Below are 57,671 nucleotides of genomic sequence, written 5' to 3'. Positions count from 1 at the left end.
CTCTTGCGTTTTCGCTTCGATGTCCGCTTTGTCTTCGCCTTTAACTGCAGTTTCAAGTGCTGAAAGTGCTTCTTCGATTGGCGCTTTGTCTTCTGCACTTAGTGCATCGCCAACTTCTTCAAGCTGTTTACGTGTGGCGTGAACCATACCGTCAGCTTGGTTACGCGCTTGAATCAGCTCTTCAAACTTCTTATCAGACTCTTTATTCGCTTCCGCGTCAGCTACCATTTTTTCAACTTCTTCATCGCTTAGGCCTGAAGAGGCTTTGATAGTGATCTTCTGCTCTTTACCTGTGTCTTTGTCTTTCGCAGACACGTGTAGGATACCGTCAGCATCAAGGTCGAATGTTACTTCGATTTGCGGTACACCGCGTGCTGCTGGACGAATACCTTCTAGGTTGAACTGACCAAGAGACTTGTTGCCACTTGATTGCTTACGCTCACCCTGTAGTACGTGTACTGTTACCGCAGACTGGTTGTCTTCAGCAGTCGAGAACGTTTGCGACTTCTTCGTTGGAATTGTCGTGTTCTTCTCGATAAGCACAGTCATCACGCCACCCATAGTCTCGATACCTAGAGACAGAGGTGTAACGTCTAGAAGTAGTACGTCTTTAACGTCACCTGACAGTACGCCACCTTGAATTGCTGCGCCTACTGCAACTGCTTCATCAGGGTTTACGTCTTTACGTGGCTCTTTGCCAAAGAATTCAGTCACGTACTTCTGTACTAGCGGCATACGAGTTTGACCACCAACTAGGATGATGTCGTTAATGTCGCCTACAGAAAGATCTGAATCAGCTAGTGCCTTCTTGAGCGGCTCAAGTGAATTTTTAACTAGGTCTTCAACCAAAGACTCAAGTTTTGCACGAGTAAGCTTAATAGCTAAGTGCTTAGGACCTGTTGCATCAGCAGTGATGTAAGGCAGGTTAACTTCAGTCTGTTGTGAAGAAGAAAGCTCAATCTTCGCTTTTTCACCGGCTTCTTTAAGACGCTGCATAGCAAGCGGATCTTTACGAAGGTCGATACCTTGGTCTTTCTTAAATTCTTCAACTAGGTAGTTGATAACACGGTTATCGAAATCTTCACCACCAAGGTGAGTATCACCATTAGTTGCTAGTACTTCAAAGGTGTGCTCGCCGTCTACTTCATCGATTTCGATGATAGAGATATCGAACGTACCACCACCTAAGTCGTATACTGCAACAACGTTGTCGCCTTGCTTTTTGTCCATGCCGTAGGCAAGAGCAGCAGCAGTTGGCTCGTTGATAATACGCTTAACTTCAAGACCTGCGATACGACCCGCGTCTTTAGTTGCTTGACGCTGAGAGTCGTTGAAGTAAGCAGGAACAGTGATAACTGCGCCAGTAACTTCTTCGCCAAGATAATCTTCAGCAGTCTTTTTCATTTTCTTAAGTACTTCAGCAGAAATCTGCGGAGGCGCCATTTTCTCGCCTTTCGCTTCTACCCACGCATCACCGTTATCAGCACCTACAATTTTGAAAGGCATGATGTCGATGTCGCGCTGTACTTCTTTATCTTGGAAACGACGACCAATTAGACGCTTGATAGCGAATAAGGTGTTTTCAGGGTTAGTAACCGCCTGACGCTTCGCTGATTGACCTACAAGTGTTTCACCATCGTTTGTATAAGCGATGATTGAAGGGGTTGTACGATCGCCTTCCGCGTTTTCAATTACGCGAGGTTTGTCGCCGTCTAGAACTGCGACACATGAATTCGTTGTACCTAAATCGATACCAATGATTCTACCCATTTCGTGTCTCCGAAAAAGTTTCTTAATTCTGTACTTTTAGTGGGGTTATTCCCCGACCTTTTCAATAGATGTCAGTAAAAAAACTGACATTTTTGTGTGTTTATCGCAAAAAGCGTGACTTACGCTTGCGTGTCCACACCACCACTTGGCGCACGCGATACCATAACCATGGCAGGGCGTAACAAGCGGCCGTTAATTTGATAACCTTTCTGCATAACCGCCATCACCGTATTAGGCTCGTGGTCTGCACTTTCTTGCATAGACATTGCCTGATGCAAGTCAGGGTTGAAGGTTTCGCCCTGCGGATCAATAAGGCTTAATCCAAATTTCTCAATAGTGCTTAAGAAAGTTTTGTGGGTCATTTCCACACCTTCTAGAAGCGGCTTAACCGCTTCATTGTCGCCATCGGTCATTTCGATAGCACGCTCTAGGTTATCGATAACCGGAAGCAACTCGCCAGCAAAGCGTTCAAGGGCAAATTTACGCGCCTTTTCTACTTCACCTTCAGCACGACGACGTGCGTTGTCAGCGTCTGCACGCGCGCGAAGCACGCCATCTTGCTGCTCTTTGATTGTGGCTTGCGCCTCAGAAAGTGCCGTTTCTAGCTCGTAAATGCGTTGTGCATTTTCATCAAGCTCTACGCCTTCTGCTTGTGACGCTTCTACTTGCGCTTCTTCAGCATTTTGTACAGTTTGATCAACTGTATTTTCTTGTTCTGCCTGCACGTCGCGATTATCGCTCATGCCTACCTCCAAACGTTTTTCTTAATTAGGCATTGCCCAATAACGTTAAAATTATTGGGAATAAGTCTGTTGCGCTTAGTTATGGGGCTAGATTTAAGGTGATCAAGGGTATCCACATTATTTTTGTGGGTGATTTTAAAAAAATATAAAAAAAGCCAAACTTCAATACTAAGTTTGGCTTCCTAACGCTTTAATGAGTTTTTTAATTTAGTTACCTAGTGGTACCAACTTGCCAAAATGTTGGCGTTCGTATTGAACCACTATCTAGGATAACACACTGAGGGTCATCTCTTTTGCAACCATTCCCTTTTATCCTGCTTCCCGTTTGCCCATGGTGCTTTCTGAGTTCACTTAGCATCAACCCGTGAACATCGCCCATATTGATACTAATTCCAGTCACCGTAATAGTTTCAATGCTGCTATCGAGACCAGCAGTAGACTTAGGGTTCTCATTATCCTGCGCTATAACTTTCTCTCCACTTAATTGTTGAAGTAGCTCTACCGAATTGGCGTATTTACCTGACGCTGGAAATGCTAATAGAGACTTCGCTTTCACCATATCCTTTTCCACAAACTCTCCATTGATATAAAGAACGGCTAATACATAGTTAGCGAGGTAGCTCATTCCTTCTTCAACTTCGGCTTCCAAAAATTCAACCGCAGTCGCTTTTTCTTCGTCGGTAGATTCATTATCAGAAAAGACGAGAACAGCATATTCCTCTGCCGTTCTATTAACGCCTTCATCTGCAGCAAATTTCATCAATCGCTTGGCTTCAGCCATATTCTTTTGTGTACCAATTCCCTGTGCAGCCATCCCCGCTGCTTGTCGGTAAGCTGGCAGGAAGCCCTGTTTGGCAGACTTATCAAAATAATAATAGGCATTTTCTAAATCTGTCTTTACCCCAGATTCGGGATTCATAAAGATGTGACCAAGGGAGAAGCTGGTTTGCTCATGACCTCTGGACGCCAAAGCTCGAAGTGTATTCAGTTTAGCAAGTGAACAATCTTCGTCTGCGCATTCAGGTTGATTCGGAATAGCCCAAACAGATGCAGATATTATAGTTGAAATTAGTAGTGAGATTCGCAGAATACGTGTGCTTGCTGAGTTTTGTTTCATTAAATTCCCTTTTTATTATTTCGGTCATGGCTAAGACCGACTTATGTGTAAATCCTACTGCTCAAAAAGACGTCGCCTTGTATAAAAACCTATCACTTATAGTTCAAATTGCAAATAATTAACTCCGAAATATTGCTTGTGTACCAACAGAAGATACCTCGCATGTGAAAACTATGTTAATGTAAATCAACAATAAAACGCGCTTTCAATTGCGCTAATAAATGCGTTCAACTACACGGAATATCTATGCTAAGTATCTGGACGGTTGGCACTATTGTTGGTTGTTATCTCCTCGCGCTTTTCGCTTTAGCATTTTGGGGCGATAAGCGTTTACGTGACAACCGGCAACACCCAATATTGTACAGCCTTGGATTGGGCGTGCATTGTACATCTTGGGCATTTTTCGGCACTACCTCTCAAGCAGCACAATATGGCTGGGCAGTTATCCCTACTTATTTAGGGATTATGCTGACTATGGCATTTGCGTTTCCTGTGGTGCTTCATATAAGCAGACTGTGTCAACAACACAACATCAGCTCTTTAGCAGACCTCATCTCACTTAAATACCAGCACTCCCACTTGATTGCCGCGCTTATCACTTTACTGTGTTTTTTCGGTGTAGTGCCCTACATCGCCCTGCAGTTAGACGCCATTACGAAATCAATAAATTTGTTGACTGACGACGCGCATACAAGCACGCCATGGTTAAGTATCTACGTAGCTATCTTGCTCGCATTATTTGCCATTATCTTCGGTACCCGTACACTCAACTTGACCGACAAACACCCCGGTCTGCTACTTACTATAGCGTTTGAATCGGTTATAAAGCTTGTTGCCCTGTGCGCTGTAGGTGTTTTCGTTTGCTTCTATCTGTTTGATGGTGTGTTGGATTTGGTGTCTAACGCCGCTTCAAACGCCAGTGCTCGAGAAGTCATTTATGCTGATAGCGCACCCTGGGTTTATGTATCACATGTTGTTTTGGGCGTTTGCTCTATGTTCGTTTTGCCACGACAGTTTCATATGAACTTCGTTGAGCAGAACGGTGAGGGGGAGCTTAGAACAGCAAGGTGGCTATTTCCCCTCTATTTATTTGGCATGACCCTTTTTATTATTCCTATTGCACTTGCAGGAAAAATGCTGCTGCCAGTGGATACGAGCTCTGATGCGTATGTGCTTGCCCTACCTTTACATGCTGAAAATATCGCGCTGTCGTCATTTGCTTTCATAGGAGGCCTTTCTGCAACCACCAGCATGGTGATTGTTGCAACCTTGGCGCTGGGAATAATGATCTCGAACAATGTTGTTACGCCACTTTGGCTAAAAGCGCGACTAAAGACTTCGCCCAATCGTTCAATGCAGCCAAACAAAATACTGTCTATACGTCGTATTACCGTTGTGGTCGTACTTAGCATTGCGCTCTGGTATCACTTGAATATAAGTCAGGCTGCACCTCTGGTTAAAAGCGGGGTGATTGCTATTGCATTATTAGCACAGTGCATGCCTGTACTTATGTTTGGTCTTTACTGGCCGAAAAGCAACAAAGCTGCCGCTATTTGCGCCTTATTGGTAGGGTTCACATGTTGGGCAGCATTCCTCCTCTACCCAAGCTTACTGTCGAGTTATTATTTCAACCCAGCACCCACTGACCAAGCGCTTGGTTTGGGCTTTGCCTTTTCCTTATTGGCTAATTGCCTAACATTCGTTACGGTTGCATCGATTACATCAAGACGTGGCATGAAGCCAAATGATACGCTCCTCACAGATCACGACACACCTCGTTTACTGGTAAAAGTGAGGGACTTAATTGCACTCACCGAACGTGTACTCGAAAGTGCCACGCACTCTCAACTGGTTAAGCAGCTATCAGTTGACGTCAATCGCGCCGCTAGCAGTGGTTATGCCAGTCAGGCGCTTACCGACAGGGTAAATAAGTTGCTTGCCGCACAAGTAGGAGCACCTAGTGCTCGTATATTACTGGGTGCCATCGCAGATACAGGCAGCGATAGCTTTCCAGAACTGGTTGACTGGGTAGAAGAAGCTTCTCAGTCATTTCAGTTTAACCACGAGGTACTTCAATCGTCAGTGCAAAACATTGAGCAAGGCATAAGTGTGCTTGATGACAAACTGCAGCTACTAGCGTGGAACGAACGTTATGTGGAGTTATTTGCCTACCCTAAAGGATTTCTAAAAGCGGGCATGCCCATTATCGATATACTTAGCTACAACGCAAACCGAGGGTTGTTTAGCCCCTCATCAATCGAAAAGCGCGTTAGCTACATGCTGGAAGGCACCCGTCATAAACATATTCGCAAACAGCCTGACGGAAAAGTGATAGAACTTAACGGCGCGCCGCTGCCTGGTGGCGGCTACGTGACTACCTATAGCGATATCACTGAATACATAGCAATTCAAAAAGAATTAGAAAGTGCAAAAGAAGACTTGGAGGCAAGGGTTGCGCAGCGTACAGCAGAATTAGAAGAAGCCAAACAACACGCTGACAAAGCTAACGAGAGCAAAACCAAATTTCTGGCCGCGGCTGGGCACGATCTCATGCAACCTTTCAACGCCGCAACATTATTTGCCAGCATGCTCAGCAAAAAGACGCAAGGCAGTGAACTGGCCACACTATCTGAAGGCGTGGTGAATTCTTTGGACAATGCTCAGAGCTTACTTTCAATGCTACTTGATATGACGAAATTAGACGCTGGCGTACTTACCCCTCAAAAGACTGAATTTCCGGTCAGTGATATGTTGTCTTCATTGGTGCAGGAATTTAGTGTCATTGCAAAGCAAAAAGGTATTGAGCTCAGGTATGTACCGACCAGAGTTATGGTGTACTCGGACAAAGTACTACTGCGACGGGTGCTTCAAAACTTGCTATCCAACGCAGTCCGCTATACCGCAAAAGGCCGTATTTTGGTGGGCGTGAGACGCTCAAGAGTCACAAATACCGAGCAGGTTATAAAGCTTTGTGTTTACGATACCGGACTAGGTATCGCCGACCACCAACAGCATGAAATATTTAGTGAGTTCCACCAGCTAGAGAGCAACAACAAAGGCGAAGGAATTGGATTAGGCCTGACTATTGTAGATAAGATATGTCGACTACTCGGTCATGAAGTCGGGCTGACTTCATCGCCAAATAAAGGAAGCTGCTTCAGTGTGGCTGTATCTAGAGCATTTCAAAGCGAAGCCTCGATTCCCACAGCATACAAAAGCAACACTAACCATGTTGACTCCCCTTTTAATAAATCGGTATTAACGAAGAACTCAGCAAGTGCGCCAAATAATTCAGTAAGCGTTCAAAAAAGCGCATTAGACAGCCGTTCTCGCCCTGTCTCCTCGCACTCCCATCAAATGCCCTCTTTAGACTCAGCGAATAAAAACAACAATGCATTTTTAAAAGACACCCGTTTTCTACTTGTAGAAAATGACGAGCAAGTGGCAAATGCAATGTGTACCTTACTGAGAGATTGGGGAGGGAGTACAACATTGATAGCGGGCGGAGCAGAAGTGTCGAGTATTTCACAAGAACACTTTGATGTGCTCGTCGCCGATTATCACCTAAATTATGGCGAAACCGGTTTTGACGTTGCAGCGATTCTTTCTGAAAATAACGTGAGTTTTGCCTTAAAGATTTTAGTCACTGCCAATAGAAGTAACGACATAAGAGAGGAAGCGGCGGAGCAACAATTTAGCTACCTGCCAAAACCCTTAAAGCCTGCGGCACTTAAGCGATTGCTAAAGCAATCGCTTGTTTAATAGAGAACTCGTGATCGCATTTGTAGTACGGCAGTAGGTATTTCGCCTCCTTTTGGTAGCTGGTTTGCATCAAGATACTTTTTACTTTTGCGGTAACGCGATGTGAAGTTTCCCGTAACGATAATCAAGTGTTACAACGAAGTCTTTCAACAAATCATAGCCTATTAAGCCTACTACCCGCTTTCCCGCAATCCGGCTACCCGTTCTTTCATACTGACTTTCTAAGTTTGTTTTTTGTCCTTCAGCAGGAAAGCTAACTTTCACATCGCCAATTTCATATGGGCCAAACTTCACGACATCAGACGTAGCGAACTCATTAACCCCAGAGCTATTCGCACCGAACGACGTACTTGCGCCTTCCACTTTGTCAAGCAATCCAGCCTTTGATGCTGCGCGTCGGTCAATTAAAATTGTGCCTGAGTTACCCGTGTCGACAAGCAACCATAAAGCTACACCGTTAATCTCTATTTGAGCGATAGGCATACCGCTTCCTTGTTGGGAGTCTGCACGAACGTTCGCTACTTCCGACATATCCAGTGAATCACGCGTCACCAAACGAATTTTTTTGTGCGGGTAATCTATTTGAACAATGAAGTTATTGAAAAAACCTGCGCCCAATAACATACCATTAGAGTGATGGCCTAACCTGGACTCGACAAGTGAATCTAGCTCGAAACCAGTACCAAAGATTTCAACGTTTACATTATTGTAAGCGTTACGCCTTTCAACGTCGTACACCCCTTTAACGGTTACAGGGCGTCCTTTATCAAGGTCTAAATCGTGCTTCCCTATAAACGCGCGGTTGATACTGTTTATTTGCGCCCCTGAGTCCAGCATGACCCGAGATTCGATGCCTTCTATAGTAACAGGCAAAAAAACGTGACCGTTGTCCAAGGTGAAATCTGTCCATGCCGTAACGGCACTAAACGCATTGAAAGAACTAAAAAGGAGGGAAAATAAAATAAATCGCGTCATAAATATCCTTTTATGCCAGTAAGTTAATCCTTTTAACTTTTACGCTAACACAAGAATGTAAGGAGATCGATTGAACACGACGAGCTGCATTGTAAAAATGCATTTTTAAAAAGAAAACAAGGCAAGTACGGGTGACTAACCGCGCACTCCTTCTCAAAAAATATGAGCTGTCTCGGCTTACTTCATGTTTTGTACTGAGCTCAACTTAAATGCATTGCATTTTTGAACGCGATGCCGGCCTTGGTTCTGTTAATAACACCAAGCTTTCTCAATACTGCAGATACATGCTGTTTAACGGTGGACTCAGAAATGGCCAGTTCGTAAGCAATCTGCTTGTTTAGCAAGCCGTCTGATACCATGCACAACACTTTAAGTTGGTGAGGGGTAAGTTGCTTTAATCGGTTTGTGAAATCATCTTGGCCAGAGTGGCCATTCACATTCGATGCAGAGGCATTTGGCATCGTAGCTGATGCATTGTGAACTGAAGGCGGGATCCAAGTTTCACCGTCTAACACCGTATTTACCGCGTCAATAATACAATCGACCGAAGCTGATTTGGGTATAAAACCGCTTGCGCCTAACGCAAACGATTTTGCCATAACATCAGGCTCTTCTTGTGCGGTAATAACAACAACAAGTACATCAGGATAGAGCGCATGTACCTCAGCAAGGCCATTTAACCCTTCATTGCCTGGCATCGTGAGATCTAAGAAAAGCAGATCGATGTCGACATTTTCTTCAAGACTAGTGAGCGTATCGGGGAACGTGGAGGTTTCTACAAGTTCGATATACTCCACACTAGCTAACGCATGGCACACCGCAGCCCTAAACAGAGGATGATCATCAGCAATCAAGATTTTCACAGACATAATGCTATCAACTTGTAACTACCTTGTTAATCAACATACTACCACGCCGGTAGAAAAAGGTTAATCGTATTGGCGTACCTGTTATTGGCGTATCTGTTATAGAGTAACGCTCCGCACCACGCCCTTCACTACTCGAAATATCCGCCGGCCAACACAATCGAAAGAGGTCGAGCAAACGTGAGCACGCCTAAGCGCAATGGCCTAGGCGTGAAACGTGTTGCCGGTCTTCTTCACAACATACCGTTTAGAATCGATAACCTACCGTAAGGTGAACTGTACGTGGGTCACCATAATAACCGATAAGTGTCGTATCGCCACCAAGGCCCGGACCAAAGTTACCTTCATCGTCTTGCGTAACAAAGTCATAACCACCAACCAGATACTCTTCATCGGTCAGGTTTTTGACGTGTAGTCCAGCATACCAGTCGCCTTCAACGCTTTCCCAGCGCGCGCTTAAGTTCACCATACCATAGGCATCTTGTTGAATAAGATCGCTGGTTTCAAAGATAAGATAATCATCGCGATAGTAGTAGTTGGCGTTGAAAGTAATATCCCCAAAACTCGTTTCTAGTAGGTAGTTGGCATTAAGATTAAAGGTATTCTCTGGCGTACTTGCTAGACCAATCAACGGAGGGATTGCATTGTTTTTCTTAATCTCAAAGTCAATATAGCCGTAAGCAACGTCAAACTGAAGGTTATCCGTGGCTACCCACGTCATCTCCAACTCGGCGCCTTTCGCAGCCGTTTCTGCAGCATTGCGCAGTCGCTGGTCGAGGGCTGTTGGATCAGACAAATCCCCTTCTACACCAATATACTGACGATCTTTGTGGTCGTAAGAGAACAATGTGATATTCATACGAAGTGCGTCGGTTAAGTCACTCTTCACACCCACTTCGAAGCTGTCAACGACTTCTGGTTCAACACCTGGCTCGTTAGTCTGAGCGCGAGGGTTAAACGTGCCCGATTTGAAGCCTTGAGAATAGCTTGCGAAGAACATGGTATCGCGGTCCATTTGATACTCCACGCCCACTCGCGGGGTAAAGCGCGACCAACTCTCTACCGCTGGCGCATCTAACACGTCATCGCCATCGGTGTCTGTCCCAAGTACTTGAGGTACTAATTGTCCGTCGGGACGCACGTACCCATCAATCCAGTCGGTATAAGGATAAACATTGGCGAATACCAGACCGTTATTTACAAATGCGGTCTTTTCTTCATCGGTGTATCGGACACCAAGCGAAAGCGATAGCTTATCAGTTACGTCATAGTTCATTTGCGCATAGGCAGCCCAGCTTTCTGAGTTATTACAACCCGTCACTTCCCGCGTTAACCCTGAGGCACCAAGCGATTGACCTAACACACCTAAAATGGCATCAAAATTACCGCAACTCTCACCATCGTAAAAGTAGAGCCCTGACACTAAGCTAAACGCGTTCCCAATATAATTCGCTTGAATCTCGTGAGTATCATTACTGTCGTCATACTCTGCCGGCACATCAAAAATAGGCAGGGGCGTATTGTCAAAATCAATGTTGGTAGGTGAATAGCTCTCTCTATGCGATCCAATATATTTAAGCTCTAAATCATCATTCACTCTGTATCGTGCCAGCCAGTTATAGCCTTCTAACTCGACTTTATTCCATGTAGGTAAGCTGGTGTACGAATCGAAAACCGAATCAGGCACGGGCGCATCAGTTAACATACTTGGGATTAAACGGTAGCCGCCTTTCGCATTTGATGTGTCTTCGGTCTTATCCCATCCAATACGGAAAAACAAATCTTCACTCGGGTGAACTTCTAGCGTTACACGGGCTGCCCAAAGATCTTTGTTATAGTTCTCTTTATCTTGATTGGGCAACGCGCTTACCAGATATTCGCCGAAGCCGTCGCGGTTTAAGTTGGCATAACCCACGCCTAGATACACCGTATCTTCAATCAATGGTATTTGACCTGTCACTTTGATATCCCGCTGACTATAGCTACCTACCGTAGCTTCAACGTTCATCTGCGTATCGCCGGTCATTTCCTTCGTAACGTATTTAACCGCGCCACCAATCGTATTCTTTCCGTAAAGCGTCCCCTGCGGGCCGCGTAACACCTCAATAAGCTGTACGTCTAACAAATCAAGTACGGCTCCTTGTGGGCGAGCAATATAAACATCATCAACATAAATACCCACGCCTGGTTCATAGCCCCAAAGCGGGTCTTGCTGACCCAATCCGCGAATAAATGCCGTCAAGGTGGAGTTGGTACCGCGACTGGTTTGTAGCGTAGTGTTGGGCGAAAACTGCTGCACTTCAGTCAGCACGCTAATCCCTTTTTCTCCAAGTTCAACCGCACCAATAGACGTGATAGCTACCGGCGTTTCCTGTAGCGACTCTACAGTTTTTCGCGCTGTCACCTCAATGCGTTCTAATTTTCCTTTTTGCGCTTCAGCATCGGCATCAGCTTGACTATCCTGAGCAAATACTGGCGCTGTGCTTAAAACGCTAGCCACCGCTAGGGCACAAAGGCTGCGAATGGGGAGCTTAACTGAATCGCTTTTGCGTTCTACTGTGCTAACAGAGGCTGAATGTAATTGGTAGGGTAAAACCAAGCCATTTGTGTGTATTGATTGAGACATAGTGAGTCCTTGTTGTTCTAAGTTCTGGTCACTGCCGGATGTATTGCCTACGGTCAAAATCACTTTAGTTAATTAATTGTTAATAGTATGTAGTACCATCGTACTATGGGATTTTGATAAAAGTAACGTCAAACTTTATGTCTGTTATGAACGCTTTTTATCTGATTTGTATACACTTTGTGGTTTTGAGTGTAAGCAAATCTTAAATCGACTTAACTGTTTCGGATCATCTGCGGTCACAGATTTTTTAAGGAATAATAACTATGTTAAGTATGATTGGCTTAGTAGGCGGTCTGTTGTTGCTTATTGTTTTGACAATACGCGGAATGAACCTCTTTATTGCTGCACCTTTGTGTGCGCTTGTAGTTGCCATTACCAATAATATCGGCGTCTTCACCGGCGACGTAAACTTCGTTCAAACCTATATGAGTGGTTTCTCTGGCTTTATCGCCTCTTGGTTTTTCATGTTTTTACTTGGTGCTTTATTCGGTAAATTCATGGAAGACACAGGGGCAGCAGATGCTGTTTCTCGCTGGATCATCACCAAAATTGGTTACAAGCGTGCCGTATTAGCTGTTGTGCTAGCTTGCGCTATTTTGACCTACGGTGGTGTAAGCGTGTTTGTGGTAGCGTTTTCTGTTTACCCTATGGCGGTGAGTTTGTTTAAAGATGCCAACCTACCCCGTCGCTTCATACCTGCTGCCATGGCATTCGGGTCGGTAACATTTACGATGACCTCCGCGGGCTCGCCAGAAATCCAAAACTGGATCCCTATAAAGTATTTGGGCACCTCCCCTTTTGCCGCGTGGGAAGTTAGCCTTGTCGTCGCCATATTCATGGCATGCTTCGGTTACTGGTGGCTTGCTAAGATGATCAGAAAAGCCGTTAATAACGGCGAGGTGTTTGAAGCCAGAGCAAGCGACCCTGAAGTGCGAGACAGAGCGCTACCCCACCCGCTTACCGGAATTGTGCCGTTAGTCGTGGTGTTAGTCATTTCGTTTCTATTCCATGAAGAACTCGCTCAGCTTGCGCTTATTCTGGCGTTAGGCGGCGGCGTACTGTGTTTGCTGGCTATTAACTACAAACATTTTCACAGTTTACCGGTTGCCATAAATGCGGGTACCACCGGCGCATTGATCGCCATAGGTAACACCGCCGCTGTTGTAGGTTTTGGTTCAATAGCAAAAAACACCGAAGCGTTTCAAACAACAGTAGCGCTTATGACCCAAATTCCTGGTAACGAGCTTATTGGTGCCGCCATTGCCGTAAGCGTGATTGCAGGGTTAACAGGAAGTGCATCTGGCGGACAAGCCATTGCCTTGCCCTTGGTGGCTCCGCATTATCTTGACCAAGGCGTAGAGCCAGAGCAGCTACATAGAATTGTGTCTATATCATCAGGCGCATTAGATTCGTTACCTCACAATGGCTATGTGGTTACTACCATACGCGCCATTTGTAACGAAACCCATCAGGCTGCTTACTGGGCGGTTGGTGCGCTAACTGTTGTGGTGCCAGTTATTGGCCTTGCCATGGCCATTGGCCTGTTTAGCATTATGTAGCATTAGTCAAAGCCAACGATATGGCCTAAGGCCGCACGATATATAAGTCACTCTAGCGAAACACTGCCATCTAAAAATGCGGCCAGAGAAAGGGATAAGAAAGTATGAATTGGAAAAAGACGCTTGCTTCCACGCTAGTGTGGAATAAGAGCAAAGGCATCAATAAGCTATTGAAACAGCTCAGCTCACAACGAGTGCAGAAACACTTAGCATTAGCAAATTTGGTTGAGGTGTATTTAGTTAAAAAGCAGCGCTCCTTGGTGGGATTATTTGCCACACTAATGTTGACGGTACATTGCCAGGGCATTGCTGGCGAATCCGACGATACATCGCCATTGCTCAGTTCTTCAAAAGCACCTACTTCTGAGCCCGTTTCTTCCTTGCCAAGCGCTTCGCTGATGGTAGAAAAACGCGTTTTTGAAATGCCTCATTTCACAACCTTTGGTGGTAAACAAATTAAAAACGTAAAAGTTGGCTGGGAGGCGTATGGAACACTAAATGATGCTAAGAGTAACGTTATACTGATTACCCACTATTTTTCTGGATCTTCTCATGCCGCTGGAAAGTACGATGAAAACGATCCAGCGCCAGGCTACTGGGATAGTATTATCGGCCCCGGCAAGGCGATTGATACAGACCGCTTTTATGTAATAAGCGTTGATACGCTGGCCAATCTAAATGCTTACGACCCGCACGTTATTACAACCGGTCCTACGTCAATAAATCCAGATACAGGTAAACCCTATGGCTTAGACTTTCCCGTCGTGACAATACGTGACTTTGTCAATGTTCAAAAAGCACTTCTCGAAAGTTTAGGCATTAGCAAACTGTATGCGGTTATTGGGCCTTCTATGGGCTCTATGCAGGCTATCGATTGGGCGAGCGCTTACCCAGACTGGGTTGAACGTATGATTTCAGTTATCGGCGCAGGTCAAAGCGATGCATGGACTACCGCGGCATTGGAACACTGGGCAACGCCTATCACTCTAGATAAAAACTGGAACAACGGCGCTTATTCCAAAGAGCAAGCGCCCCTTAATGGCTTAGCTGCCTCGCTCATGTTAATTACGCAAAATGCCCTTACCCCTTCTTTTTTCAACCAAACCGGCAACACGTTAGGGTATAAAAATGTTGAGTCGGCGCCGCTTAATGATATACGTCAATCACACAGTATTGTGAATTGGCTACGTGAGCGAGCAAAGACCCGGGCAAAATCCATGGACGCAAACCACCTTTTGTATTTGGTTCGAGCTTGCCAGCTCTTCGTTGCTGGGCATCAAGGTAATCTTGAGCAAGGACTGGCGTCGATAAAGGCGAAAACGCTGTTTATTCCAGCCCAAACTGATTTGCTTCTTATGCCCTACTTATCGCAAAGTGCACACCAAGGTTTAACTTCAATGAATAACGACAGCACATTGGTTACGCTAAATGGCAAATTAGGTCATTTGGAAGGCGTGACGAATGTATCCGCTCAGGCTCAGGCTATTCGCCAATTTTTAGAAAATGATAAGGCAGCAATGCAATGATGAAATCTACCCCCTTTTTACGCCACGCGCTTTGTCTGTCTGTATTAAGCGCACTTGCCGTTAGTGTACCGGTATTCGGTAACGAGTCATCTGCGCAAGACGCGCTCCCTTCACTCACCATTGATTTAAAGAACGTTACCGTATCTGGCTTATCGTCAGGCGGTTACATGGCAACACAATTTCAGTTAGCACACAGCGACTGGGTAAAAGGCGTTGGCGTTATTGCTGGCGGCCCATACTTCTGTGCACAAGGTGATATAACCACTGCCCTAGCACAGTGCGTGAACAAGGTAGAGGGAGAAATTAGCCTTGAAGCGCTGAATGAAAAAGCCAAACAGTATGAAACTGAAGGAAAAATTGCGTCGCTTTCCAATATGAAAGACGCAAAAGTCTGGCTTTTTCACGGTACGCAAGACACTAGAGTGATTGCACCAGTGAGCGATTTATTATTTGAGCAATATAAATTGTGGACAGACACTCAAAATATTGCCTATATCAATAACAAGCCGATGGCACACCTTTTTCCCACCGAAAACAATGGGGTTAACTGCATGAAATCAGAGAGCCCCTTCATTGGAAACTGCGACTACGATGCAGCAGGTGCCATGCTCTCTCATCTTGTTGAAGATGTTTCGACACCCGACGAGTCACTATCAGGGCAAATACATTCAATTGATCAGCAAAAAATAGCCGGTAGCGATGCCAAAACATTAGCAAGTGAAGGTTTTGTGTATGTGCCTGAAAGCTGTGCACAAGGTGAGCCGTGCAGAGCCCATATTAGTTTCCACGGCTGTAACCAGTATGCCGATGCCGTTGGCGATGCTTACACTACCCAAACAGGGCTGAATAAATGGGCTGACGACAACAATATTGTTGTGCTTTATCCGCAAACTAAAAAGTCGTTATTCATGCCGTTAAATCCACAAGGCTGTTGGGATTGGTGGGGCTATGCCTCTGGCGATTACGCCAACAGGGACGGCGCACAAATAAACGCAGTAAAACAGCTGCTGTTTTCATTAAATAGTGCACCTTCACTAAATAAATCCAATGGAAGTAACAATGACTAAGCGCACAATATTTATCACGGGTGGGGCAAGCGGCATTGGCTTTGGCATTGCTGAGTCAATGATGAAACAAGGGCACCATGTGATCATCGCCGACATAAACGAACAGGCAGCGAAAGAGGCTGTGACCAGACTTGCGCATTTAGACGGTTCGGCCAGCGCAATAGCGGTAGACGTGTGCGATGCAGAGCAAGTCTCAGCGCTACCTGAGGTAATAGGGAAGCATACCGTTGATGTGCTTATAAACAATGCCGGTATTCAGCACGTTTCACGCATCGAGGACTTCCCTGCAGATAAGTGGCAGCAGCTTATAAATATCATGCTTGTTGGCCCTGCTCTGTTAACCCAAGCGTTTTTACCTGCCATGCGTAAGCAAAATTACGGGCGCATTATCAATGTAGGATCTATTCACTCGTTGGTAGCCTCGCCCTATAAGTCTGCTTATGTAGCGGCGAAGCATGGGCTGTTAGGGTTCGCCAAAACTATCGCGCTTGAAACGGGGGACTGCGATGTAACTATCAATACCCTTTGCCCCGCCTATGTAAAAACACCATTGGTGGAGAAACAAATTGCAGCACAGGCAAAAGAAAATAACCTTACCGAGGAAGAGGTAATAACAAAAATAATGTTAGAACCCATGCCTAAAAAGCAATTTGTTAGCGTTGAAGAACTTGCCGATACCGCAAGCTTCTTAATGTCGCCCAGTGCTCGTAACATAACTGGGCAAACTATGGTACTTGATGGGGGCTGGACGGCACGATAACCCGCAAGCTTTTTAACGCTTAGCTTTTTACTCAATATTTCTTTTCACATAAAAAAGACTGCAATTAGCAGTCTTTTTTCGTTTAATGTTTTCGCAAAAGCGTTATTCCCAAAGAGATACGTAGATGGCAACCATTTCTTCAATGGTAGGTACGCGTGGATTGTTGCCGGGAGAACCTGATGCCAAAGCTTGTTCTGCCATTGTTGACGTCGCTGCAAAGAATGCCTCTTTATCAATACCGAAGTCGGCAGGCGTAGGTACCTGTAAATCTGCATTCAGTGCTTTTAGTTCGTTGATAAGTTTTTGATTCGCCACTTCATCAGAGTCACTTTGCGTAGCAACACCCATGGCGCGAGCACATTGTGCATATCGCACTGATGCACTTGGAATAGAAAAAGCGGTAACCGCGGGCAACAACATGGCATTCGACAATCCGTGAGGCACATGGAACGCTGCACCGATAGGCCGGCTCATTCCGTGAACAAGGGCCACTGAGGCATTTGAAAAAGCAATGCCCGCGAGCGTTGAGCCCAGCATCATTGATTCTCTCGCCGTTTCATTTGTTGGGTCTGCAAATACAGTGCGTAGATTAGGCGCAATTAACGCCATGGCTGATAACGCCTGTGCATCACTGTAAAGATTGGCTTTGCGGCTAACAAACGCTTCAATAGCGTGAGTAAGCGCATCAATGCCTGTATCGGCTGTCACGCGGGCAGGCAAACTTTGCGTTAATGAATAATCGACTAAGGCTGCCGTTGGCATAAACCCTAAACCAACACACAACATTTTTTCTGTGGTATCTTCGTCGGTGATAATGGTAAATCGCGTTGCTTCTGAGCCCGTTCCCGCTGTTGTGGGAATAGCAATGATCGGCAGCCCCGCTTCATCTACAACCCGCGGGAATTTGTAGTCTCGCATTTCGCCACCGTACTTACCCAAAATAGCGATGGCTTTTGCGCTATCGATGGGGCTTCCACCACCTAAAGCGATGATGCTGTCATAAGCGTGGGTTTTGAACGCATCCACACCGCGATAAATAGACCTCACCGTGGGCTCTGGCACCGTATCTGAAAATACATCGGCGCTTATTCCTGCCTCCTCCAGCACCTGTACTATGGCAGCACTATATCCCAACTCAACCATAGCTTTATCGGTAACCAGTAAAGGTTTATGGCAGTTGAGTCCTTTTAGCGTTTCAGCAACCCGCTGACTCGCCCCTTTCCCTATGTGCATCACTCTTGGCAGAATAATTTGATGAGACATATTTCCCTCGCTGCGAATTCTTTTCATCAGCATACCTAGTACAACGCCCAAAGCAATGTCAATGTAAAAATAATGTTATCGCTCCACTACCTCTCCAGCTTTCCTCCAAATACTTACAAATGCGTGGTTGTTTCCATTGCCAAGAGTTAATGGTTAATTATTAACATCACCGTACGTGAAATGAGTGATAAACTGATTAGAACTTTTCTGTGGACTACGATTATGAAGAAACTCGGTATGATTTCGTTGCTTATAGCAATTATCGCTGTAGCGATATGGCAATGGCCGAAACCTGACGCTCCTTTACTTTCATCAAACAACGTCATGCCCGCCATGGAGAATTTGCCCGACAATTTCTTTGATACACAAGTAAACCCAGTACTAACGCAGCGCTGTGTTGTCTGCCACGCCTGTTACGATGCGCCATGCCAACTAAAGATGTCATCTCCAGAAGGTATAGCCAGAGGTGCTAACAAAGAAAAAGTCTATGAAGGCACACGACTCACCGCTGCCCAACCCAATAGAATGTTTCTCGACGCCCACAACGTAGACGCATGGCGAGAGCGTGGCTTTTTCGACGTGCTAGAATCGAAAGAAAAACCTAACACTTCGCCGACCCAATCTTCGGTGCTAGCGCAAATGCTTTTGCTAAAAAAACAGCACCCTTTGCCCAACACCGCTCATTTAGGTGACAGTTTCGATATAAGCTTAAATCGACAAAACCAGTGCCCAACAATAGATGAAATGGGCGGGTACATAGCAGGCCAGCCCCTGGGAGGCATGCCCTACGCACTGCCAGCCCTGTCGGATGCAGAGCACACGACACTCATTCAGTGGTTAAACCATGGTGCGCCGTTACCTTTACCCAAAGCGCTCTCACAAGAACTGAATGAGAACATAACTGATTTGGAAGTGTGGCTTAATGGGGATAGCAACAAGATGCAGCTTTCCGCACGTTATATTTACGAACACTTGTTTACGTCTCACCTCTATTTCGAAGATATTTCAGAAAAAGGTAAAACGCCTCAGTTTTTTAATCTAGTGCGCTCGCGTACACCACCCGGACAAGCGTTAGATATTATTGCTACTCGCAGACCCTTCGACGATCCGAAGATCGAGCGCGTTTACTATCGTCTACAGCCAGTGCATTCGCCTATCGTGAGTAAAACACATCAAGCTTACGCCATTAATAAAACACTGATGGATAAATGGCAATCGTGGTTTGTCGATGCAGAATTTTCTGTAGAAACATTGCCATCATACAACCCCCAGGTGGCAGCCAACCCATTAACGGCCTTTACCTTATTGCCAGTAGAAAGTCGTTATCGATTTATGCTTGAGCGCGCGCAAAACACCATTATGGGTTATATCAAAGGTCCCGTGTGCAGAGGACAAGTCGCGCTTAACGTCATTAACGATCGATTCTGGGTGTTCTTTGTCGACCCAGACATTGCAGCATCTGAAAAAGTAAATGCTTTTTACGCTTCTCAAAAAGAAAACCTCCACCTTCCCGCTGAAAAAGATAGCTCAGCCCTTGCGGTAAACTGGGTTAAATACGCAAAGCGCCAAGGCGAATATATGCGTGCAAGAACCACCTTTTTGAACAATGAATTCAAAAATGAAGAGCATTTGAGTGTGTCGAGTATATGGGATGGCGACGGCGGTAATACCAATGCCAGCTTAACCGTATTTCGTCATTTCGATAATGCCACAGTTGTTAAAGGGATGGTTGGCCAGCCCACTAAAACAGCATGGGTGATTGACTATGCCTTGTTAGAGCGCATTCACTATTTACTTGTGGCTGGCTTTGATGTTTACGGCAATTATGGCCATCAGTTATTGACCCGTTTGTATATGGATTTCTTGCGCATGGAAGGTGAATCGAACTTCCTTAATCTACTTCCTCCAACTACCCGCCATGAGCTTCTCGACGATTGGTATCAAAACGCAAGCCCTGAACTTACCGATTATTTGGAAGGTGATATCAACAGTTTCGAACAACCTTCTGGCATAGCGTTCGAAACAGATAATCCTCAACAAGAACTTTATCAATTGTTATCGCAATACTTGGCCAAGGTTCAACCGAACGCCTCAACCTACAATAAACGTTTGCTATCAGCTGAACAGTTCGAAGCATTAGAGCGCTTAGATTCACTTCCTGCTCAACAAGCGACGTTGATGCCTGAAACTACCATGATTGTGATTCAAGACGACAAAAACCCAGACAATATTGATGTATTCACTGCCCTTAGAAATAGCGCGCATTACAATGTAAATAGCCTATTTGAAGAAGAGGAAAACCGAGAGCCTTCTAAAGATTCCATCACGCTAGTTCATGGTTTGTTGGGCAGTTACCCTGACGCATTCTGGTATATCAATGCCTCAGAGATAACGTCTTCGATTGAGAAGCTTAAATCCATTAAAAGCGAAGCCGATTACAAAGCCCTGCTCGACGATGTTGGCATGCGCCGAACCAACCCTAACTTTTGGGCGTTTAGTGATAAATTAATGCAATGGTCAAGCGAGCGCTATCCTATTGAAGGCGGTCTTCTCGACTATAATCGGTTAGAAGATCGCTAAACCTTGCGCTGTGTGCCGTTTTACGCTTTTCTTTTGCAAAAAACCTGTGCTAATGTCCAACCATTGGAAATGAAAGGACATTAGCATTCCATGCCCTATCAAACCGTTGCTTTAATTGGAAAACCTCAGCACGCTGCAACCCACGACAGCCTGAACATTCTTGCCGAATATTTATTGGCAAAAGGCTGTAAATTATTGGTTGAGGAAAGTATTGCTGAAGAGCTTGAAACCGAAAACTTCAAAAGCTGTAATCTTGTCACTATTGGCAAAGAGGCTGACCTTGCCGTTGTGGTAGGCGGTGACGGCAGCATGCTTGGTGCAGCACGTGTGCTCGCTCGCTTTGACATTCACGTTGTCGGTGTAAACCGCGGAAATCTCGGCTTTTTAACTGATATCCACCCCGATGATATTGTTCAACAACTTGACCTTATCTTTAACGGTGAATGCGTAGTAGAAGAGCGCTTCTTACTTGAAGTAGAAGTTTATCGACACGAAAAGCTTAAAAGTAACAACTCTGCTGTAAACGAGGTGGTGCTTCACCACGGAAAAGTTGCCCATATGATGGAATTTGAAATTTACATCGATGAGCAATTTGTATTCAGTCAGCGCAGCGACGGATTAATAGTAGCCACACCCACAGGTTCAACGGCTTACTCTTTATCAGCGGGCGGCCCTATTATAATGCCTAAGCTAGATGCGCTAACTTTAGTCCCCATGTTTCCTCACACACTTAGCAGCCGTCCAATCGTTGTTGATGCTGACAGTCAGGTATCGATGAAAGTATCAAAGGTTAATAGTGACTCGCTACAAGTAAGTTGCGATAGCCATATTGTTCTGCCGGTGCTACCTGGCGATGAAATTCGAATAAACAAAAGCGTAGACAAACTCCATCTTGTTCACCCTAAGGGCTACAGCTACTTCAATGTACTTCGTAAAAAGTTAGGTTGGGGTAGTAAGCTTTACTAACCTTCCTGCTCCATTTAGTTGATTCCGTGTGCATTTATTACATAAGCCTGTAGCATTTTCTTGATTGCTACAGGCTTGAAAAATAAAGATTTTTTAATCTTCTCTAATTTCCTTAACGAAAACCAAGACTTATAGAAATATAAGTTTTCGGCATACCAGTTGCACCTATTACAACAAGTCGTCAGCACACGGTCTTTGTTATTTGGCCTAAATGATGTTTCGCATCCCGCTGACTTATTTGCATTCAATAGGAGATATCATGAGTAACACCAATATCAAATTTACAGCCCCTGGAATGGATAACGATGCAGCTGCCAAAACAATCAAGGTATTGGATCAGCGATTGGTTGCACTATTAGATTTACAGTTAACGTTGAAGCACATTCATTGGAATGTAGTAGGACCAAATTTTATCGGTGTGCATGAAATGTTGGACCCGCAGGTAGATGCGGTACGCGAAATGACCGACACAATTGCAGAGCGAATTGCTACATTAGGTGGCGTACCGAAAGGTACACCAAAAGCCATTGTTGAAGGTCGCAGCTGGAACGATTATGAGTTGGGTAAAGGTTTAGTACTCGACCACCTTAAGGCGCTGGATGCCGTATATGACGGTGTAAATGGTGACCATAGAAAAGCGTTAGAGCTTTTAGGTGAAATTGACCCAGTATCGGAAGATATGATTACCGGCCAACTTGCGGATTTAGAACAGTTTCAGTGGTTTGTGCGCGCACACATTGAGTCTGGCAGCGGTGAGTTACAGCAATAGAATACGTTCGCTGTGTTTGCAGATTGTAATCCGAACTATCTGCAATAGATTAAAGTTGTAATATTAAGGAGAGCTTCGGCTCTCCTTTTTACTGTTTGTCTTAATAAAACCAAAGGTAGTCAGAACGGCAAACTACTCTGCATGTATTCAAGAAATCGGTTTACTTCATAGGAGCACTTCACTACTGTTCTTTCAACCTACACAGCCTCTTTCAATTCCCCCTCCACGGCGAGTTCAAATATAGGTTACTCATAACCCCCCCTTCACAATAAACAATCTATATATCTGATTTTATGAAACTTATCATCCACATCGGTTATTTTTAAATAAATTTTTTACGACTTAACTTTACACAACACAAATACTGTATATATTATCAGTTACTGTATATATCATCATGTTCAACTTTTTCGAGTGTGGTTATGTTAGCGCATCTTTCTATTTCAAATTTTGCTGTTGTAAAACAATTATCGGTTCAACTGGAAAACGGGTTGACTGCTATAACCGGCGAAACCGGTGCAGGTAAATCCATCGCCATTGATGCTTTAAGTTTGTGCTTAGGCGAGCGCGCTGATGCCAATGCGGTGCGAAAAGGCAGCGCAAAAGCGGAGATCATTGCTCACTTTTCTTTAGACGGCAATGTATTAGCTAAAGCCTTCCTCGATGAACATGAGCTCACCTCAGATGAAGATGAGAATAGCTGCTTTATTCGCAGAGTTATTTCAAAGGAAGGCCGTTCAAAAGCTTTTATCAACGGTATTCCCGCCTCACTTCAGCAGTTAAAAGGCTTAGGCCAGTTTTTGTTAGCCATTCACGGTCAAAATACTCACCTACAGTTGCTGAAAGAAGACCATCAAAGGGAATTAGTCGATGGTTACGCTAAGCACAACGACATATTAGTGCAAGTTAGAGAAACCTACTCTCTTTGGCGTGATAAGCAGCGCACGTTAAAGGCGCTTCAAGAACAAGCCCAGCAGCGCGAAGACAGAATTCAGCTGTTAACTTATCAGGTTCAAGAACTTGATGAATTCGCCATTGAAGAGGGTGAATTTGAAGAGTTAGAAATAGAGCACAAACGCCTGAGTAACGGGCAAAGCCTTTTAGAGCAAGCACAGACCAGCGTATACAATTTATATGAAAGCGATGAAGGTAACGCTCTGTCAGTTATACAAGGCAGTATTGAACGTTTAGGCGAATTAGAGACGCACGACGCTAGTTTAACGCCAATCATTGCAATGCTTAATGATGCAGCAATTCAAGTAGAAGAAGCGGCAGGAGAGCTACGTAGCTACTGCGATCACTTAGAGATCGATCCACTTCGCTTACAGCAAGTTGAGGCGCGCTATGCGAAGGCGATGGAACTTGCCCGTAAACATACTGTGATGCCAGAAGGACTTTATCAGCATCATCAAGAGCTAGCCGCAGAATTCAATGCTTTATCGGAACAGGAAACACTGTTAGGTACGCTTGAAAGCGAAGTAGAAGAAGCACGAGCAACGTATTTAACCGCGACCAAAGCGCTTTCTGAGAGCAGGCAACGTGCTGCTGGTAAGCTAAGCGAAGATATTGAAGTGCAAATTCGCCAAATGAATATGCCCCACGCAAAAGTGGATATTCAGATTCAATACGACGAACTTAAGAAGCCTGTGAGCACAGGTCTAGATACCGTAGAATTTAAAGTGTCTACCAACCCTGGTCAAGATGCAGACAAATTAGAAAAAGTCGTATCAGGTGGTGAACTTTCTCGTATAGGACTGGCTATTCAGGTTATCGCGAGCGGCCATCACGCTACCCCTACTATGATTTTCGATGAAGTCGATACGGGCATTAGCGGCCCAACAGCATCAATCGTTGGCGGGCTTTTACGTAAATTAGGTAAACAATCGCAAGTAATGTGTGTTACCCATCTACCTCAAGTAGCGGCACAGGCACATAATCAATTGTTTGTTACCAAGCTTACCGACGGGGAAAGTACTGAAACCCAGATGTTGGCGCTGACTAAGCAAGACAGGATCGATGAGCTTGCAAGACTATTAGCCGGTGATAAAGTAACCAAATCGGCGCTAGCGAATGCAAAAGAACTGCTTAAAAGCGCAGCATCGAACTAAAATGCAGTTGATTGGTCATAGTTGTCAATGTAGCATGCCTTCGCGCTTGCAATAAAACAGTCTCGAAATTCGCTTTAGCGAAGTTCATTGACACTAACAAAGGCAATACTGGACAAATTAACGCATGAAGTTGCAACACCTATTAGTAATTCTTGGTATCACACTAACATCAACCGCTTGCTCGAACTGGATTTATCGAATCGACGTTCCTCAAGGAAACTTCCTTGATCAAAGAGATGTGGAAAAGCTGCGCGTTGGAATGACAAAAGAACAAGTTATTTATGTACTAGGTAACCCTGTTGTTCAAGACTCATTCGACGATGACACTTGGTACTACGTTTACGATATGAAGCGCGGTATGAAAAAGCGTGGTGAAGATTTTCAAAAGCAAATGGTGATTAACTTTGTAGACAACAAAGTGACAACGGTTGAAGGTGACTTCGAGTTATCTGAAGACTTCAATACACCGCTTGATAACTAATTTTGCTTAAAAGGTAGCGTTTCTCGCTACCTTTTTGTTTCTAATACCCTTCATAAAAACGTCTGTTTTTTTAGAGATATATCGCTTACCTACTTGAGGTTTATATGGAACATAGTTTTTGGCACAATAAATGGCAAAAGAACGAGATTGGATTTCACGAACCTGAAGGGAATGCACTTTTAGTAAAGTATGCGTCTTTTCTGTTTGGCGACGATAGTCCTAGCACATCTTTAAAGCGCATTTTTGTACCACTATGTGGAAAGACCCGTGATATTGGTTGGTTACTCTCCAAGGGTTGTGAAGTGGTTGGTGCTGAGCTAAGCGAAGTGGCTATTATACAGCTGTTTGAAGAGCTAGGTGAAGAGCCTACCGTTACCACTACTTCCAACGGTAAAATTTACGCTAAAGACGGTTTAACCATTTACGTAGGTGATATCTTTAAACTTACATCAAGCGACTTAGGTGACGTTACGGGCATTTATGATAGAGCCGCTTTAGTCGCGCTGCCTAGCCCGCTTCGCGAGCAATATGCTGCGCATTTAATGGCCATTACTCAATGCGCCCCCCAGCTAATCATTTCTTTCGAGTATGACCAGAATGAAATGGCCGGCCCTCCCTTTAGCGTAAACGAAAAAACCGTTGACGCTCTTTATTCAGTGGACTACAACATTCAAAGGTTAGAGCGCTCGGTGCTTGAAGGCGGTTTGAAAGGCAAAGTAGACGCTGATAATTTGGTATTTGCACTAACGGCGAAGTAGACTTTTTTAAAGTTTGTTGCTTATACAAAGCGTTGAAATGGTTGCTTTATAGTTTGCGTTTTAGCGCTGATTAACAGCGACACTTAAGCTATTCATACTCACACCAGCTAATGCGACTTGCTTAAATAAATGACTAGAGGCCAAGCAGGGCCTCTATGCCAAACAATATTGCACCTATCAACCCGCCTACGATCGTGCCGTTTATGCGAACTTTTTGAAGATCGCGGCCAATATTCAACTCTACCTGCTCAGCCATTTCACGTTCATCCCAACTATTGATGGTGTCGCGAATGTGACGGGTTAGAAATTCAGCCAACTCAGGCGCCATATATTTAGCCGCTTCTCCAATGTGCTTATTGAACGCTTTTGCTAGCTCACTGTCTTGCGTTAACGTGGTACCCAAATCGTTTAAAAGGCTCGACACCTTTGTTTCTGCTTTACCATTTTGCTGTTCAAGAGACGTTAAAAGCCATTGATGAAACTTGGCCCATGATTGCTGAACATACGCGTTTAACGCTGGGTCATTAATAATTTTTTCCCGATAGCTGTTTACCTTTTTCTCCATTAACGGGCTGTGCTGTAGTTCGTAGAGGAATTCGTGTACTTGCTCATCAAATGCATGGCGAATGGGGTGATGCTCATCTTCGTATACATCTTCCAAAATACTTGAAACCGCTTTAACAGCTATGAGTGCCCCCTGCTCGCTTAGCCAACTAGACGGCAATAGCTTTTCAATACGACTGTATTCAGTTTTTAGCCAGACTACTAACGTATCTGCTATGTAGATTTGGGTTTCTGGCTCTGCAAGCAGTGAGGCCAATTTCCCTAACACCCTATCAAGCACTACCTGATGCTGGCGCTCTTTCGTAACGGCGCTTAACGAGGTTGCCATCAATTGCCTAAGATCAAGTTGGTTAATGCCCCTTTGTGCGGTTTTAGCGATAAACGCTTTCACAGGTTTGTCATCGAGCACGCGAAGAACGCCTGCAAAAGCATCGCATAGAAAGCGACTTAAACGGGTAGCGTTTCTATCTTGTGACAACCACCTTCCCGCGCCCTTTGCAGGGTCGCTTTCCCGAATTAGCTTCTCTATTGCTTCAGGATGAAAGAACTTTTCCTTAACGAACAATGATAGATTATTAGCAATAACAGACTTGTTACTAGCCACGATATTGGTGTGCGGAATGGGGTACTTCGCTGGAATTGGCTTAAATAATGCCGTCACTGCAAACCAGTCAGCTAGACCACCGATGAGCGCCGCCTCACTAGCCATCTTAATAAGCCCCAACCACCATGCTCCTTGCAAGTTTGGATAAAACTTGGGAAGTAAAACCGTTAAAACAAATACACTTGCGGCAAAAATCAAACAGGCCAATGCAAGCCTTTTAGCCTTATTCAATTGCGTGTACTTGTCCTGCATAAACTACTCCGTTTAAATTACTCGATTACCATCTTGGTCTATAAGTGGTGTGCCGTCTTCTTTAGCAAAAGGGCCTTGTGGCCATACAGGCAAAATATTCAGTACAGCTTCACTTGGCCGGCATAATTTCACTGTTTCTTTCGCGTTATACGAATAGGAATTACCTTCAACTCTCCCAAGAGGTAAAGAAACTGCTATTTCGTGTTCACCTTCGGGAATGCAAACAATAGGCCTATTCACTAAAACGGGATGTTCCAGCATCAATTCAAAGATGATTTCGTTACTCATTGTTTCATCAAGTAACCCTAATTCAGCAGCAGGCGACTTTGTTGTGCGAAGCGCTTGTCGAGGGTTAAGGTTAGCTGCATTCAATAAATAAGTTAGTTGTTCACGTTCCCACCCAACACGTAAATACTCAATAACCTGCACCTCATACCCAGCGGCCTTGATCACCGCCAGTACATTCCTAGACGTGCCGCACTCTGGGTTGTGATAAATCTTTATCATGGCCACCTAACCTCACTAAAAAGTAAAAACCACATATACCAACATACTATTAAAATTCGAGGACAGACACTCACATAGGCTAAAACCTTGCCTGTACTCGTTGGACACACACTCAAAAAAGCAGCTTGTAACCAAATACAATTCGAGGACGGACACTCACATAGGCTAAAACCTTGCCTGTACTCGTTGGACACACACTCAAAAAAGCAGCTTGTAACCAAAAAGATGTATTCACATTGAGTGTCTGTCCATTTCTTTAAATAATTTCTTCAAGCGAGTGTCTGTCCCCTTCTGAGCTTAGGACCATGTGGTACAAAATGGTCAAATTCGCCATCCGGTGGCAGATGAAACTATAAAATTAGTCATTACACCATTGAGCCAGTCTCCCCCCTTTGGCATATTAAACTAACCTTTTGATTTAAAATACTTTTTGAGAGTGGCATGATACGTGAAATGTATTTTATAAATAAACAACAAATTTTGTGTTTGATATTAATACCGTTAAAGCGTGTTATTAAGTATTTATAAAATAATCAAGGATATAAGAATATGAAAAAGTCTATTATTACTAGTGCAGCTATGTTGCTTTCAGCCTCTTTGCTTACTGGCTGCGTTATCCATGTTGGAGACGCTAGTGCATTAGAAGGCAGCGATTTCAGTTCTATTCTAGGCAATATTGACATAGCTGAAGGGAAGCACGCTGGCGATATTTCTTCTGTTAATGGCAATGTGGAAATTAGCGATCATGGTGGCGCGGATGAAGTCAGTATCGTTAACGGCAATCTCGAAATGGGTAGCCATGTGTCTGTCCGAAATATCGATATTGTAAATGGCGATGTAAGTGCAGCTTCACACCTCAATGTGCTTAAGGGTGTAGAGACCGTGAATGGAAATGTTACGCTTCCTACGCAAAGTACAATTGGCGGTAGCGTTGAAACAGTGAATGGAGACATAACAGCCGTTGATACAACCATTGAAAAACACATCAAAACACTCAACGGCGATATTACTTTGTCTGGCTCTTCTCACGTTTTAGGCGATATCGTATATAAGGAAAGTGAAAGCTCTTGGGGCAAGAAATCAGACAACAAACCAACCCTATCGATTAGTGCATCGGTTACTGTAGGCGGCAGCATTGTTTTGCACCGCCCTGTTAACCTAGACATTGAAAGCGACGAACTAAAACAAAAAGTCATTGTAAGCTACGGCAGTGCACAGTAACGTATTGGCTTAACCATTTAAGCTTACCTACTGAAAATGCATGACTGAACAAGAAAAGATGCTTGCTGGCGATTTATACTTTCCGTCAGACAAAACATTATCGGCATTGCGCAAGCAATGCCGTATGCAATTAGACGAGCTCAACACAACTTGTCAAAGTGACCACAAAAAGCGTACAAGACTACTAAAAGAGCTGTTTGGTAGTACTGGAAAAAGGCTTTACATCGAGTCTTCATTCAAATGTGATTACGGCGAAAATATTCACGTAGGCGAAAATTTTTTCGCTAACTTCAATTGTGTGATTTTAGATGCAGCGAAGGTCACGATAGGTGATAACTGCATGATTGCGCCTCAGGTCGGTTTGTACACCGCTACGCACCCATTAGATCCTGTACAAAGGGCAACCGGCATTGAGTTCGCCAAGCCCATTACTATTGGCGATAATTGCTGGATTGGTGGTATGGCGGTCATAAACCCTGGCGTAACGTTGGGAGACAATGTGGTTGTGGCCTCTGGCGCGGTGGTAACTAAGTCTTTTGGCGACAATGTGGTCATTGGTGGTAACCCCGCCAAAGTCATCAAAGAAATAGAGCAAGCCGAATAGAGCATGTGATGTTTTCGGTATCACATGCCTTAAAAAACACCTTTACACGAGTCCATACCAAGTCACATCTATCGATTTAATCTGAACCGGTAATTCAAAGACTCTTCAAGGTCCGCCATTAGTACCTCAAAGGCGGCCCCTGATTTTAGCCTAGTACACAGAGCTAGGTAAAATTAATCGCTATCCCGTTAGTAGTATAAAGACAAACGCGCTCTATAAATCGTTAATCCCAGTCTGGAGCAAAATCTGGGTTTACAATTCGGTCGCCGTTATCAAGATCATCAATAAGCACGAGCTCTGAATCAGTTAAATGTACACCACCGTAAGCTAAATTCTCTGCCAAGTGGGCTTTACTGGTTGATGAAGGGATTGCGTAAATGTGACGCTTCTCCATCCACGCCAGAACAACTTGCGCTGGCGTCGCATCGTGGTTTTGCGCTATTCGCAATAAAGTTTCGTCCTTCATTACTTTTCCTACAGCAAATGGCATATATGCAGTCGCTTTTATGCCTTTTTCCTTACACGCTTCAACAACTTTCTTATTTTGCATGAAAGGATGGATTTCAATTTGGTTGGTGTAAATCTCGCCTTTACCAAGAATCTTTTCGGCTTTATCTAACAAATCAATAGTGAAATTAGACACCCCAATATGACGAGTAAGCCCTTGCTCTTTCGCCTTCGCAAGATTGCCTAAGTAACTTTCGAGTGAAATATCAGTGCCAGGATATGGCCAATGAATAAGAAGCAAATCAACATATTCTAGCTTCAGCTTTTCTAAGCTTTCGTGAACACTTGGAATAAAATGGGCATCGCCCAATGACTCGTGCCACACCTTGGTGGTGACAAACAGTTCGCTTCTATCAAGCCCGCTGGTTTTTATGGCATCGCCAACTTGAGCTTCGTTGTCATAAAATTGTGCGGTATCAATGTGTCTGAAACCAACCTCTAGCGCTTTACTGACTGACTCACGGGCCTCGTCACCTTTCAATCGAAACGTTCCCATTCCTAACTGAGGCATATCTTTCATTACTCTCTCCTTTTCCGTGTTTGTCTTACACTACTTGACGTAGCAGCTTCACACTTTGCTACGCCATCGCTTAGAAAGAAGATCGTAATCATCGTGACTGAAATCAGAATTAAATGGGAGACAAACCTAGTGATTAAGTTGAAGAATACACATCACTGAAATAAAAAAGCCGCTAGCATGCGCTAGCGGCTTTGAGTATTCACTTACACGTGATGGATAAATAAGAAATTACTTACGTTTGGCCGGACGCCCAGCTCGTTTATTTAAGCCTTGTTGCTTACGCACTTTATGCTTTTTAACCGAGCGACGCATGCGACTTAAACGTGCGTGGTCAAGTTTACCCTGGCGTACATTCACCATAGTTTGCGTTTCATCCGGCAGTTGAACATGACTACGAAGCGCGTTCACGTCTTCTAACCCAAGTTCTACCCACGCACCTTGGGGTAGACGCTTTTGCAATTCAATTGGGCCATACTTAACACGGATCAAACGGCTTACCTGCACGCCTTGCGACTCCCAAAGACGACGCACTTCGCGGTTACGCCCCTCTTTCAAGGTCACATTATACCAACGGTTCATGCTTTCATCTTCAGCATGCTGCGGCGTAGGCGCACCTGAAATTGTCAGGAACTTTGCTTCGCCGTCTTCCAGTTCTACACCTTTTTGAAGTGTATGTAACGTTTTGCCTGTTACTTCACCAAATACACGTACAGCGTATTCGCGTTCTACTTCGCACTTAGGGTGCATTAGGCGGTTGGCTAGTTCACCATCGTTGGTGAATAACAGCAGGCCACTGGTGTTCATGTCTAGACGACCAACGGTGATCCAGCGCCCTAGTCGAATAGCGGGTAGACGGTCAAATACCGTATCGCGACCTTCAGGGTCGTGACGGCTACACAATTCACCTTCGGGTTTGTTGTACATCAAAACACGGCAAATTGGCTGTTCTGTTTGACGAGATAGCAAATGACCATCAACACGAATTTGTGCGGTGTGGTCGACTCTATCTCCTAATGTTGCTTTGGTGCCATCGACCGATACTCGGCCTTCTTCAATCCAACGTTCCATTTCTCGTCGCGAGCCTAGCCCTTGGTTAGCCAGTACTTTTTGCAACTTTTCAGTCATGGGTTTTCACTCTTTAATTGCTTGTTTACGGTCGCACGGTCTATTCAGACGGTGCCTCATTTAACACCTTAAGCGGCGAGTCTGACGCAACGCTTTCAGCCATATTTTCGAAAGCATCAGCATTGGGCAAATCGCTCAACGACGTCATCGAAAAATAGTCTAAGAAGCCTTTGGTAGTTGCATAAAGTGCTGGTCGCCCAGGCACTTCTTTGTGACCTACTACCTTTACCCAGTCTCGTTCTGTGAGTGTCTTTATAATATTACTGCTTACCGCCACGCCCCTTACCTGCTCTATTTCTCCGCGGGTTATAGGTTGACGATAGGCAATGAGTGCCAAGGTTTCGAGCATTGCTCTAGAATACTTTGGCGCATTTTCCTGCCACAATTTGCTTAACCACGGGCTTAACGCATCTAACGATTGAAAGCGATAGCCACTTGCTACTTCCACCAGTTGAATGCCTCTTGGCTGATAGTCTAACTTTAGTTCGTTAATCACCTTACTCAAGGTTCTATCAGCGACGGTAAACTCATTGAGTACCGTTTCTTTTAAATGCTGCTTTGAAATAGGCTTATCAGCAACAAATATTGCTGCCTCTACCAATTGTTTAAGCTGCGCCGTGTTAATTTTCTTCATGGGCACCTAATTTTACATGAATTTTTGCATAAGGACCTGCCTGAATGCATAAAATTAGCTGTTCTTTTACTAATTCTAAAATTGCTAAGAAGCAAACCACTACCCCAGCTTTACCTTCTTCAACCGTAAATAGGCGTTCAAGTGGCGTATATTCTGTTGTTGTGAGTAACGACAAGATGAGCGACATACGCTCTCGCGTACTCAGTGCTTCCCTTGCAATGGTATGGTGTTCAAACGCTTCAGCGCGTTTCATGGCCGCACTGAACGCCAATACAATTTCGGCTAAAGACACGTCGGGCTCAATGCGAATTGGCGCCACATTCTCACTTAGTTCAACGTGAGTGGTGAAAATATCCCGCTCAAGTCTAGGCTGTATATCTAAATCTTCCGCCGCCTGCTTAACTAGCTCGTATTCTTTTAATCGGCGAATAAGCTCTGCGCGAGGGTCTTCTTCTTCGTCGGAATCATCGCTGCGTTTAGGTAGTAGAAGCCTGGACTTAATTTCTGCCAATATGGCTGCCATCAGCAAGTACTCTGCCGCTAGCTCTAACTTTAGCGACATCATGGCATCCACATATTCCATATACTGCTTGGTAACATCAGCGATGGGCAGTGTGGTGATATCAAACTTTTGTTTTCTAATCAGATAAAGCAGTAAGTCGAGCGGCCCTTCGAAGGTTTCTAATATGACCTCTAGGGCATCGGGGGGAATGAAGAGATCTTCAGGCTTTTCAATTAGCGCTTCGCCATTAATAAACGCAAGTGGCAACGGCTGCTGAACAGGTGTCGAAAGCCCCTTCTCAACAGAGGCATCATTATCGTTATTATTGTCTTCAACAAACTCTGACACAGTTCCACAACCGTTTTTACGCGCTAACAAAGCGGCGATTATTGATATTATTATTTACGCGTTCACGCGAGGGCCTGTAGTGCTTCGCTGTACATCGAAGCGCTACAGGCCCTCGCAACATAGCTTACGGTTTCCTGCTATAACTTTCACCTGCAACAAGCAAAAGAAACTAGTTAAAATAGGCTATCTACAACAATCTGTTCAAAAAAACAGTAAAACGAAAGTTACTCAAAGGGAGACGGATCGCCCGTGCCATGTCGCACAATTACCGGCGTGTCTTCCGACAAATCAACCACGGTAGTGGGCTGCTCTCCGATGTAACCACCGTGAATAATAAGCCCTACTTGCTTTTCTAAGTTGTCGCGAATGACATCTGGGTCTGATTCGGCCATGGTGTTACCTGGCAAAATCAAAGACGTAGACATCAATGGTTCGCCCAGCTCTTCCAATAATGCAAGTGCAATGGCGTTATCGGGCACGCGAATTCCAATGGTCTTACGTTTAGGATTTTGCAAACGCTTTGGTACTTCGCGGGTCGCTTTCAACACGAAGGTGTAACGCCCTGGTGTATTGTTCTTAATTTGCCTGAACGCCGTGTTGTCTACCTTTGCGTAAATTGATAGCTCAGACATGTCTCGACACATTAAGGTAAAGTTGTGATCTTTATCGATTTGACGAATACGACACAACTGCTCAAGCGCCTTTTTGTCTTCCATTTGGCAACCTATGGCGTAGCCTGAGTCTGTCGGATACACCACCACTGCCCCCTCTCGAATTAACTCACAAGCCTGACTAATTAGGCGCTTTTGCGGGTTGTCGGGGTGCACATAGAAAAATTGACTCATAATTACTTCCTTTTCTTAAACGCGCAGAACGATACTACTTTGCCAACGAGGTAAGTGTCTGTCCACTCGTAAAGCTTGCTGGTTAAGCTCGTTGGTAAAACTCGCTTTTAAGCTTTTTACCAACCAACTCTCGGCATTTTAATTAGCTTTAGCGCTCATCAACCGTACGTCAACCATTTGCCTTACCTTGCCCATTTATACCGAGAGCGTTGCAAATTAGATTTCCTTAGCTCTCGGCCATCTGCCCTTCAAATTGTTTCCAATTATGCCATACGGGTGTGAGCTTACTGCTAATGCCGAGGTTCTTACCCAGCTCAGTCCAACGAGACGGAAAGTGAAAATCAGAGCCCGCCGATGCTAATAACTGATGGGTTTGTGCAAGCTCATTAATAAGCTCTTGTTTGGTTTTATTGATACCTGGAAATGCGGTTTCAATGGCGTCGCCACCAGCTTGTTCGAACAAGGCCACCAAGCGCCGTAGCCACTTCGCTGTCATATCATAATGAGCAGGATGAGCCAGTACAGCTTGTCCACCTGCATCGTGTATCCACTCGATAGCAGTTTCGATACTTGGCCACTCTGCTTTAACTGCAGCTCGTTTGCCTTTGCCAAGATACTTCTTAAACGCGGCGTCCATACTTGGCACACCGTAGTTGTTTACTAATACGCGCGCAAAGTGCGCCCGTGTCACCTGGCCAACGCCCGCTAGCGCTTTTGCTCGCGTTAGAACACCTTCAAACCCACACTTTTCGAGCTTATCAGCAATTTTTTCAGCTCGGGCTTCTCGGGTTTGAGACTGGCCTTGCAGCCGCTCAAGAAACGTTGGGCAGTGTCTGTCCACATTTAATCCAACTATATGGATATCGAAACTGTGCCAAGTGGTGGAAATTTCAACACCATCAATAATGGTTAATGCACGTTTTTGCTTCGATTGGGTAGCATGTGCTTCTTCCAAACCGGCTACGGTATCGTGGTCGGTAACGGCAAGCGCATCCACCTGCATGGTGTGCGCGCGAAGGATTAATTCTTCTGGCGTTAGGTGGCCATCGGAGAATTTTGTATGACTGTGTAGATCTATTTTCAATGTCTTATGCAAATTTTAGGTTGACACAAACGGCAATTTGTTTTCTTCTATACACACAAAGTATACGTACTAACCGCTTCAAATCCTATTGAAGTTTGGAAAAACAACGAGTAATTCATGCATTCATACAATATTTCAACAGCAATGACAGTTGCAGCTTGGTGGTGGCACTCCCTAACTTAACGGGCGGTGTGCACTGTAGTGCGTGAATGAATACACATAAAGGCCCGTTTATACGGGCCTTTTTTTTGTCTTTTTGCAGTTGGAGAGTAGCAAAAATGAGTTTAGCGGAACTGGGGATTTCCCCAGGTAAGGTAGAGACAATTGAGCAGGTGGGACACTATGTCGATGATCCACTTGCCGCGTTTGCCCACCTTTGTGGCAATAAAAATAACGCACTGCTTTTAGAGTCGGCAGAAATTGATTCTAAAGACGATTTACAAAGCTTGTTAATGGTTGACGCAGCACTGCGCATGGAATGCCGGGGCAACCGCGTTGAAGTGAAAGCACTGACAGGCAACGGCGCTTCAGTGTTACCTTTATTTGTTGACCACGCCCCTGACGGCCTACACATCAAAGAAAGGACAGACACTTCAATTACGTTGGTGTGTGATGAAGCCGACGGTGAACTTGACGAAGACAGCCGCTTAAAGGCCGCAAGCGTAATGGACGCGCTTCGCATTGTTATCAATAAGATAACGCCAATCCGCCAACATCCCCACGCGGTTTTCTTAGGCGGTGTATTTGCCTACGACATGCTAGCAGGCTTTGAAAAATTACCCGATGTTGCAGAAGGTGAAAATGACTGTCCAGACTTTGTATTTTACTTGGCAGAGACCTTAATTACCGTTGACCACCAAACCCGCGAGACACATTTAATTGGCAGTGTTTTTAGCGGACAAGACGTTGCCCAGCAATACTTTGCCATTGCTCAGCGCTTAGAAGCCATTCATCAGCAGCTACACGATATGCCTGCCAAGCCCGTGCTAGTGGGTGCAAATACTGTAAAGATTACTGATGTAGAAAGTGAAGCACAAAGTGGACAGTCACTCGTTTGCGACTCAGAACACTCAAACGAAACCGAAAACGGACAGTCACTTTCTTCTTTTGACCCAAGCGTTGAAGTGAGTGTTGATTTAAGTGATGAACAGTTTTGCAACCATGTGCTGGACTTAAAACAGCACATTTTAGCTGGCGACATTTTTCAGGTTGTGCCCTCGCGCACATTCTCTCTCCCCTGCCCGTCGCCACTACTTGCTTACGCTAAACTTAAAGAATCAAACCCAAGCCCTTACATGTTTTACATGCAAGATACCGCTTTCAGCATATTTGGTGCCTCTCCTGAATCAGCGCTTAAATACGAAAGAGAAAGTAATCAGGTAGAGATCTACCCAATTGCCGGTACCCGTCCACGCGGCAAGCGCCCTGATGGCAGTATAGACAGAGATTTAGACAGCCGTATTGAGCTTAACCTTCGCGAAGACACCAAAGAAAAGTCTGAGCACATTATGCTGGTTGACCTTGCCCGAAACGATGTGGCAAAGGTGAGTCGCCCAGGTACGCGCTATGTGAAAGACTTGCTTAAAGTTGACCGTTACTCTCATGTGATGCACTTGGTGTCACGCGTGGTTGGTCAACTACGTGACGACTTAGATCCACTGCACGCTTATCAAGCCTGCATGAATATGGGCACCCTAGTTGGCGCACCAAAAGTAAGCGCAGCGACGTTAATTCGTGAAGTAGAGAAAAAACGCCGCGGCAGTTATGGCGGCGCGGTTGGCTACTTGAATGGTCAAGGCGATATGGACACTTGTATAGTCATTCGCTCAGCGTTTGTGAAAAACGGTACGGCTTATATTCAAGCGGGTGCAGGTGTAGTATATGACTCGGTTCCACAAGCTGAAGCTGATGAAACCCGCGCTAAGGCACAAGCGGTAATCGGTGCAGTAAAAGCAGCGCTACAAGAAGAAGCTGAAAGTATCAACGTTGCATTAAATGAAGGAGGCAACGCATGAATCAGCAAGTGACCACCCTATTTTTGCTCGACAATGTAGACTCATTTACCTACAACCTTGTAGACGAACTGCGCACCTTAAACCTAGACATTAAGGTCTATCGCAACACGGTTTCTGCAAATGCTCTGTTTGAAAGAATGCAGGAACAAGCAACGAAAGGCCCAGTGCTTCTTATGTTGTCACCAGGTCCAGGCGCACCAAGTGAAGCCGGCTGTATGCCTGAGCTACTTAAAAAAGTACACGGCGTGTTCCCCGTAATTGGTATTTGCTTAGGCCATCAAGCTATTGTTGAGCATTACGGCGGCACCGTAGGTCGCGCCAGCCAAGTTATGCACGGCAAGTCTTCTGCTATTACCCATTCTGAGGACGCCATGTTCAAAGGCTTACAGCAGCCCTTACATGTCGCGCGCTACCACTCTTTAGTGGCACATTCATTGCCTGAAAACCTTACTGTTTGCGCATCTACAATAAACGATGACGGCAGTGAGGCCGTAATGGCAGTTTACAACAGCGAAGATCGCATGTTGGGTTTCCAATTTCACCCAGAATCTATTTTAACAGCCCACGGCAGTTTGCTGTTAAAGCAAAGTATTGACTATTTAACGTTACAGGGAGCGAACCATGCTTAACGCAGGCCCTCTACTAGAACAAATTATGTTGCGAGAATCACTGTCGCAAACCGAGGCATACAGCTTGTTTAACAGCATCATGCACGGTGAGCAAAGCGAGGTGATGATTGCTTCAGTGCTGACTGCGCTGAAAATGAAAAAAGAATCTCCCAGCGAAATTGCGGGTGCGGCGAGTGCCATGGTTGCCAATGCACTGCCCTTTCCCACACCGTCTTATGAGTTTGCAGATATCGTTGGTACAGGCGGAGATGGCCACAACACCATTAATATTTCCAGTGCAGCCGGTGTAGTTGCCGCATCTTGTGGCGTGAAGGTGGCGAAACACGGTAATCGCAGTGTTTCGAGTAAGTCTGGCTCTGCTGATTTATTTCGCCAGTTTGGTCTTAATTTAGAAATTAGCCCAGAAACATCCCGCAAGTGCTTAGATGAAGCAAATTTCACATTTCTTTTTGCACCGGTTTATCACGCCGGTATGCGCCATGCAGCCCCCGTGCGCGCTGCGATGAAGACCAGAACCTTGTTTAATATACTGGGGCCGCTGGCAAACCCGGCGGGTCCAACTCACGGCGTTTTCGGCGTATACTCGCCTGAACTGCTTGAACCTTACGCAAAAACCCTTATGCTGCTTGGCCAACACCGCGCAATGATAGTGCATGGCGATGGCTTGGATGAACTGGCGCTTCACGGCGAATCAATGATTTACGATCTTGAGCATGGCGATATTCGCAAGCTTACCGTTACCGCCGAAGACTTCGGTTTACCTCATTATCCTCTTTCTGCGATTGAGGGCGGTGAACCTGAAGAAAACAGACAATTTGTTGAAGCAGCGCTAAACGGCGAAGGTAAAGAGGCGCACCGTGCCGCTATCGCCATGAACTGCGGGGCACTGTTGAAAGTAACCGGCAAAGCCTCAACCTTCAAAGAAGGGGCTGAAATGGCGATGAACGCTATGGCCGAAGGGTTACCCATGCAGTTATTAACGAAGGTTGCCAAAATTACTCAGGAGGTAAGCACGAATGGCTAATGTGCTTGAGAAAATTGTTGCAGACAAACGAGAAGAAGTGGCCGCACGCAAAGAAGCACTGCCGCTAGAAAACTTCAAGGCGAATCTAGTTCCTTCCGAAAAGAGTTTATTTGCCACACTTAGTGAACCAAACGCAGGCTTTATCTTCGAATGCAAAAAAGCATCGCCTTCAAAAGGCCTTATTCGAGAGCATTTCGATTTAGACGAGATTTTAGCGGCTTACACGCCTTATGCTGCCGGTATTTCTGTGCTGACAGACGAGAAGTACTTCCAAGGTAAATTTGAGTACTTAGCTTATGTTACTGAGCGTGTTGCTCAGCCTGTGCTTAACAAAGATTTCTTCGTTGATACCTACCAAGTGTATCTAGCCCGTCACTATAATGCCGACGCAGTGCTATTAATGCTTAGTGTGCTAAATGATGACGAATATCGCGAGTTGGCAAGCGTTGCCAATGCTCTGTCTTTAGACATTCTTACCGAAGTAAGTAATGAAGAAGAAATGGAGCGCGCTATTGCCCTTGAAGCCAACATCATTGGTATCAATAATCGCAACTTACGCGACCTTTCTACCGATTTAGCGACCACCGAACGCCTTGTGCCCATGCTTGAAAAAGCCACGCACGACTACGTGGTTATTTCAGAGTCGGGCATATACACACACCAAGACGTGCTTCGTTTAGCGCCTGTATCCCAAGGCTTTTTGGTGGGCAGTGCGTTAATGGCAGAGTCTGACCTACCGCGCGCTGTGAAAACGTTAGTGAATGGCGCAGTTAAAGTGTGCGGACTTACCAACCCCGAACAAGCGCAAATGGCGTTTGATAAAGGCGCTAGCTTTGGAGGGCTTATCTTCGCTAGAAAATCGCCACGCTATGTGAGCGAAGCACAGGCTTTGACTATAACGCAGAGCCTAGACGGTGCTTTTGTTGGTGTGTTCGTTAATCACGACATTGATGAAGTGGCATCACTCGCCGCCTCGCTCAACCTTTTTGCCGTGCAGCTTCACGGCAGCGAAGATGACACCTACATTTCAGCGCTTGCTGCCAAGCTTCCAGAAGGTTGTGAAATTTGGAAAGTCGAAGGTGTTAAAGCAACCTCTTCTGGCGCACTACCAGACGCAGTGGACAGACACTTAAAAAATAGCCTTGTAAGCCGTGTTCTTCTGGATTGCCAAGTGGGTGATGTCAAAGGCGGTACAGGCGAAGCGTTCAACTGGCAGCTATTAAACGATATCAAAGCGAAGCATAAGTTAGTGCTTGCTGGCGGTATTAACGCCCAGAATGTTGCAGAAGCTATTGCAACCGGCTGTGGTGCTATTGATGTGAATTCAGGCGTAGAAACCGTACCCGGCGTGAAAAGCGAAGAAAAACTCGACGCGCTTTTTGCCATTTGCCGCCGTTACTAATTTAAATACAGGACAACGTAATGAACCAGTTAGATACAAAATTTGGTGAATTTGGTGGCATGTACGTGCCCGAGCTACTTATTCCAGCACTAGACCAACTGGAAAAAGCATTTTTGGATGCCAAGGACGACCCGACATTTAACGAGGAGTTTTTATCTCTGTTAAAAGACTATGCGGGTCGCCCGACGTCAATGACGTTAACTCGCAACCTAGTAAGTAATCCAAAGGTAAAGTTATACCTAAAGCGTGAAGACCTACTACACGGTGGTGCACACAAAACTAATCAGGTGTTAGGCCAAGCGCTACTGACTAAGCGCATGGGTAAAAAAGAAGTTATCGCCGAAACAGGCGCGGGCCAACACGGTGTTGCAACCGCGTTAGCATGTGCATTGTTGGGGCTAAAAGCACGTATTTATATGGGTGCGAAAGACGTTGAGCGTCAAGCGCCAAACGTGTTTCGTATGAAGCTAATGGGCGCAGAGGTTATTCCTGTGAATGCCGGTTCTGGTACGCTTAAAGATGCCGTAAACGAAGCCATGCGCGACTGGTCAGCGAACTATGATAAAGCGCACTATTTGTTAGGCACAGCCGCGGGTCCTCACCCGTTCCCGACCATTGTTCGTGAATATCACCGCATGATTGGTGAGGAAACTCGTGCACAAATTATGGAAAAAGAAGGTCGCTTGCCTGACGCAGTAGTAGCATGTGTGGGCGGAGGCTCAAATGCTATCGGTATGTTTGCAGACTTTATTGATGAGCCATCTGTACGCCTAGTTGGCGTTGAGCCTGCGGGTAAAGGTGTGCACACCAAAGAGCACGGCGCAACTATCGTGACGGGTACAAAAGGTATTCTTCACGGCGCATACACCTTCATTATGCAAGACAAAGAAGGTCAGATTGAAGAGAGCTACTCAGTATCTGCTGGTCTGGACTACCCTGCTGTTGGCCCTCAGCATGCTTATCTTCACGACATTGGCCGAGCGGAATACGTGGCCGCCACCGACGAAGAAGCGCTGAACGCATTCCAATTGCTTGCAAGAAAAGAAGGTATTATTCCTGCCCTTGAATCGTCGCATGCCTTAGCGCATGCGCTTAATATGGCAGATGAAGCGGAAGAAGAAACCATCATCGTAGTTAACTTATCAGGTCGTGGCGACAAAGATTTAGCGCACGTTATCAATATTTTAGGGGACGATTTATAATGGATAGATATGCACAAATGTTTGCCGGGCTTGATGAAAAGAACCAAGGCGCTTTCGTACCTTTCGTAATGGTAGGTGACCCCGATTTAGCGCAATCTGAAGCCATTATTTGCCAGCTAGTAGAAAGCGGCGCTGACGCACTTGAGTTAGGTATCCCTTACTCAGACCCCATTGCTGATGGCCCCACAATACAAGCTTCTGCCATTCGCGCGTTAAGTAATAAGGTGACGGTAGCCGATTGCTTGGGTGTTATTTCACGTGTTCGCGCAAAATATCCTAATGTGCCTATCGGCTTGCTTCTGTACAGCAACTTAGTCATGGCCCAAGGCATCGAAAATTTTTACAATAAAGCGCAAGAGGCAGGCGTTGACTCAATTTTGGTCGCTGACGTTCCTATTCGCGAAGCGGCTCCTTTTCAAAAAGCAGCCGAAGCCACTGGCATTTCACAAATTTTGATTGCACCACCTAATGCTACTGACGAAACTATGGAAAAAATCGGGGAATACTCGAAAGGTTACACGTATTTGCTGGGTCGTGCGGGCGTTACTGGCGCAGAAACTGCGGCAAACGTGCCCGCTTCAGAGCTTATTGAGCGCTTGAACAAACACAAAGCAGCACCAGCATTGTTAGGCTTTGGTATTTCTACACCGGAACAGGTTAAATCTGCTATTGACGCAGGTGCCGCTGGCGCAATTTCAGGCTCGGCGACAGTGAATATTATCGCTGCCAATTTATCGGACAGTCACAAAATGCTAAGCGAGCTCGGCAGCTTTGTTGAAAGCATGAAAGCAGCTACGGCAAAAGGATAAACGTATGCTATATATGATTTGTGCAACCGATGTGGCGGACAGTCTAGAAAAACGCCTAGCGGCGCGACCTGCTCACCTTGAACGTTTGAATGCATTAAAAGATGCGGGCCGTTTAGTTATGGCAGGCCCCTTCCCTGCTGTAGATAGCCTAGATCCAGGCCCAGCCGGATTTACTGGTTCGCTAGTAGTAGCAGAGTTTGATTCACTAGAGGCTGCTCAAACATGGGCAGAAGCCGACCCGTACATCGAAGCTGGTGTTTACGAAAGTGTTGTAGTTAAACCTTACAAAAAGGTTTTGCCTTAATTTTTAGCTAAACGCTAAGTAGCAAACTGCGATAAATAACGAACGCCCCTTGAGACCGAATAGCTCCGGTTTTAAGGGGCTTTTTTGTTGCTTCAACAGTAACAAAGCTAACACTTATTTATTAAACTAGTGTGGACAGTCACTCATTTGCTAGACCAATGAGGACACACACTCGTAATTGTTTGCCAAGCTTCATTTGGTTGATAATGGACGGTCACTTAATAATCAGCCAACAATCGCAATAAACAATCCCTTGTGGACAGACACTCGCTCCTCTGAGTAAGTGTCTCAGCGCCTCAAAGCTTCGTCATAAAATTGGCCCATAATACTGCGTTTAAAGATCGACCTTTTCGTGTTCACCCATCTCTTCTGGCTTTACCGTTTTACCAGCAAGCATTTTAAACATGCCTTTGAGTGAAGGGTCTGCATCCCACACTTCTGCATCTATAAGTTCGACGCGAAGCATTAATAAAGAAGGATCATCTTTACCTTTCTCGAACCATGCTTCTACTGGATTAGACCAGTATTTATCAATCACCTCTTTACGTGATTCAACAGTGAGGTTGCCTCGTATACAAGCAAATACATCATGACCTTTGGATGCAAAATGAACCATGGCTTTTCCACCTTTTGCAATGCGGTTGTCTCGACTAGTGTAAAACCAAAACTCGCTATCAGCGTCTTTATCAAGTTGGGCGTACATAGGCTCGGCATGCATATCCTCGCCAACCAGACTTACCATAACTTTTGGACTATCTGACATTGCTTTCCACATTGTTTTCTTAATATCGCTAGACATAGCTCCTCCTTGTTGAAAATAAGTGTCTGTCCGACGTTTCTATTGAATGGATCAGTTGAACAAAACGCCTTATTTTCATTTTATTGATTCATCTGAAGCTTATGCCTCGCACGTGGCATGCCAAAAAAGTCAATATCATCCTGCTCAGCTGCCAAAAGAGTTATTGAGAAACGTAAGCTCTTAACTACACGCCAGTTAGGTACAGCTTTGGACACACACTCGTACATCCAAATGAGCGTTGTGAACTATTTATCAAAAAACGAGGACAGTCACTCGTTTGCACGATAAACATTGGTCCCCCTTAATGACAATCAACAAAGTGGACAGACACTTTTTCAAAGTAGGAGTAAAGATTACTCAATATGACTTCCAGCCTCATAGCAATTAAGTGTCTGTCCACAATATTTGCTTTTTCGTAAATGCCATTTACTTAAGGCTTATATACAGCTTTTGCTCCGCAAGGTAGACTAAACCTAGTTCAGAATGGGTTCAGTTAACCAAGTTATACTTATCTGTAGTTTGGCCTGAGTGGGATAATAATTGTGAGGTTATATGAAATTATCGCTTCGTGTTGCAGTAGTTTGTTTAGTGTTAGCTTTGTCTAACACAGCGCCAGCTTTGGCGTTTCAAGACTCTGGCGGCGATATATCAAAAAGCGAAGCTGCTGAGCGAGCTCGCGTTGCTGTAAATGGACGCGTCTTAAAAGTTGAACAGACCTCAAAAAACTACCGGGTAAAAGTACTTAAAAAGTCAGGGCGAGTAGTATCAGTAGACGTAGACAAACGCTCAGGCAAGGTAAAAACAAATAAAGATAAGGACTAACATGCGTATCCTCGTAGCCGAAGACGATAGCAGATTATTAACCCAGCTTGATGCGCTCCTTCAGCAAAATGGCTATAGCGTAGACCTCGCAGATAATGGTGAGCACGCGCTTTTTCTCATTAAAGAATATAGCTATGACCTGGCTATCGTCGACATCGGCATGCCAAAGCTAGACGGATTTGAGGTTATACGAAAAGCCCGTCAAGCTGATATTTCCTGCCCTATACTCATTTTAACTGCTAGAGATAGGTGGCAAGAGAAAGTGGAAGGCCTTGATGCCGGAGCCGATGACTACCTCACCAAACCCTTTCATAACGAAGAGTTACTTGCTCGAACAAAAGCACTAATTCGACGAGCTTCAGGACAAGCGAACCCAACCATTCAGTTCGGTCCTATCTCGCTGGATACCGTTAGTGAAGAACTATCGTTAAACGGTCAAGCTCTGGATCTAACAGCTTACGAATACAAAGTCATGGAGTACCTTATGCTTAACCCGCAAAAGGTCATCTCAAAAACAGAGCTAACTGAGCACATTTATGACCAAGATTTCGATTTAGATAGTAATGTCATAGAAGTTTTCGTAGGAAGACTCCGGAAAAAGCTAGATCCTACAGGTGAATTAAAGCCAATCGAAACCCTTCGAGGTAGAGGCTACAGGATAAATAGAAGTTTATGAGGCAGCTGTCGCTTCGCCTTCGAAGTATCTCTTTAGCGATTGTTCTTCTGGCGTTCTTTGCGCCCTTCACTGTTGTTATCTTAGATGAGGCGTACACAGATAGCCTTACGCAAGCCAAGATGAGTGAGCTCAGGTTAATGAACTTGGGTTTGCTATCGGCTTTCGAATTAGATGGCGACCTACCCTATATGCCTGAAATTTTATACGAAGAGCAGTTAAACCTTCCTGGGTCGGGTTATCTTGGCGTAATTGTGTTTCGAGACGAAGTTATTTGGCAATCAGCCTCAGCTCTTGAGTATACCTTTGCACCACCTGAGATAGACGTTGCAGTCGGTAACGAGTTATTTTTGGATTCTCATACACCTAAGTTTGAAGAAGATTCCGAGTTTTTTGTATACGCCTTTACTGCGGAATTTGCTTCAAGTAGAGACTTCGAGCCTGTTCGGTTTTATATATTTAACAATAAAGCACTTTTTGAAGCAGAGCGGAATACGTTCTTAGACACAACGTGGCAGTGGATTTTCACGCTCTGTATAGCACTCCTAATTTTTATTATTATCGGGATTAGCCTAGTACTTCTTCCTGTTAGGAAGTTAATTGACGAAATTTCACAAGCCTCAAGTGGACATAAACGCCAGTTAGAATCACGCTATCCAATTGAATTCGATTCCTTAAAACAATCCATTAATGGTTTGCTTCAAACTGAGGCCGCCCAAAGGGCGAGATATAAAAACAGTTTAGGAGACTTAGCACATAGTTTGAAAACGCCTTTGGCGGTGGCATCGGGCACTAGTGGTTTACCCGCTGAGGTAAACGAAGCACTACAGCAAATTGACAGAATAATTAAACGTCAGTTGAAACGAGCGAGTGCAGGAAAATCTGGTTGGCAACACGCTATCGATATATTACCTGTTTTGTACAAACTCGCCGATGCGATGGACAAGGTCTACCAAGATAAAGCCCTTACCATTGAGTTAGAAATGGATGAGGACACTCAGTTTAAAGGAGACGAGACCGACTTCATGGAACTATGTGGCAACCTTCTAGACAATGCATGCAAAGCAGCGACCAATAGAATTATCGTATCAGCGTCGAAGTGTGCTGGTTGGCTAACGATTAAAGTAGAAGACGACGGCCCTGGTATTCCTGACGACAAAAAGGTGCTTTTGTTAGAGCGAGGAACTCGACTTGATACCTATACAGAAGGCCACGGTATAGGCATGGCGTTGGCGGCCGATTTAGTTGCAATATACGAAGGTAGAATGCTCATCGAGGACAGTTCGCTTGGCGGTGCTCGTATCGTTATTCAATTTCCCAATCACGAATAGTGCTTTAAAAAGTACAACGAAGTTTGTGCATGATCGTTAAATCCTTGAGCTTTCAATTGCCCAAATATGAGAGTGAATATGAGAGTGGACAGACACTTGAGTTCCTACAAAAATTTGGGGCGTATGGAAAGTGGACAGACACTTAATCTTGCACAAAAGTTTGGGGCAAACAAACACATTCTCAATTGACTGTTTAGCTAGAGACCAATAAGAGATTTTTTTAAATCGATTGAGTGTCTGTCCACTATCGACTTTCACAAACAAGTGTCTGTCCACTTTCTATTTACACTAAGTTACGACGCAGACTTCTCACCTTCACTCGATAACAGCACCGCAAGCCACTTGCTCTCCTCGCGAGACTCTAGAGCTATTTTTACCACCATGGTTAACGGAACTGATAGCAACATTCCAACGGTGCCTAGCAGCCACCCCCAAAATATTAGCGAAAGGAATACCACAAGTGTAGAGAGCCCCATGCCTTTACCCATCAATCTGGGTTCCACCATATTACCCATGATAGTATTAACAAGCACAAAGCCAAGCGCTGCAAAACCTGCTGAGGCAGGGCCAAGTTGAACAAAGGCTATCAACACTGCAGGCACAGCAGCGATAATTGAGCCAATGTTAGGAATAAAGTTGAGCATGAAAGCCAACACAGCCCAAAGCATGAAATGATCTACTCCCATCACATACAGCCAAATACCAATAATCAGACCTGTTCCTAAACTGACCACAGTTTTTATCGCTAAGTAACTGTTCACAGAACGAATAAATCTGTCGATATGCTTTAGTTTCATTCCAGGATCGGCAAGGGCAATATGCAACCGGCGTGGAATACTGTCAGCTTCAAAAAGCATGAAAATGACAGTAAGAAGAATAAGGAAGAGATTCGAAAGTACGCCGCCCATCCCGCTGATGAAATTTGTTGCTACAGACATAGCCGTCGCTGGGTCAAGGTGCGAAGCAATTAACTCTCTATTGATGTGAATATTAAATTCAGCCAATTTGGATACAACCCAGGCAAACTCTGTATCAAGCTTACTTCTATATTCTGGCAAATTTTCTCGAAACTCAGTCATAGACTGGCCAACTAAACCAGCTAAAAGAAAACCAAAAACAACGATAAGCAGTATAACAAAGGTGATAGAGAGCCATTTAGGCACGCCGAATTTCGAAGTCCAACGTATTATTGGGCTACACGCGATCGCTATAAAAATAGAGAGAAAAAACGGTACCATGATCGTACTGGCGGCTTTAATACCAGCCATCACGACTACTAAACATGCTAAAACTATAAGAATTTTTGCTGTTGGCGAGCGTAGTTCCATTGACATTTTGTGCTACATTCCTGACTGAAACGACAACACTTTACAACGACTTATAAACAACTACAAACAAGAGACTTCAATGAACTTTAATCTTGCCACTATTAAAATTAAAAACTTAAGACTACGTACGTACATCGGCATCAATGAAGATGAAATAAAAAACAAGCAGGACGTTGTTGTTAACGTGAAAATTGATTATGACGCAGAAAAGGCGACTAACACCGACGATATGAGTGATGCGCTTAACTACAAAACGATTACAAAGGCAATCATCAAGCTTGTAGAAGACAACCGCTTTTCTCTTCTGGAAAAACTTACCGCCGATGTGCTAAGCATTGCCGCAGAACATTCTTCGGTGCGCTACGCTGAGGTTGAGGTCGACAAGCCATATGCCCTTAGATTTTCTGATTCCGTGTCCCTGACACTATCTTGCAATAAGACGGGATAAGGTCATAACGCGAGGAGCTAATTGTGAACATTCTTTTGACCGGTGGAACAGGGCTGATAGGAAGCGAATTTATTCGTCAATATTCTCGAGAACATGAATTCACGGTGATTTCTCGCGACACTTTAAAGGCAAAGAGCAAATTGGGGGATAACGTCAAAATCGCCGAGAACGTTTCTTCGATAGAAAATTTTGAAAGTTTCGACGCAGTAATTAATTTAGCTGGTGAGCCTATCGCCGATAAGCGCTGGACAGACACTCAAAAGAAAATAATTTGCAATAGCCGCTGGGACATCACTTCTGAGCTAGTCTCAAAAATAAATAGTTGTGATGCGCCTCCGCCTGTTTTCTTATCGGGCTCCGCGATTGGTTACTACGGCAATCAAGGAGACAAGCTTGTAACTGAAGAAACTCCTCCTCATAACGAGTTCACCCATGAACTGTGCGCTAAATGGGAGACTATTGCCCAAAGTGTAGATCAAGCTAAGACACGTGTCGTAACGCTTCGAACTGGTGTAGTTCTCACCGAAAAAGGCGGAGCGTTAGGGAAAATGGCACTACCGTTTAAATTGGGAGCCGGAGGTACACTTGGGAGTGGTAGTCAGTATTTGGCCTGGATCCACTTACAAGATATGGTGCGTGCTATCTCCTTCTTGCTAGAGAATAGTGAATGTTCTGGTGCATTTAATTTAACGGCACCGGAGCCTGTCACGAACAAGATGTTCTCTAAAGCGCTCGCAAAATCACTTGACCGACCTTGCCTGTTCAATGTTCCGGGCTTTGTTATGAAAATAGCAATGGGCGAATCGTCGACGATGATACTTGAGGGGCAACGGGTCATTCCTCAAAAGCTTACTACCGCCGGCTTCAGTTTTGACTTCCCTTCTATCGACGAGGCGCTAAGAGAAATATATCGCGCATAGTTGAATTACTGAAATTCGTTATGTGCCTTGTGGACAGTCACTTGAATTGCTAAGCAAGTGTGTGTCCACATTTATTGCACAACATTATCGCGAGGCACTTTGATTAGTCACAAACCTCAAAAACTTCTATTTACTTTCAAATCAGAGTACTTCTTAAACTCTTCGCGAAAACGACTCTTTCGTAATTAACGAACTTTGCTGTGAAATACGCAGTGGACAGACACTCATTTGAATTGAGTGACTGTCCACTGCCCTTAATCTAAACGGCACTTACCCGAGTGTCTGTCCGTTTTGTATTAAAGCGCATTTTAAACTAACGCAACAATACCTAAACCATATTCCGCAGCATCTGACTGGTATTAAGTGTAAGCAAACGCCAGCATCCAAACGCACCTAATATGCCTACAACGACAGCGCCAACGCTTGGCGCTATTGCCCAATATTCAGGGTGTAAGCTTGCTTCCATTTGGAATACAGAGGTTTGAAGTAAATAAAGGCTCAACTCATTGGCCATTGCTGCCATAAAGCCTGCTACTACACCAATAATAACAAACTCAAAAATGACACTTTTTCTTATCAACGCCCCCTTTGCACCGAGCGTCCGAAGTATGGCTATTTCCTGTCTTCGTTCATCCATACTCGCCTGTACTTGTGCAATCAATACCAGACTGCCCGCTAACATTACCAGCACCAAAATAAATTCAACGGCAACAGACACCTGATCAACAATCTCTCGCAATTGATTAATTCGAGCATCAACGTCGAACATAGTTATTGATGCAAACGGTTTAAGTAGGTTTGTTAACTCTGCCTTTCTCTCGGTAGGAAGGTAGAAACTAGTAATATAAGTTGGGCTAAATGCAGCCATTGCCTCGGGGTGAATAACGAAGAAAAAGTTAGGCTGCATAGTCTGCCAATTCACAGTACGAATACTCGTTACTTTCGTTTCGACAATCTCGCTTCCCACATTAAAAGTAAGCCGATCGCCCATTTTAATGTTCAACCTTTCTGCAACGCCTTCTTCAACGGAAACCGGAAACCATCCTTCGCTGTATTGTTTATCCTCATCGCCATGCCAGTTCCCGTCAATGACCTCGTTTTCGTTTTGAAGCGTGTTACTCCAAGTTAGATTTGCTTCTCTGCCTAAACCTCTTCGGCCTTCTCGATTCGGCTCATCTTCTTTAGAAACCTCGGTGTTTACCCCTTCTCCATTTACCGAAACAAATCGACCTCGGATGACAGGATAAAACTCTTCGATATCTACCCCGTTGTCAGCGAAGTGTCTGTCCAACTCTGGTTGTATGTCTGGAGTAATGTTTATTAAGAAATAGTTCGGTGTTCCTTCGGGCAGTTGCGAGCGCCATTGCGAAACCATATCGTTGCGCATTACTAGCACCACTAGAAGCAACATAATGGTGACAGAGAAGCTAATAAGCTGCACGCTGTTGTCCATTGCACGTCTCTTAATACGAGCCCATGCCAATTGCCACGCCCCCATTCTTCCACTGCCCAACTTGCGTCCCATAGCAATTAAGATATACGTAGCACCAAGTAATCCAAGCACCAGCGCAGCGCCAGATACAAAAAGAATAGCGCTAATTTTTAAATCACGGCTATACATCCACATCAGTAAGAATATTGCACCACCGGAAGCCAAGAACTGAATACTTCTGGAACGTAAGTTCGCTGATATGTCCTTTCTTAATACGCGAAGCGGGGGAACTGAAAAAAGCTGCAAAAGCGGATATAAGGAAAAAAGCAATGCACACGTAGCGCCTGTAGCAACGGCGATTAAAAGCGGCCGCCAATGCCACACGTCAAGAGATACATCCACTCTGTCCGCTACAAGTGAAACCACTACTTGCTGACCGATAAAACCAATAACAAGGCCGATAAAAATACCAAGCCCAGTGATAAATAAAATTTGGAACAAATAGGCTTTTCGAATAGTGCTGCTTGTTGCCCCCAAGGTCTTCATTATTGCTACGGGATCAAAGTGACGTTGAGCATAACGCTGAGCAGCAACGGCAATGGAAACGGCCGCTAATACTATTGCTAACAAACTCGCTAACAGAAAATAGCGCTCAGCACTTGCGACAGAACGCCCTATCGCTGACTCGTCATCTTCGACTGTACGCCACGAGTGTAAGTCGTCATTTAATTGGGGCAATAACCAGGTATTGAAGTTTTCTATGTCACCCGCATCACCGGCAAAAAAGCCCACATAACGAGCGCGACTCCCTGGCCCGGTTATCGCAGTTTTTTCCAAGTCGTTTAAGTTAATTAGCGCAATAGGGTCAGTATTAAACACGCTAAAGCCAGCATCGGGAATATCTACCAACACATGGGTGACGGTAAAAGTGCCGTCGCCAATTTCGATAATGTCGCCAACAGAAAGCCCTAGACTTTGAAAAAGTCGAGACTGTACCCACGCTTCTCCAGGCTGCGGTAATTCTAGGGTAGTACGTTTTTCCCCAAACGGTTGGTCAGTAATATTGACTGTCCCTTTCAGTGGATAAGCGTCATTCACGGCTCGTAAATCAACAAGCGACATCTCATCGCCTTTAAATACCATTGAACGTGTTGCTACCTGCTTTGCCGTCGCAAGGCCCTCTTCTCGGGCTCTAGCCAACCATTCCTCGTTTATAGGGTCGTCTGAACGAAGTTGAGCATCTGCTGCAATGAAAGCGGCAGAGCGAGATTTCAGTGCGCCCTGTAAACGCTCGCTAAAAAGTGACAACGACAATACGGCTGCCACAGATAGCACAATGGCCAGCAATATGATGGTCAGTTCACCACGTCTAGCTTCATGCTTGAAAAGCCGCCAAGCTAAATTAAAAGACGTCGACATCTAAACCGCCTCTTTCTTATTCATTGTGTTCGCGCCAGTTGTTTCAACTAATTCGCCAGCATTCATAGTGAGTTGCCTGTCACAATGTTCCGCAAGCTCGTTATCATGAGTTACGAGTACGAGAGTTGTGCCTTTTTCTCTATTCATCTCGAACAACAGCGCTTCGATTTTTTCACTATTTTTGGCGTCTAGATTGCCGGTGGGCTCATCGGCGAAAAGTATTTTGGGAGAGGTAATAAATGCTCGCGCTATGGCAACACGCTGCTGCTCGCCCCCCGACAACTGATTAGGGAAGTGATGCGCGCGATGTTTCAATCCGACTTGCTCTAGAATATCCAAAGCTAGTGCCTTTGGGTTATCAAGCCCTGCAATTTCTGCCGGTAGCATCACGTTTTCCAAGGCTGTTAAGCTTTGAACTAACATAAAGCTTTGGAAAATGAAGCCTACTTTATTTCCTCTTAAAATTGCGCGCTCTTCTTCATTCATGCTGTGAAGTCCTTCACCATCTAAGAAAATTTCCCCTTCTGTAACTTGGTCAAGCCCTGCTAACAAGCCCAAAAGGGTTGATTTACCCGAGCCGGACGCGCCAATAATGGCAACGGACTCACCAGACTTGACTTCAAAAGAAATAGGACGAAGGATCTGCAGTGAACCTTCACTCGTATCCACTACTTTGGTTACAGCATTAGCTTTTATCATAAGAGGTCATCAATTCGTGTTTGTTAAATTTCGTTATTTGTTCGCTTTTTTACTTATTCTTTTAATACCCTTTCAAGCGCTATCAGATCAAGCTGAGCAGAGCGACACAAGCGAAAATGCAGTTTTACTTATCTTAGGTGACAGTTTATCCGCGGCTTATGGATTACAGCAACATGAGGGTTGGGTCAGTTTGTTACAAAAGATGTGGCAAGACGACAACATTCCGATTGATATTGTAAATGCTGCGGTAAGCGGAGAGACCACTGACGGTGGTTTAGCGCGATTTCCTCGTTTATTAGAGCAACACAACCCTACCCATGTATTGATTGAACTGGGCGGTAATGACGGCCTTCAGGGCCATAATATCGGTAAGATTAGGGATAATTTAGATTCGCTGGTAAGTGTTGCGAAGGAGAGTAATGCCGTAGTGTTTCTGCAAGAAATGCAAATTCCTTCTAATTATGGCAAGCGCTATACGCAGATGTTTACTCAAAACTTCAATAAAGTAGCGGAAGCTCAGGACGTTCAAAAAATCCCCTTTTTCCTTGAAGAAATAGCGCTAAATAAGGACTTAATGCAAAACGATGGTATTCATCCAAATGCTGAGGCACAGCCTTTGATCGCTAATTTTATGGACAGACACTTAAGAAGTTTAATTCTTAGCGCTCAATAATTGTGCTAATCTTATTAGGCATTATGTTTAAAAACGAGGTTTGATTATGGACGTTTCTTCTGTTAATTCGTCTCCTGTTTCCACTGTCTTAGAATCGCCACAGCGACCTACTCAACAGGTTGAGCCCCGTAATGTGCAAGAAAGTCGCGAGACTCAGCCTCAGAGCACACAGCAGACCTCAAGCACTAACGATGGGCGTGTGGGTTCTAGAGTTGATGTATACGTTTAAATTCTTTCTTATTGAATACTGTTAGGGACAGACACTCGCTAAATAAGAGTGTCTGTCCTTTTTCTTTTTAGTTTATTTGACGCAACGATGGATTTTATCCGTTGTGAAGCTCGAGTGTCTGTCCACGATTTTCAGTTCTATTTATCCAACTTCGACTGACACTCATGATGAGATTTAACTTAATGAGCTCTCATTTGAAGTAACCGTCCCTAAAACTGTCCCAAAGACCACTTAAAATTGACGCCGTAAATCTCATAATGTCAATAAATAACTATGGGATACGGATATGCCTCTACCTCGTTACAAGCAAATAAATACTGATGTTACACCTTATTACCACTGCATTTCTCGCTGCGTGAGGCAATCTTACCTTTGTGGTCGCGATGCCCGCACTGGCATAAACTATGAGCATAGAAGAAAGTGGATTCAAGACAGGCTACATAAGCTTTCTCAAGCTTTTGCCATCGACTTATGCGCCTACGCTGTCATGCATAATCACATTCATGTGGTATTGCATATAGCAAAAGGCAGAGCTGAAGGCTGGACGATGGATGAGGTCTTGCTTCGGTGGAGGATGTTTTATAAATGCCCGCCCGTAGTGCAGCGATATTTAGAAAATTTTGATTCTGTAACGTTAGATGAGCTAGCAGAATTAAAATCACTATCTGTTATATATCGAGAGCGACTTCAAAGCATCAGCTGGTTTATGCGTATGCTCAATGAATATATTGCTCGAAGAGCTAACAAAGAAGATGAATGTAAGGGCTATTTCTGGGAAAGAAGGTTTAGGTCACAAGCTATACTCGATGAGAAAGCACTGGCCAGTGTAATGGCTTACGTCGATTTAAATCCCATTCGAGCAAAAATAGCGACGACGCTAGGCAACTCTCACCATACTAGTATCCAATATCGCTTGAATGCCAAACGCTCGAACAAAACGCCTAAGTTTTTGATGCCTTTTAACGATAGTCACCACAATAACACCGTGCCGTTGCCCTTCGCATTTACCGATTATTTGCAGCTTATCACTGATACGATGAATGCAGAGAGTAATAACGATACCTGCAAAGTCCCAAAGCTTCCTAACCGCTTGCTAAGTAAGCTTGGAATGACAAAAGAGAACTGGCAGCTAGTAACTAGTAATTTTGAAACACTTTTTACTGGGCCTGTCGGTTGCCCCGAGATGATGGAGAATTTCGCCAGATGCTGCCAAAGGGCATGTCGCCCAAACGTTGCAAATGCTCAAAGGTATCTGTCGTGAAATTCTAACACCATTGCAAAAGTACTTGGCTAAATATCGGCTTGACGTGCAAGCACATCAACAATGTCCTGAGATTTCGTTAGGCGCCTTATGTCGTTGAACAGAACTCCAGCTTCAGGGTATTGTCTTTTCAGATAGCCGCACCATTGCTTAATTCGGTTGGGGTAATATTTGCCCTTATCACCAAAAATTTCGTAGCCAGAGTATTGAATCAGCAAAGCAGCCAGTTCAGACCATGGCATAGGTGCTACGCCCTCTTTAATACTCAGCGCTAGATTAGGCATTGCCAATGCACCTCGTCCTATCATCAGGTTGGTACACTCTGATTGGCTTTGACAACGCTTAGCGTCTTCAGCGTTCCAAATTTCACCATTTGCAACAAGTGGAATATCGGTGTGTTGCTTGATCTTCGCTATCCAGTCCCAATAAGCCGGTGGTTTATATCCCTCCGTTTTGGTCCGCGCATGAACAACGAGCTCAGATGCGCCCGCTTCAGTGATAGCTATAGCATTTTCGATAGCTAAAGATTTGTCTTCAAAACCTAGTCTGATTTTGGCTGAAACTGGGATTTCTGCAGGAACAGCATCCCTTACAGCTTTCACAATGTCATAAAGGGTTTGGGTTTCTTTTAACAAAACCGCCCCGCCCTTACTTTTATTAACTGTTTTGGCAGGGCAACCAAAATTTAGGTCAACACCAGGAGAGCCCAGCTCTATTGCTGTTTGTGCATTCTCTGCAAGCCACTGTGGATGTTGTCCTAATAATTGAACTCGGACAGGCACACCTGCCGGAGTTTTGCCATTATTATGAAGCTCAGGGCAAAGTCTATAAAACGTTTTCTTTGGTAATTTTTGATCGACAACTCTTACAAATTCAGTAACGCACTGATCGAAACCACCCACGCGAGTGAGCATATCTCTCATTAAGTGGTCGACAACGCCCTCCATAGGGGCAAGCATTACTTTCATTGCAAAAATCTCAGTTTAATAGAACATAAAATCGGCGCGGGAGTTTAGCAAAAAGCACTTATATCAGCCAGGCTTTGATGCTTAGTTTTTCAACTTCTGTGACTGTCTACTTAAGGTGCATTTAAGGTGGTTTTAAATTGCAGCTGTTTAAATTTAGTAAGTGTCTGTCCGAAAGACACTTTACTTCATGTGGGAGTGATGCAGGCTTCTAATTCTTTACGAATAGAAAAGCTTGTGTGTCTGTCCATACGTAGAAAGTTCTTGATAGAAGTCCGCACTTAGCCTATTTACGAGGCTGTAACTGGGTAGCGGCTTCCTTTTCTAAATTTTCAAGGCGAGTGAATACGGCCTTCTTTTGATTATCGGTGTATGTCCGCCAATTAATGATTTCTTCAATCGTACGTTTACACCCAATGCAAATGTCTCCTTCGGTTAATTTGCACAAGGCTACACATGGGGAAATTAAGTTCATAAAGCTTTTGTTTTATCCAGACCGTCTTTTTTACTCTGTACTCGCGAAGCTGCGATAGCTGCCATTGTAGTTTCTGATAGCTCTTTATTGGACCACAAACAAACATGACAACCAAAGCGCGATTCAAGATATGAGGAAAACTCAGTGTCTGTCCCACAGTCGTACCTCACTAAATTTTGCTTTTTACCGTCGTAAATAACCGCAGAATAAGTAAACACAAAGAGCCTCCTAAAAAAGAGGCTCAAATATACATCTAGACGTCTAAACGTTCAAGCGTCTAATTTAAATAATCGAGTGCAGCGCAAATTGCGGCCACCTGAGCATCATTGCAATTCTCGGGTGTCGCATTATCGCTATCGGGATAGACTTCTGTGGTTGTGACGTACTTAGCATCTGTCATACCTCCACAAAGGTACAACGACTTCTTGTCATAGCAAATTACACCTTCACTCACCACATCTGCACCTATAATCTTTCCGTTTTCATCGGCCGGTGCAATATGCGTTACTTTTTTCACAGCCTCAATAACTGCTTTTTGAAACTCTATTTGGGGGCTTGGAGTATTAGCAACCGTATAGAAACCATCTGGAATGTTCCAGTTATCATGGATCACCCCATCCCGCGCAGCCAGTGCTGGTCTAAACTCACTATTGTCCGTGTCTGTCGTTTCATGCAAATCAATATGAAGCGTAAGAGATAACGCTAAGTCAGATACTAATTGCATAAGCTGAGCAGACTCAGGTGCAGGAGAATCGCTGTAAAACGAGCGATTCGGATCTAATGCCATTGGGTTCCATCGATTTATCGACTCGTATCCCCAGGGACTTACACATGGCACCACAACTATATTTACTTGCTCCGCGTACTGAGCCAACTTTGTTTCAATAAATTGAAGCGCTCCTTGCACACCACTGGTTTCGTAGCCGTGAACACCGCCTGTAACGAGTGCAGACGGCTTCTCAGCGTCAAAATTCTTGGGAATGACAACATATAGTGGGTAACGCGCTGTATCATAAGGAAGTGCGCCATACTGCTTTAACTCAAAGCCTTCAGGGATAATGTTGAAGAGTTTATTAAGTACTTCTTCCTGATAGCTTCTTTTCACAGTCTGCTGTGCTTTCCATTGGGCTTTTTCTTCTTCGCCCCAAGGCTCACCAGGAGTTCCAATTGGATAATTCTGCATATAACACCTCTTTTGTATTTTTTAGATCATAACAGTTCAACAAGCTCACGTATCTATCACACAAAAGTTTCTTAAAGGGTTGTGACATGAGTTCTTTACGCATTGAACCTCTGAAAAGTACTTGCGCGAAGGTGTTGACGCCTCTTTTGTAAGAATTGCAAATTCCGATAAAAATGATCGGTGTATGTCTAGGTAGATGGTTTAAAGAGGAAAAGAAGAGTGTCTGTCCACTGAAGCTTTCTTAAGATGGCTTTGCATCTATTTGCTTACAGATTTAATTGCAGTGTCTGTCCACAAAGTTTTAAGCCAGAAACAAAAAAACCAGCCGAATGGCTGGTTTTTTCGAAATGGCGTCCCCTAGGGGATTCGAACCCCTGTTACCGCCGTGAAAGGGCGGTGTCCTAGGCCTCTAGACGAAGGGGACTGAAAATCTTCTTTCGAAAGCACCGCTTTCGAGATTTTCAGTAAGGCGAAGTGAGCTAGCGAACTGAGCGACCTTGCCTTACTAAAACTTTCAGTCAGAAGTTGAATAATCAACTCCAGCCTATTTCACAGTTTTAATCGACTGTGACGCGATAAAATGGCGTCCCCTAGGGGATTCGAACCCCTGTTACCG

At 44.7% G+C, this 57,671-nt stretch carries 50 protein-coding genes and 1 tRNA gene (1 of these 51 running past the window's edge); 28 read left to right on the top strand and 23 right to left on the bottom strand.

The annotated features are described in order from the left end of the window. The 3 genes from dnaK to F0261_RS13145 all read right to left on the bottom strand — a co-directional run. Nucleotides 1-1,770, bottom strand: partial view of a molecular chaperone DnaK gene (dnaK, locus tag F0261_RS13155; RefSeq protein ID WP_171338186.1) — the 5' portion only. It extends 159 nt beyond the left edge of the window; 1,770 of the gene's 1,929 nt are visible here — the first part of the coding sequence; it begins with the start codon at nucleotides 1,768-1,770; its stop codon lies off the left edge, out of view. A 119-nt stretch (nucleotides 1,771-1,889) separates the two neighbouring features. Then, complete coding sequence (gene grpE, locus F0261_RS13150) at nucleotides 1,890-2,513, bottom strand: nucleotide exchange factor GrpE (protein ID WP_014948971.1); 624 nt, start codon at nucleotides 2,511-2,513, stop codon at nucleotides 1,890-1,892. A 211-nt stretch (nucleotides 2,514-2,724) separates the two neighbouring features. Beyond that, nucleotides 2,725-3,630: a tetratricopeptide repeat protein gene (locus tag F0261_RS13145; RefSeq protein ID WP_171338185.1), complete on the bottom strand. Its 906-nt coding sequence runs from the start codon at nucleotides 3,628-3,630 to the stop codon at nucleotides 2,725-2,727. Between the two features lie 246 nt (nucleotides 3,631-3,876). Between F0261_RS13145 and F0261_RS13140 the strand changes: the two genes are divergently transcribed. After that, a complete protein-coding gene (locus F0261_RS13140; RefSeq protein WP_171338184.1) occupies nucleotides 3,877-7,392 on the top strand; it encodes a PAS-domain containing protein in 3,516 nt (1,171 codons plus the stop codon). 81 nt (nucleotides 7,393-7,473) lie between these two features. On the opposite strand, the gene F0261_RS13135 is transcribed toward F0261_RS13140, so the two are convergent. The 3 genes from F0261_RS13135 to F0261_RS13125 form a co-directional block, all read right to left on the bottom strand. Next, nucleotides 7,474-8,367 (bottom strand): aspartyl protease family protein, encoded by an 894-nt coding sequence (locus F0261_RS13135; protein WP_171338183.1) that lies wholly within the window; start codon nucleotides 8,365-8,367, stop codon nucleotides 7,474-7,476. A 200-nt stretch (nucleotides 8,368-8,567) separates the two neighbouring features. Further along, nucleotides 8,568-9,236: a response regulator transcription factor gene (locus F0261_RS13130; RefSeq protein WP_171338182.1), complete on the bottom strand. Its 669-nt coding sequence runs from the start codon at nucleotides 9,234-9,236 to the stop codon at nucleotides 8,568-8,570. A gap of 244 nt (nucleotides 9,237-9,480) precedes the next feature. Next, nucleotides 9,481-11,859, bottom strand: a complete 2,379-nt coding sequence (locus F0261_RS13125; RefSeq protein WP_171338181.1) for a TonB-dependent receptor — start codon at nucleotides 11,857-11,859, stop codon at nucleotides 9,481-9,483. Between the two features lie 263 nt (nucleotides 11,860-12,122). Here F0261_RS13125 and F0261_RS13120 point away from each other — a divergent pair, with 263 nt between their 5' ends. From F0261_RS13120 to F0261_RS13105, 4 genes are all read left to right on the top strand, one after another. After that, entirely contained in the window at nucleotides 12,123-13,418 is a 1,296-nt protein-coding gene (locus tag F0261_RS13120; RefSeq protein ID WP_014976110.1) for a GntP family permease, read from the top strand. Between the two features lie 104 nt (nucleotides 13,419-13,522). Then, on the top strand, nucleotides 13,523-14,944 hold the full coding sequence (locus F0261_RS13115; protein WP_061094676.1) for a homoserine O-acetyltransferase: 1,422 nt from the start codon (nucleotides 13,523-13,525) through the stop codon (nucleotides 14,942-14,944). Next, a complete protein-coding gene (locus F0261_RS13110; RefSeq protein WP_171338180.1) occupies nucleotides 14,941-16,011 on the top strand; it encodes a PHB depolymerase family esterase in 1,071 nt (356 codons plus the stop codon). The genes F0261_RS13115 and F0261_RS13110 overlap by 4 nt, the downstream gene beginning before the upstream one ends. Beyond that, the gene (locus tag F0261_RS13105; RefSeq protein ID WP_171338179.1) at nucleotides 16,004-16,771 is read left to right on the top strand and encodes a 3-hydroxybutyrate dehydrogenase; all 768 of its coding nucleotides are present in this window, start codon (nucleotides 16,004-16,006) and stop codon (nucleotides 16,769-16,771) included. The genes F0261_RS13110 and F0261_RS13105 overlap by 8 nt, the downstream gene beginning before the upstream one ends. Nucleotides 16,772-16,873: 102 nt before the next feature. Here F0261_RS13105 and F0261_RS13100 read toward each other — a convergent pair whose 3' ends face one another. Then, nucleotides 16,874-18,061: an iron-containing alcohol dehydrogenase gene (locus tag F0261_RS13100; protein ID WP_014978847.1), complete on the bottom strand. Its 1,188-nt coding sequence runs from the start codon at nucleotides 18,059-18,061 to the stop codon at nucleotides 16,874-16,876. A gap of 210 nt (nucleotides 18,062-18,271) precedes the next feature. Here F0261_RS13100 and F0261_RS13095 point away from each other — a divergent pair, with 210 nt between their 5' ends. The 6 genes from F0261_RS13095 (at nucleotide 18,272) to tmpT (ending at nucleotide 25,696) form a co-directional block, all read left to right on the top strand. Continuing rightward, nucleotides 18,272-20,614: a fatty acid cis/trans isomerase gene (locus F0261_RS13095; protein ID WP_171338192.1), complete on the top strand. Its 2,343-nt coding sequence runs from the start codon at nucleotides 18,272-18,274 to the stop codon at nucleotides 20,612-20,614. A 90-nt stretch (nucleotides 20,615-20,704) separates the two neighbouring features. Continuing rightward, a complete protein-coding gene (gene nadK, locus F0261_RS13090; RefSeq protein ID WP_014948959.1) occupies nucleotides 20,705-21,580 on the top strand; it encodes an NAD(+) kinase in 876 nt (291 codons plus the stop codon). A 259-nt stretch (nucleotides 21,581-21,839) separates the two neighbouring features. Then, nucleotides 21,840-22,349, top strand: coding sequence for a DNA starvation/stationary phase protection protein Dps (dps, locus tag F0261_RS13085; RefSeq protein WP_014976104.1), 510 nt, complete (start codon nucleotides 21,840-21,842; stop codon nucleotides 22,347-22,349). Nucleotides 22,350-22,771: 422 nt separating this feature from the next. After that, nucleotides 22,772-24,457, top strand: a complete 1,686-nt coding sequence (gene recN / locus F0261_RS13080) for a DNA repair protein RecN (protein ID WP_171338178.1) — start codon at nucleotides 22,772-22,774, stop codon at nucleotides 24,455-24,457. 124 nt (nucleotides 24,458-24,581) lie between these two features. Next, on the top strand, nucleotides 24,582-24,938 hold the full coding sequence (locus F0261_RS13075; RefSeq protein WP_012517879.1) for an outer membrane protein assembly factor BamE: 357 nt from the start codon (nucleotides 24,582-24,584) through the stop codon (nucleotides 24,936-24,938). Between the two features lie 104 nt (nucleotides 24,939-25,042). After that, nucleotides 25,043-25,696: a thiopurine S-methyltransferase gene (tmpT, locus tag F0261_RS13070; RefSeq protein WP_171338177.1), complete on the top strand. Its 654-nt coding sequence runs from the start codon at nucleotides 25,043-25,045 to the stop codon at nucleotides 25,694-25,696. Nucleotides 25,697-25,829: 133 nt separating this feature from the next. On the opposite strand, the gene F0261_RS13065 is transcribed toward tmpT, so the two are convergent. Then, nucleotides 25,830-27,116, bottom strand: a complete 1,287-nt coding sequence (locus tag F0261_RS13065; RefSeq protein ID WP_171338176.1) for a DUF445 domain-containing protein — start codon at nucleotides 27,114-27,116, stop codon at nucleotides 25,830-25,832. Nucleotides 27,117-27,128: 12 nt separating this feature from the next. Next, nucleotides 27,129-27,623, bottom strand: coding sequence for an arsenate reductase family protein (locus tag F0261_RS13060; RefSeq protein ID WP_171338175.1), 495 nt, complete (start codon nucleotides 27,621-27,623; stop codon nucleotides 27,129-27,131). A 549-nt stretch (nucleotides 27,624-28,172) separates the two neighbouring features. On the opposite strand from F0261_RS13060, the gene F0261_RS13055 reads away from it, so the two are divergent. Then, nucleotides 28,173-28,844 (top strand): hypothetical protein, encoded by a 672-nt coding sequence (locus F0261_RS13055; protein WP_171338174.1) that lies wholly within the window; start codon nucleotides 28,173-28,175, stop codon nucleotides 28,842-28,844. A gap of 40 nt (nucleotides 28,845-28,884) precedes the next feature. Next, on the top strand, nucleotides 28,885-29,448 hold the full coding sequence (locus F0261_RS13050) for a sugar O-acetyltransferase (protein WP_039230376.1): 564 nt from the start codon (nucleotides 28,885-28,887) through the stop codon (nucleotides 29,446-29,448). 223 nt (nucleotides 29,449-29,671) lie between these two features. Here F0261_RS13050 and dkgB read toward each other — a convergent pair whose 3' ends face one another. From dkgB to F0261_RS13020, 6 genes are all read right to left on the bottom strand, one after another. Further along, nucleotides 29,672-30,475, bottom strand: a complete 804-nt coding sequence (gene dkgB / locus F0261_RS13045; RefSeq protein WP_171338173.1) for a 2,5-didehydrogluconate reductase DkgB — start codon at nucleotides 30,473-30,475, stop codon at nucleotides 29,672-29,674. A 228-nt stretch (nucleotides 30,476-30,703) separates the two neighbouring features. Beyond that, entirely contained in the window at nucleotides 30,704-31,600 is an 897-nt protein-coding gene (gene rluB, locus F0261_RS13040) for a 23S rRNA pseudouridine(2605) synthase RluB (protein WP_014948949.1), read from the bottom strand. A 40-nt stretch (nucleotides 31,601-31,640) separates the two neighbouring features. Continuing rightward, on the bottom strand, nucleotides 31,641-32,234 hold the full coding sequence (scpB, locus tag F0261_RS13035) for an SMC-Scp complex subunit ScpB (RefSeq protein ID WP_014948948.1): 594 nt from the start codon (nucleotides 32,232-32,234) through the stop codon (nucleotides 31,641-31,643). Continuing rightward, complete coding sequence (locus F0261_RS13030) at nucleotides 32,221-33,084, bottom strand: ScpA family protein (protein ID WP_014978837.1); 864 nt, start codon at nucleotides 33,082-33,084, stop codon at nucleotides 32,221-32,223. Before F0261_RS13030 ends, scpB begins: the two co-directional genes overlap by 14 nt. Nucleotides 33,085-33,308: 224 nt before the next feature. Beyond that, nucleotides 33,309-33,929 carry an L-threonylcarbamoyladenylate synthase gene (locus F0261_RS13025; protein ID WP_014948946.1) on the bottom strand — a complete coding sequence of 207 codons (621 nt, stop codon included), beginning with the start codon at nucleotides 33,927-33,929 and terminating at the stop codon, nucleotides 33,309-33,311. 226 nt (nucleotides 33,930-34,155) lie between these two features. Beyond that, the gene (locus F0261_RS13020; RefSeq protein ID WP_110287860.1) at nucleotides 34,156-35,013 is read right to left on the bottom strand and encodes a PHP domain-containing protein; all 858 of its coding nucleotides are present in this window, start codon (nucleotides 35,011-35,013) and stop codon (nucleotides 34,156-34,158) included. A gap of 278 nt (nucleotides 35,014-35,291) precedes the next feature. Here F0261_RS13020 and F0261_RS13015 point away from each other — a divergent pair, with 278 nt between their 5' ends. The 7 genes from F0261_RS13015 to F0261_RS12985 are packed head-to-tail and all read left to right on the top strand — an operon-like array spanning nucleotide 35,292 to nucleotide 42,398. Beyond that, nucleotides 35,292-37,028, top strand: coding sequence for an anthranilate synthase component 1 (locus F0261_RS13015; RefSeq protein WP_171338172.1), 1,737 nt, complete (start codon nucleotides 35,292-35,294; stop codon nucleotides 37,026-37,028). Then, on the top strand, nucleotides 37,025-37,657 hold the full coding sequence (locus F0261_RS13010; protein WP_101563971.1) for an aminodeoxychorismate/anthranilate synthase component II: 633 nt from the start codon (nucleotides 37,025-37,027) through the stop codon (nucleotides 37,655-37,657). Before F0261_RS13015 ends, F0261_RS13010 begins: the two co-directional genes overlap by 4 nt. Then, complete coding sequence (gene trpD / locus F0261_RS13005) at nucleotides 37,650-38,681, top strand: anthranilate phosphoribosyltransferase (RefSeq protein ID WP_014948943.1); 1,032 nt, start codon at nucleotides 37,650-37,652, stop codon at nucleotides 38,679-38,681. The genes F0261_RS13010 and trpD overlap by 8 nt, the downstream gene beginning before the upstream one ends. Beyond that, nucleotides 38,674-40,083: a bifunctional indole-3-glycerol-phosphate synthase TrpC/phosphoribosylanthranilate isomerase TrpF gene (gene trpCF / locus F0261_RS13000; RefSeq protein ID WP_171338171.1), complete on the top strand. Its 1,410-nt coding sequence runs from the start codon at nucleotides 38,674-38,676 to the stop codon at nucleotides 40,081-40,083. The genes trpD and trpCF overlap by 8 nt, the downstream gene beginning before the upstream one ends. A gap of 20 nt (nucleotides 40,084-40,103) precedes the next feature. Then, complete coding sequence (trpB, locus tag F0261_RS12995) at nucleotides 40,104-41,285, top strand: tryptophan synthase subunit beta (RefSeq protein WP_014976090.1); 1,182 nt, start codon at nucleotides 40,104-40,106, stop codon at nucleotides 41,283-41,285. Next, complete coding sequence (trpA, locus tag F0261_RS12990; RefSeq protein WP_171338170.1) at nucleotides 41,285-42,094, top strand: tryptophan synthase subunit alpha; 810 nt, start codon at nucleotides 41,285-41,287, stop codon at nucleotides 42,092-42,094. Before trpB ends, trpA begins: the two co-directional genes overlap by 1 nt. 4 nt (nucleotides 42,095-42,098) lie before the next feature. After that, nucleotides 42,099-42,398 (top strand): YciI family protein, encoded by a 300-nt coding sequence (locus F0261_RS12985; protein WP_171338169.1) that lies wholly within the window; start codon nucleotides 42,099-42,101, stop codon nucleotides 42,396-42,398. A 334-nt stretch (nucleotides 42,399-42,732) separates the two neighbouring features. On the opposite strand, the gene F0261_RS12980 is transcribed toward F0261_RS12985, so the two are convergent. After that, nucleotides 42,733-43,197 (bottom strand): pyridoxamine 5'-phosphate oxidase family protein, encoded by a 465-nt coding sequence (locus F0261_RS12980; RefSeq protein WP_171338168.1) that lies wholly within the window; start codon nucleotides 43,195-43,197, stop codon nucleotides 42,733-42,735. A gap of 552 nt (nucleotides 43,198-43,749) precedes the next feature. Between F0261_RS12980 and F0261_RS12975 the strand changes: the two genes are divergently transcribed. Genes F0261_RS12975 through F0261_RS12965 form a run of 3 tightly spaced genes read left to right on the top strand, consistent with a single transcriptional unit; the run spans nucleotide 43,750 to nucleotide 46,023 of the window. Next, nucleotides 43,750-44,019 carry a PepSY domain-containing protein gene (locus tag F0261_RS12975; protein ID WP_014948937.1) on the top strand — a complete coding sequence of 90 codons (270 nt, stop codon included), beginning with the start codon at nucleotides 43,750-43,752 and terminating at the stop codon, nucleotides 44,017-44,019. A 1-nt stretch (nucleotide 44,020) separates the two neighbouring features. After that, nucleotides 44,021-44,695 (top strand): response regulator transcription factor, encoded by a 675-nt coding sequence (locus F0261_RS12970; protein ID WP_014948936.1) that lies wholly within the window; start codon nucleotides 44,021-44,023, stop codon nucleotides 44,693-44,695. Further along, nucleotides 44,692-46,023 carry an ATP-binding protein gene (locus F0261_RS12965; RefSeq protein WP_171338167.1) on the top strand — a complete coding sequence of 444 codons (1,332 nt, stop codon included), beginning with the start codon at nucleotides 44,692-44,694 and terminating at the stop codon, nucleotides 46,021-46,023. Before F0261_RS12970 ends, F0261_RS12965 begins: the two co-directional genes overlap by 4 nt. A gap of 293 nt (nucleotides 46,024-46,316) precedes the next feature. Here F0261_RS12965 and F0261_RS12960 read toward each other — a convergent pair whose 3' ends face one another. After that, nucleotides 46,317-47,357 carry an AI-2E family transporter gene (locus tag F0261_RS12960; protein ID WP_014948934.1) on the bottom strand — a complete coding sequence of 347 codons (1,041 nt, stop codon included), beginning with the start codon at nucleotides 47,355-47,357 and terminating at the stop codon, nucleotides 46,317-46,319. Nucleotides 47,358-47,430: 73 nt separating this feature from the next. On the opposite strand from F0261_RS12960, the gene folX reads away from it, so the two are divergent. Together folX and F0261_RS12950 are read left to right on the top strand one after the other, a co-directional pair. Continuing rightward, complete coding sequence (gene folX / locus F0261_RS12955; RefSeq protein ID WP_171338166.1) at nucleotides 47,431-47,799, top strand: dihydroneopterin triphosphate 2'-epimerase; 369 nt, start codon at nucleotides 47,431-47,433, stop codon at nucleotides 47,797-47,799. Between the two features lie 23 nt (nucleotides 47,800-47,822). Continuing rightward, on the top strand, nucleotides 47,823-48,719 hold the full coding sequence (locus F0261_RS12950; protein ID WP_171338165.1) for a TIGR01777 family oxidoreductase: 897 nt from the start codon (nucleotides 47,823-47,825) through the stop codon (nucleotides 48,717-48,719). A 328-nt stretch (nucleotides 48,720-49,047) separates the two neighbouring features. Here F0261_RS12950 and F0261_RS12945 read toward each other — a convergent pair whose 3' ends face one another. Together F0261_RS12945 and F0261_RS12940 are read right to left on the bottom strand one after the other, a co-directional pair. Next, nucleotides 49,048-51,570 (bottom strand): ABC transporter permease, encoded by a 2,523-nt coding sequence (locus F0261_RS12945; RefSeq protein ID WP_171338164.1) that lies wholly within the window; start codon nucleotides 51,568-51,570, stop codon nucleotides 49,048-49,050. Further along, nucleotides 51,571-52,269 (bottom strand): ABC transporter ATP-binding protein, encoded by a 699-nt coding sequence (locus F0261_RS12940; protein ID WP_171338163.1) that lies wholly within the window; start codon nucleotides 52,267-52,269, stop codon nucleotides 51,571-51,573. Nucleotides 52,270-52,285: 16 nt separating this feature from the next. Here F0261_RS12940 and F0261_RS12935 point away from each other — a divergent pair, with 16 nt between their 5' ends. From F0261_RS12935 to F0261_RS12925, 3 genes are all read left to right on the top strand, one after another. Continuing rightward, nucleotides 52,286-52,942: an arylesterase gene (locus F0261_RS12935; protein WP_049586851.1), complete on the top strand. Its 657-nt coding sequence runs from the start codon at nucleotides 52,286-52,288 to the stop codon at nucleotides 52,940-52,942. A gap of 46 nt (nucleotides 52,943-52,988) precedes the next feature. Further along, nucleotides 52,989-53,171: a hypothetical protein gene (locus F0261_RS12930; protein WP_014978821.1), complete on the top strand. Its 183-nt coding sequence runs from the start codon at nucleotides 52,989-52,991 to the stop codon at nucleotides 53,169-53,171. A gap of 286 nt (nucleotides 53,172-53,457) precedes the next feature. After that, the gene (locus F0261_RS12925; protein WP_171338162.1) at nucleotides 53,458-54,432 is read left to right on the top strand and encodes a transposase; all 975 of its coding nucleotides are present in this window, start codon (nucleotides 53,458-53,460) and stop codon (nucleotides 54,430-54,432) included. Nucleotides 54,433-54,461: 29 nt separating this feature from the next. Here F0261_RS12925 and dusC read toward each other — a convergent pair whose 3' ends face one another. From dusC to F0261_RS12905, 4 genes are all read right to left on the bottom strand, one after another. Beyond that, nucleotides 54,462-55,400, bottom strand: a complete 939-nt coding sequence (gene dusC, locus F0261_RS12920; RefSeq protein WP_171338161.1) for a tRNA dihydrouridine(16) synthase DusC — start codon at nucleotides 55,398-55,400, stop codon at nucleotides 54,462-54,464. Nucleotides 55,401-55,683: 283 nt separating this feature from the next. Continuing rightward, the gene (locus F0261_RS12915; RefSeq protein ID WP_014978818.1) at nucleotides 55,684-55,872 is read right to left on the bottom strand and encodes a DUF1289 domain-containing protein; all 189 of its coding nucleotides are present in this window, start codon (nucleotides 55,870-55,872) and stop codon (nucleotides 55,684-55,686) included. Nucleotides 55,873-56,149: 277 nt separating this feature from the next. Continuing rightward, nucleotides 56,150-57,055: a M14 family metallocarboxypeptidase gene (locus F0261_RS12910; protein ID WP_014978816.1), complete on the bottom strand. Its 906-nt coding sequence runs from the start codon at nucleotides 57,053-57,055 to the stop codon at nucleotides 56,150-56,152. Between the two features lie 348 nt (nucleotides 57,056-57,403). Further along, nucleotides 57,404-57,479 (bottom strand) — tRNA-Glu (locus tag F0261_RS12905). Nucleotides 57,480-57,671 lie beyond the last annotated feature (192 nt).

The organism is Alteromonas sp. 07-89-2 (assembly GCF_013113925.1).
Classification (GTDB): Bacteria; Pseudomonadota; Gammaproteobacteria; order Enterobacterales; family Alteromonadaceae; genus Alteromonas; species Alteromonas macleodii.
Note: the sequence above shows the minus strand (reverse complement) of the source record. Positions and strands in the feature narration are given on the sequence as shown.

Bases quoted from the DNA above. Each gene is read 5' to 3' on its own strand.
- F0261_RS13115 (WP_061094676.1), top strand. From the start codon at position 13,523: ATGAATTGGAAAAAGACGCTTGCTTCCACGCTAGTGTGGAATAAGAGC.
- F0261_RS13010 (WP_101563971.1), top strand. From the start codon at position 37,025: ATGAATCAGCAAGTGACCACCCTATTTTTGCTCGACAATGTAGACTCA.
- F0261_RS12910 (WP_014978816.1), bottom strand. From the start codon at position 57,055: ATGCAGAATTATCCAATTGGAACTCCTGGTGAGCCTTGGGGCGAAGAA.
- F0261_RS13050 (WP_039230376.1), top strand. From the start codon at position 28,885: ATGACTGAACAAGAAAAGATGCTTGCTGGCGATTTATACTTTCCGTCA.
- F0261_RS13065 (WP_171338176.1), bottom strand. From the start codon at position 27,116: ATGCAGGACAAGTACACGCAATTGAATAAGGCTAAAAGGCTTGCATTG.
- F0261_RS13060 (WP_171338175.1), bottom strand. From the start codon at position 27,623: ATGATAAAGATTTATCACAACCCAGAGTGCGGCACGTCTAGGAATGTA.
- F0261_RS13025 (WP_014948946.1), bottom strand. From the start codon at position 33,929: ATGAGTCAATTTTTCTATGTGCACCCCGACAACCCGCAAAAGCGCCTA.
- F0261_RS12930 (WP_014978821.1), top strand. From the start codon at position 52,989: ATGGACGTTTCTTCTGTTAATTCGTCTCCTGTTTCCACTGTCTTAGAA.
- trpCF (WP_171338171.1), top strand. From the start codon at position 38,674: ATGGCTAATGTGCTTGAGAAAATTGTTGCAGACAAACGAGAAGAAGTG.
- scpB (WP_014948948.1), bottom strand. From the start codon at position 32,234: ATGAAGAAAATTAACACGGCGCAGCTTAAACAATTGGTAGAGGCAGCA.
- F0261_RS13135 (WP_171338183.1), bottom strand. From the start codon at position 8,367: ATGACGCGATTTATTTTATTTTCCCTCCTTTTTAGTTCTTTCAATGCG.
- F0261_RS12925 (WP_171338162.1), top strand. From the start codon at position 53,458: ATGCCTCTACCTCGTTACAAGCAAATAAATACTGATGTTACACCTTAT.
- F0261_RS12915 (WP_014978818.1), bottom strand. From the start codon at position 55,872: ATGAACTTAATTTCCCCATGTGTAGCCTTGTGCAAATTAACCGAAGGA.
- F0261_RS13100 (WP_014978847.1), bottom strand. From the start codon at position 18,061: ATGAAAAGAATTCGCAGCGAGGGAAATATGTCTCATCAAATTATTCTG.
- tmpT (WP_171338177.1), top strand. From the start codon at position 25,043: ATGGAACATAGTTTTTGGCACAATAAATGGCAAAAGAACGAGATTGGA.
- F0261_RS13055 (WP_171338174.1), top strand. From the start codon at position 28,173: ATGAAAAAGTCTATTATTACTAGTGCAGCTATGTTGCTTTCAGCCTCT.
- grpE (WP_014948971.1), bottom strand. From the start codon at position 2,513: ATGAGCGATAATCGCGACGTGCAGGCAGAACAAGAAAATACAGTTGAT.
- trpA (WP_171338170.1), top strand. From the start codon at position 41,285: ATGGATAGATATGCACAAATGTTTGCCGGGCTTGATGAAAAGAACCAA.
- F0261_RS13125 (WP_171338181.1), bottom strand. From the start codon at position 11,859: ATGTCTCAATCAATACACACAAATGGCTTGGTTTTACCCTACCAATTA.
- rluB (WP_014948949.1), bottom strand. From the start codon at position 31,600: ATGACTGAAAAGTTGCAAAAAGTACTGGCTAACCAAGGGCTAGGCTCG.
- F0261_RS13095 (WP_171338192.1), top strand. From the start codon at position 18,272: ATGATTTCGTTGCTTATAGCAATTATCGCTGTAGCGATATGGCAATGG.
- F0261_RS12960 (WP_014948934.1), bottom strand. From the start codon at position 47,357: ATGTCAATGGAACTACGCTCGCCAACAGCAAAAATTCTTATAGTTTTA.
- F0261_RS12980 (WP_171338168.1), bottom strand. From the start codon at position 43,197: ATGTCTAGCGATATTAAGAAAACAATGTGGAAAGCAATGTCAGATAGT.
- F0261_RS12970 (WP_014948936.1), top strand. From the start codon at position 44,021: ATGCGTATCCTCGTAGCCGAAGACGATAGCAGATTATTAACCCAGCTT.
- F0261_RS13110 (WP_171338180.1), top strand. From the start codon at position 14,941: ATGATGAAATCTACCCCCTTTTTACGCCACGCGCTTTGTCTGTCTGTA.
- F0261_RS12985 (WP_171338169.1), top strand. From the start codon at position 42,099: ATGCTATATATGATTTGTGCAACCGATGTGGCGGACAGTCTAGAAAAA.
- F0261_RS13075 (WP_012517879.1), top strand. From the start codon at position 24,582: ATGAAGTTGCAACACCTATTAGTAATTCTTGGTATCACACTAACATCA.
- dps (WP_014976104.1), top strand. From the start codon at position 21,840: ATGAGTAACACCAATATCAAATTTACAGCCCCTGGAATGGATAACGAT.
- recN (WP_171338178.1), top strand. From the start codon at position 22,772: ATGTTAGCGCATCTTTCTATTTCAAATTTTGCTGTTGTAAAACAATTA.
- F0261_RS12965 (WP_171338167.1), top strand. From the start codon at position 44,692: ATGAGGCAGCTGTCGCTTCGCCTTCGAAGTATCTCTTTAGCGATTGTT.
- F0261_RS13120 (WP_014976110.1), top strand. From the start codon at position 12,123: ATGTTAAGTATGATTGGCTTAGTAGGCGGTCTGTTGTTGCTTATTGTT.
- F0261_RS13145 (WP_171338185.1), bottom strand. From the start codon at position 3,630: ATGAAACAAAACTCAGCAAGCACACGTATTCTGCGAATCTCACTACTA.
- F0261_RS12945 (WP_171338164.1), bottom strand. From the start codon at position 51,570: ATGTCGACGTCTTTTAATTTAGCTTGGCGGCTTTTCAAGCATGAAGCT.
- folX (WP_171338166.1), top strand. From the start codon at position 47,431: ATGAACTTTAATCTTGCCACTATTAAAATTAAAAACTTAAGACTACGT.
- dusC (WP_171338161.1), bottom strand. From the start codon at position 55,400: ATGAAAGTAATGCTTGCCCCTATGGAGGGCGTTGTCGACCACTTAATG.
- dkgB (WP_171338173.1), bottom strand. From the start codon at position 30,475: ATGAAAGATATGCCTCAGTTAGGAATGGGAACGTTTCGATTGAAAGGT.
- trpD (WP_014948943.1), top strand. From the start codon at position 37,650: ATGCTTAACGCAGGCCCTCTACTAGAACAAATTATGTTGCGAGAATCA.
- F0261_RS12975 (WP_014948937.1), top strand. From the start codon at position 43,750: ATGAAATTATCGCTTCGTGTTGCAGTAGTTTGTTTAGTGTTAGCTTTG.
- F0261_RS13140 (WP_171338184.1), top strand. From the start codon at position 3,877: ATGCTAAGTATCTGGACGGTTGGCACTATTGTTGGTTGTTATCTCCTC.
- nadK (WP_014948959.1), top strand. From the start codon at position 20,705: ATGCCCTATCAAACCGTTGCTTTAATTGGAAAACCTCAGCACGCTGCA.
- F0261_RS13130 (WP_171338182.1), bottom strand. From the start codon at position 9,236: ATGTCTGTGAAAATCTTGATTGCTGATGATCATCCTCTGTTTAGGGCT.
- F0261_RS13105 (WP_171338179.1), top strand. From the start codon at position 16,004: ATGACTAAGCGCACAATATTTATCACGGGTGGGGCAAGCGGCATTGGC.
- F0261_RS13015 (WP_171338172.1), top strand. From the start codon at position 35,292: ATGAGTTTAGCGGAACTGGGGATTTCCCCAGGTAAGGTAGAGACAATT.
- F0261_RS12940 (WP_171338163.1), bottom strand. From the start codon at position 52,269: ATGATAAAAGCTAATGCTGTAACCAAAGTAGTGGATACGAGTGAAGGT.
- trpB (WP_014976090.1), top strand. From the start codon at position 40,104: ATGAACCAGTTAGATACAAAATTTGGTGAATTTGGTGGCATGTACGTG.